At 64.9% G+C, this 54,744-nt stretch carries 57 protein-coding genes and 3 pseudogenes (1 of these 60 only partly in view); 30 read left to right on the top strand and 30 right to left on the bottom strand.

Translation table 11 applies throughout. The annotated features are described in order from the left end of the window. Positions 1–539 carry the 3' portion of an acetylglutamate kinase gene (gene argB / locus EN857_RS26860; RefSeq protein WP_127284064.1) on the top strand. 355 nt of this gene lie to the left of the window's left edge, so the window shows 539 of its 894 coding nt (coding positions 356–894); its start codon lies off the left edge, out of view; it ends in the stop codon at positions 537–539. 30 nt (positions 540–569) lie between these two features. Here argB and EN857_RS26855 read toward each other — a convergent pair whose 3' ends face one another. From EN857_RS26855 to EN857_RS26845, 3 genes are all read right to left on the bottom strand, one after another. Further along, positions 570–968 (bottom strand): RidA family protein, encoded by a 399-nt coding sequence (locus EN857_RS26855; protein ID WP_127284065.1) that lies wholly within the window; start codon positions 966–968, stop codon positions 570–572. A 163-nt stretch (positions 969–1,131) separates the two neighbouring features. Beyond that, positions 1,132–2,679 (bottom strand): magnesium-protoporphyrin IX monomethyl ester anaerobic oxidative cyclase, encoded by a 1,548-nt coding sequence (bchE, locus tag EN857_RS26850; protein ID WP_135859375.1) that lies wholly within the window; start codon positions 2,677–2,679, stop codon positions 1,132–1,134. Positions 2,680–2,788: 109 nt separating this feature from the next. Continuing rightward, positions 2,789–3,265: an Lrp/AsnC family transcriptional regulator gene (locus tag EN857_RS26845; RefSeq protein WP_127310941.1), complete on the bottom strand. Its 477-nt coding sequence runs from the start codon at positions 3,263–3,265 to the stop codon at positions 2,789–2,791. Positions 3,266–3,405: 140 nt separating this feature from the next. On the opposite strand from EN857_RS26845, the gene phhA reads away from it, so the two are divergent. Next, the gene (gene phhA, locus EN857_RS26840; RefSeq protein ID WP_135859374.1) at positions 3,406–4,239 is read left to right on the top strand and encodes a phenylalanine 4-monooxygenase; all 834 of its coding nucleotides are present in this window, start codon (positions 3,406–3,408) and stop codon (positions 4,237–4,239) included. Positions 4,240–4,431: 192 nt separating this feature from the next. On the opposite strand, the gene EN857_RS26835 is transcribed toward phhA, so the two are convergent. Next, on the bottom strand, positions 4,432–4,923 hold the full coding sequence (locus tag EN857_RS26835; protein WP_135859373.1) for a MarR family transcriptional regulator: 492 nt from the start codon (positions 4,921–4,923) through the stop codon (positions 4,432–4,434). A 95-nt stretch (positions 4,924–5,018) separates the two neighbouring features. On the opposite strand from EN857_RS26835, the gene EN857_RS34935 reads away from it, so the two are divergent. Continuing rightward, positions 5,019–5,186 carry a hypothetical protein gene (locus EN857_RS34935; protein WP_187331341.1) on the top strand — a complete coding sequence of 56 codons (168 nt, stop codon included), beginning with the start codon at positions 5,019–5,021 and terminating at the stop codon, positions 5,184–5,186. Between the two features lie 140 nt (positions 5,187–5,326). On the opposite strand, the gene EN857_RS26830 is transcribed toward EN857_RS34935, so the two are convergent. From EN857_RS26830 to EN857_RS26820, 3 genes are all read right to left on the bottom strand, one after another. Continuing rightward, positions 5,327–6,766, bottom strand: coding sequence for a GMC family oxidoreductase (locus tag EN857_RS26830; protein WP_135859372.1), 1,440 nt, complete (start codon positions 6,764–6,766; stop codon positions 5,327–5,329). Next, positions 6,763–6,933 carry a hypothetical protein gene (locus EN857_RS26825; protein WP_135859371.1) on the bottom strand — a complete coding sequence of 57 codons (171 nt, stop codon included), beginning with the start codon at positions 6,931–6,933 and terminating at the stop codon, positions 6,763–6,765. The genes EN857_RS26830 and EN857_RS26825 overlap by 4 nt, the downstream gene beginning before the upstream one ends. A 192-nt stretch (positions 6,934–7,125) precedes the next feature. Continuing rightward, complete coding sequence (locus tag EN857_RS26820) at positions 7,126–7,887, bottom strand: GGDEF domain-containing protein (RefSeq protein WP_135859370.1); 762 nt, start codon at positions 7,885–7,887, stop codon at positions 7,126–7,128. A gap of 161 nt (positions 7,888–8,048) precedes the next feature. Between EN857_RS26820 and EN857_RS26815 the strand changes: the two genes are divergently transcribed. Next, positions 8,049–8,756 carry a pyrimidine 5'-nucleotidase gene (locus tag EN857_RS26815; protein WP_135859369.1) on the top strand — a complete coding sequence of 236 codons (708 nt, stop codon included), beginning with the start codon at positions 8,049–8,051 and terminating at the stop codon, positions 8,754–8,756. A 66-nt stretch (positions 8,757–8,822) separates the two neighbouring features. On the opposite strand, the gene EN857_RS26810 is transcribed toward EN857_RS26815, so the two are convergent. The 3 genes from EN857_RS26810 to EN857_RS34930 all read right to left on the bottom strand — a co-directional run bounded on the left by EN857_RS26810 (position 8,823) and on the right by EN857_RS34930 (position 10,282). Then, entirely contained in the window at positions 8,823–9,290 is a 468-nt protein-coding gene (locus EN857_RS26810) for a hypothetical protein (RefSeq protein WP_135859368.1), read from the bottom strand. Continuing rightward, complete coding sequence (locus tag EN857_RS26805; protein ID WP_127391852.1) at positions 9,287–9,742, bottom strand: hypothetical protein; 456 nt, start codon at positions 9,740–9,742, stop codon at positions 9,287–9,289. Before EN857_RS26805 ends, EN857_RS26810 begins: the two co-directional genes overlap by 4 nt. Positions 9,743–9,865: 123 nt before the next feature. Continuing rightward, positions 9,866–10,282 carry a hypothetical protein gene (locus EN857_RS34930; RefSeq protein WP_189340673.1) on the bottom strand — a complete coding sequence of 139 codons (417 nt, stop codon included), beginning with the start codon at positions 10,280–10,282 and terminating at the stop codon, positions 9,866–9,868. A gap of 429 nt (positions 10,283–10,711) precedes the next feature. On the opposite strand from EN857_RS34930, the gene EN857_RS26795 reads away from it, so the two are divergent. Then, complete coding sequence (locus EN857_RS26795; protein ID WP_245511350.1) at positions 10,712–11,323, top strand: sensor histidine kinase; 612 nt, start codon at positions 10,712–10,714, stop codon at positions 11,321–11,323. A gap of 354 nt (positions 11,324–11,677) precedes the next feature. After that, positions 11,678–12,298: a response regulator transcription factor gene (locus tag EN857_RS26790; RefSeq protein ID WP_245511348.1), complete on the top strand. Its 621-nt coding sequence runs from the start codon at positions 11,678–11,680 to the stop codon at positions 12,296–12,298. A 37-nt stretch (positions 12,299–12,335) separates the two neighbouring features. Here the strand turns inward: EN857_RS26790 and EN857_RS26785 are convergent, their stop codons facing one another. Continuing rightward, complete coding sequence (locus EN857_RS26785; protein WP_127284657.1) at positions 12,336–13,175, bottom strand: LOG family protein; 840 nt, start codon at positions 13,173–13,175, stop codon at positions 12,336–12,338. A 144-nt stretch (positions 13,176–13,319) separates the two neighbouring features. On the opposite strand from EN857_RS26785, the gene dapD reads away from it, so the two are divergent. The 4 genes from dapD (at position 13,320) to EN857_RS26765 (ending at position 15,697) form a co-directional block, all read left to right on the top strand. Continuing rightward, positions 13,320–14,174 carry a 2,3,4,5-tetrahydropyridine-2,6-dicarboxylate N-succinyltransferase gene (gene dapD / locus EN857_RS26780; protein ID WP_127391850.1) on the top strand — a complete coding sequence of 285 codons (855 nt, stop codon included), beginning with the start codon at positions 13,320–13,322 and terminating at the stop codon, positions 14,172–14,174. A gap of 72 nt (positions 14,175–14,246) precedes the next feature. Continuing rightward, positions 14,247–14,609, top strand: coding sequence for a DUF805 domain-containing protein (locus EN857_RS26775; protein WP_127284659.1), 363 nt, complete (start codon positions 14,247–14,249; stop codon positions 14,607–14,609). Beyond that, positions 14,602–14,979 carry a DUF805 domain-containing protein gene (locus EN857_RS26770; RefSeq protein ID WP_245478396.1) on the top strand — a complete coding sequence of 126 codons (378 nt, stop codon included), beginning with the start codon at positions 14,602–14,604 and terminating at the stop codon, positions 14,977–14,979. Before EN857_RS26775 ends, EN857_RS26770 begins: the two co-directional genes overlap by 8 nt. Before the next feature lie 16 nt (positions 14,980–14,995). Then, the gene (locus EN857_RS26765) at positions 14,996–15,697 is read left to right on the top strand and encodes a hypothetical protein (protein ID WP_127284661.1); all 702 of its coding nucleotides are present in this window, start codon (positions 14,996–14,998) and stop codon (positions 15,695–15,697) included. On the opposite strand, the gene EN857_RS26760 is transcribed toward EN857_RS26765, so the two are convergent. Then, the gene (locus EN857_RS26760) at positions 15,672–16,706 is read right to left on the bottom strand and encodes a 2-dehydropantoate 2-reductase (protein ID WP_135859366.1); all 1,035 of its coding nucleotides are present in this window, start codon (positions 16,704–16,706) and stop codon (positions 15,672–15,674) included. The two genes, EN857_RS26765 and EN857_RS26760, sit on opposite strands and share 26 nt — an antisense overlap. Positions 16,707–16,822: 116 nt before the next feature. Here EN857_RS26760 and dapE point away from each other — a divergent pair, with 116 nt between their 5' ends. Together dapE and EN857_RS26750 are read left to right on the top strand one after the other, a co-directional pair. After that, positions 16,823–18,028 (top strand): succinyl-diaminopimelate desuccinylase, encoded by a 1,206-nt coding sequence (gene dapE, locus EN857_RS26755; RefSeq protein WP_135859365.1) that lies wholly within the window; start codon positions 16,823–16,825, stop codon positions 18,026–18,028. Next, on the top strand, positions 18,015–18,620 hold the full coding sequence (locus EN857_RS26750) for a transporter (protein WP_127284664.1): 606 nt from the start codon (positions 18,015–18,017) through the stop codon (positions 18,618–18,620). Before dapE ends, EN857_RS26750 begins: the two co-directional genes overlap by 14 nt. On the opposite strand, the gene truA is transcribed toward EN857_RS26750, so the two are convergent. The 4 genes from truA to def form a co-directional block, all read right to left on the bottom strand. Continuing rightward, positions 18,617–19,372, bottom strand: coding sequence for a tRNA pseudouridine(38-40) synthase TruA (gene truA / locus EN857_RS26745; protein WP_127309306.1), 756 nt, complete (start codon positions 19,370–19,372; stop codon positions 18,617–18,619). The genes EN857_RS26750 and truA overlap by 4 nt on opposite strands. A 124-nt stretch (positions 19,373–19,496) precedes the next feature. Further along, a complete protein-coding gene (locus EN857_RS26740) occupies positions 19,497–20,003 on the bottom strand; it encodes an N-acetyltransferase (RefSeq protein ID WP_127309305.1) in 507 nt (168 codons plus the stop codon). Next, on the bottom strand, positions 20,000–20,935 hold the full coding sequence (fmt, locus tag EN857_RS26735) for a methionyl-tRNA formyltransferase (protein ID WP_135859364.1): 936 nt from the start codon (positions 20,933–20,935) through the stop codon (positions 20,000–20,002). The genes EN857_RS26740 and fmt overlap by 4 nt, the downstream gene beginning before the upstream one ends. A 5-nt stretch (positions 20,936–20,940) precedes the next feature. After that, complete coding sequence (gene def / locus EN857_RS26730) at positions 20,941–21,471, bottom strand: peptide deformylase (RefSeq protein ID WP_127284668.1); 531 nt, start codon at positions 21,469–21,471, stop codon at positions 20,941–20,943. A 103-nt stretch (positions 21,472–21,574) separates the two neighbouring features. Here def and EN857_RS26725 point away from each other — a divergent pair, with 103 nt between their 5' ends. Further along, a complete protein-coding gene (locus EN857_RS26725) occupies positions 21,575–22,816 on the top strand; it encodes a DNA recombination protein RmuC (protein ID WP_135859363.1) in 1,242 nt (413 codons plus the stop codon). 7 nt (positions 22,817–22,823) lie between these two features. Here the strand turns inward: EN857_RS26725 and EN857_RS26720 are convergent, their stop codons facing one another. Together EN857_RS26720 and EN857_RS26715 are read right to left on the bottom strand one after the other, a co-directional pair. Further along, on the bottom strand, positions 22,824–23,228 hold the full coding sequence (locus tag EN857_RS26720; RefSeq protein ID WP_127309302.1) for a GFA family protein: 405 nt from the start codon (positions 23,226–23,228) through the stop codon (positions 22,824–22,826). 64 nt (positions 23,229–23,292) lie between these two features. After that, positions 23,293–24,258: a cation diffusion facilitator family transporter gene (locus tag EN857_RS26715; protein ID WP_127284671.1), complete on the bottom strand. Its 966-nt coding sequence runs from the start codon at positions 24,256–24,258 to the stop codon at positions 23,293–23,295. Positions 24,259–24,536: 278 nt separating this feature from the next. Between EN857_RS26715 and EN857_RS36225 the strand changes: the two genes are divergently transcribed. Together EN857_RS36225 and sugE are read left to right on the top strand one after the other, a co-directional pair. Then, positions 24,537–24,662: a hypothetical protein gene (locus tag EN857_RS36225; protein WP_126059281.1), complete on the top strand. Its 126-nt coding sequence runs from the start codon at positions 24,537–24,539 to the stop codon at positions 24,660–24,662. A gap of 224 nt (positions 24,663–24,886) precedes the next feature. Next, on the top strand, positions 24,887–25,201 hold the full coding sequence (gene sugE / locus EN857_RS26705; protein ID WP_127392744.1) for a quaternary ammonium compound efflux SMR transporter SugE: 315 nt from the start codon (positions 24,887–24,889) through the stop codon (positions 25,199–25,201). Positions 25,202–25,274: 73 nt separating this feature from the next. Here sugE and EN857_RS26700 read toward each other — a convergent pair whose 3' ends face one another. Next, positions 25,275–25,703 carry a DUF6481 family protein gene (locus EN857_RS26700; protein WP_135859362.1) on the bottom strand — a complete coding sequence of 143 codons (429 nt, stop codon included), beginning with the start codon at positions 25,701–25,703 and terminating at the stop codon, positions 25,275–25,277. A gap of 237 nt (positions 25,704–25,940) precedes the next feature. Here EN857_RS26700 and EN857_RS26695 point away from each other — a divergent pair, with 237 nt between their 5' ends. The 11 genes from EN857_RS26695 to EN857_RS26645 all read left to right on the top strand — a co-directional run bounded on the left by EN857_RS26695 (position 25,941) and on the right by EN857_RS26645 (position 37,169). After that, the gene (locus tag EN857_RS26695; protein ID WP_135859361.1) at positions 25,941–26,996 is read left to right on the top strand and encodes an LLM class flavin-dependent oxidoreductase; all 1,056 of its coding nucleotides are present in this window, start codon (positions 25,941–25,943) and stop codon (positions 26,994–26,996) included. 163 nt (positions 26,997–27,159) lie between these two features. Continuing rightward, the gene (locus tag EN857_RS26690; protein WP_135859360.1) at positions 27,160–28,329 is read left to right on the top strand and encodes an AI-2E family transporter; all 1,170 of its coding nucleotides are present in this window, start codon (positions 27,160–27,162) and stop codon (positions 28,327–28,329) included. An 84-nt stretch (positions 28,330–28,413) separates the two neighbouring features. Continuing rightward, on the top strand, positions 28,414–29,241 hold the full coding sequence (locus tag EN857_RS26685; RefSeq protein ID WP_135859359.1) for an arylamine N-acetyltransferase: 828 nt from the start codon (positions 28,414–28,416) through the stop codon (positions 29,239–29,241). A 3-nt stretch (positions 29,242–29,244) separates the two neighbouring features. Beyond that, entirely contained in the window at positions 29,245–30,243 is a 999-nt protein-coding gene (locus tag EN857_RS26680; protein ID WP_135859358.1) for an LLM class flavin-dependent oxidoreductase, read from the top strand. Positions 30,244–30,325: 82 nt separating this feature from the next. Continuing rightward, the gene (locus tag EN857_RS26675) at positions 30,326–31,120 is read left to right on the top strand and encodes an inositol monophosphatase family protein (RefSeq protein ID WP_135859357.1); all 795 of its coding nucleotides are present in this window, start codon (positions 30,326–30,328) and stop codon (positions 31,118–31,120) included. A gap of 286 nt (positions 31,121–31,406) precedes the next feature. Then, on the top strand, positions 31,407–33,323 hold the full coding sequence (gene dnaK, locus EN857_RS26670) for a molecular chaperone DnaK (RefSeq protein WP_127285100.1): 1,917 nt from the start codon (positions 31,407–31,409) through the stop codon (positions 33,321–33,323). Between the two features lie 211 nt (positions 33,324–33,534). After that, on the top strand, positions 33,535–34,665 hold the full coding sequence (gene dnaJ / locus EN857_RS26665; RefSeq protein ID WP_127285099.1) for a molecular chaperone DnaJ: 1,131 nt from the start codon (positions 33,535–33,537) through the stop codon (positions 34,663–34,665). Positions 34,666–34,791: 126 nt separating this feature from the next. Beyond that, positions 34,792–35,397, top strand: coding sequence for a phospholipid N-methyltransferase PmtA (gene pmtA / locus EN857_RS26660; RefSeq protein WP_127285098.1), 606 nt, complete (start codon positions 34,792–34,794; stop codon positions 35,395–35,397). A 161-nt stretch (positions 35,398–35,558) separates the two neighbouring features. Then, complete coding sequence (locus EN857_RS26655; protein ID WP_135859356.1) at positions 35,559–36,155, top strand: NADPH-dependent FMN reductase; 597 nt, start codon at positions 35,559–35,561, stop codon at positions 36,153–36,155. Further along, on the top strand, positions 36,152–36,859 hold the full coding sequence (pyrF, locus tag EN857_RS26650; RefSeq protein WP_135859355.1) for an orotidine-5'-phosphate decarboxylase: 708 nt from the start codon (positions 36,152–36,154) through the stop codon (positions 36,857–36,859). The genes EN857_RS26655 and pyrF overlap by 4 nt, the downstream gene beginning before the upstream one ends. Before the next feature lie 22 nt (positions 36,860–36,881). After that, complete coding sequence (locus EN857_RS26645) at positions 36,882–37,169, top strand: DUF1330 domain-containing protein (protein ID WP_135859354.1); 288 nt, start codon at positions 36,882–36,884, stop codon at positions 37,167–37,169. Here the strand turns inward: EN857_RS26645 and EN857_RS26640 are convergent. The 9 genes from EN857_RS26640 to EN857_RS26600 form a co-directional block, all read right to left on the bottom strand. After that, positions 37,166–38,221 carry a D-alanine:D-lactate ligase-like protein gene (locus EN857_RS26640; RefSeq protein WP_135859353.1) on the bottom strand — a complete coding sequence of 352 codons (1,056 nt, stop codon included), beginning with the start codon at positions 38,219–38,221 and terminating at the stop codon, positions 37,166–37,168. The two genes, EN857_RS26645 and EN857_RS26640, sit on opposite strands and share 4 nt — an antisense overlap. Positions 38,222–38,356: 135 nt before the next feature. After that, entirely contained in the window at positions 38,357–39,238 is an 882-nt protein-coding gene (locus EN857_RS26635; protein WP_135859352.1) for an SMP-30/gluconolactonase/LRE family protein, read from the bottom strand. Continuing rightward, positions 39,235–39,876: a 2-dehydro-3-deoxy-6-phosphogalactonate aldolase gene (locus EN857_RS26630; RefSeq protein ID WP_135859351.1), complete on the bottom strand. Its 642-nt coding sequence runs from the start codon at positions 39,874–39,876 to the stop codon at positions 39,235–39,237. The genes EN857_RS26635 and EN857_RS26630 overlap by 4 nt, the downstream gene beginning before the upstream one ends. After that, positions 39,873–40,808 (bottom strand): 2-dehydro-3-deoxygalactonokinase, encoded by a 936-nt coding sequence (locus EN857_RS26625; RefSeq protein ID WP_135859350.1) that lies wholly within the window; start codon positions 40,806–40,808, stop codon positions 39,873–39,875. The genes EN857_RS26630 and EN857_RS26625 overlap by 4 nt, the downstream gene beginning before the upstream one ends. Beyond that, the gene (locus EN857_RS26620; RefSeq protein ID WP_135859349.1) at positions 40,805–41,572 is read right to left on the bottom strand and encodes an SDR family oxidoreductase; all 768 of its coding nucleotides are present in this window, start codon (positions 41,570–41,572) and stop codon (positions 40,805–40,807) included. Before EN857_RS26620 ends, EN857_RS26625 begins: the two co-directional genes overlap by 4 nt. Before the next feature lie 153 nt (positions 41,573–41,725). Further along, positions 41,726–43,075 carry an EAL domain-containing protein gene (locus EN857_RS26615; protein WP_128346123.1) on the bottom strand — a complete coding sequence of 450 codons (1,350 nt, stop codon included), beginning with the start codon at positions 43,073–43,075 and terminating at the stop codon, positions 41,726–41,728. Positions 43,076–43,175: 100 nt separating this feature from the next. After that, the gene (locus EN857_RS26610; protein WP_135859348.1) at positions 43,176–44,987 is read right to left on the bottom strand and encodes a GtrA family protein; all 1,812 of its coding nucleotides are present in this window, start codon (positions 44,985–44,987) and stop codon (positions 43,176–43,178) included. 193 nt (positions 44,988–45,180) lie between these two features. Then, entirely contained in the window at positions 45,181–45,579 is a 399-nt protein-coding gene (locus tag EN857_RS26605) for a GtrA family protein (RefSeq protein WP_135859347.1), read from the bottom strand. Next, positions 45,576–46,811: a glycosyltransferase family 2 protein gene (locus tag EN857_RS26600; protein WP_135859346.1), complete on the bottom strand. Its 1,236-nt coding sequence runs from the start codon at positions 46,809–46,811 to the stop codon at positions 45,576–45,578. Before EN857_RS26600 ends, EN857_RS26605 begins: the two co-directional genes overlap by 4 nt. Positions 46,812–47,084: 273 nt before the next feature. On the opposite strand from EN857_RS26600, the gene gshB reads away from it, so the two are divergent. Beyond that, the gene (gene gshB / locus EN857_RS26595; RefSeq protein ID WP_135859345.1) at positions 47,085–48,035 is read left to right on the top strand and encodes a glutathione synthase; all 951 of its coding nucleotides are present in this window, start codon (positions 47,085–47,087) and stop codon (positions 48,033–48,035) included. Here the strand turns inward: gshB and EN857_RS26590 are convergent. Then, complete coding sequence (locus EN857_RS26590) at positions 48,032–49,537, bottom strand: Ig-like domain-containing protein (protein ID WP_135859344.1); 1,506 nt, start codon at positions 49,535–49,537, stop codon at positions 48,032–48,034. The genes gshB and EN857_RS26590 overlap by 4 nt on opposite strands. A gap of 282 nt (positions 49,538–49,819) precedes the next feature. On the opposite strand from EN857_RS26590, the pseudogene EN857_RS26585 reads away from it, so the two are divergent. Continuing rightward, positions 49,820–50,461: pseudogene (locus EN857_RS26585) on the top strand (magnesium chelatase domain-containing protein); the annotation flags it as partial. 210 nt (positions 50,462–50,671) lie between these two features. Then, on the top strand, positions 50,672–53,029 hold the full coding sequence (locus EN857_RS26580; protein WP_135859343.1) for a hypothetical protein: 2,358 nt from the start codon (positions 50,672–50,674) through the stop codon (positions 53,027–53,029). Between the two features lie 193 nt (positions 53,030–53,222). Here the strand turns inward: EN857_RS26580 and EN857_RS36360 are convergent. Further along, a pseudogene (locus tag EN857_RS36360) lies at positions 53,223–54,293 on the bottom strand (DUF2817 domain-containing protein). A 244-nt stretch (positions 54,294–54,537) separates the two neighbouring features. Here EN857_RS36360 and EN857_RS26560 point away from each other — a divergent pair. Then, positions 54,538–54,744: pseudogene (locus EN857_RS26560) on the top strand (adenylate/guanylate cyclase domain-containing protein); the annotation flags it as partial.

The raw sequence follows: 54,744 nt of genomic DNA, 5'->3' as shown, positions 1-54,744 counted from the left end.
AGGGCGAATGGGCGATCGGGCTGTGCGGCAAGGACGGCAACATGGTGTTCGCCGAAAAGGCGCGCAAGACCATGATCGACCCGGACTCCAACATCGAGCGGGTGCTCGATCTCGGCTTCGTCGGCGAGCCGGTCGAGGTCGACCGCACGCTGCTCGACCTGCTCGCGCGCTCCGAAATGATCCCGGTGCTGGCCCCGGTGGCGCCCGGCCGCGACGGCCACACCTACAACATCAATGCCGATACTTTCGCCGGCGCGATCGCCGGCGCCTGCAAGGCCTCGCGGCTCTTGTTCCTAACCGACGTGCCCGGCGTGCTCGATAGGAACAAGACGCTGATCGACGAGCTGACGGTTTCCGAGGCCAAAGCGCTGATCAGGGACGGCACGGTGTCGGGCGGCATGATCCCCAAGGTCGAGACCTGCATCGAGGCGATCGAGCGCGGCGTCGAAGGCGTCGTCATCCTCAACGGCAAGACGCCGCATTCGGTGCTGCTTGAGCTGTTCACCGAACACGGCGCCGGCACGCTGATCGTGCCATGAAGCGGCCTGCCGATCAGCGTGGCTGTTCTGTCAGGCGGGTTGAGGCAGGCGGGCGATGACCTTTATTTCGAAATCAAAGCCGGCCAGCCAATTGACGCCGACTGCAGTCCAGTTGGTGTAAGGCGGTTCGCCAAACACTTTCAACCGAACGGCATCGATCGCCGCCCACTGCGCTGCAGGATCGGTGTGGAAGGTGGTGACGTCGACAATATCGTCGAACGTGCCGCCGGCGGCTTTCAGCACAGCTGCGAGGTTGTCGAAGGCCAGTTGGACCTGCTTTTCGAAGACCGGTTCGGGCGAGCCGTCCTCACGGCTGCCGACCTGGCCCGAGACGAACAGAAGGTCGCCCGAGCGGATCGCCGCCGAATAGCGATTGATTTCATAAAGGGCCTGCCTGCCGGCAGGGAAGATTGCGTCACGTTTGCTCATTGTCATTCCATTCAGATGTGGCAGACCAAATCTCCTGGCGATTGGGGGCCTGCGTTCCATGGTCCGGGACAATTCACATACGCCCCGTATGCCTGAGATGGGTGCATACGTTGCGTATGTCAATACGCATACGTTACGTATGTCTGTAAATGGCAAGGACCCCTCAGGCGCCGGGTGAGATTGCAACGGTCGCTTCGGCCGGCTTGCGCGGCGGCCGCATGACCACCATCGATTCTTCCTCGGCGTCTTGCGGTGCGCCCCAGAATTCGGCCAGCGTCGGCCCGTCCGTCACGCGGCGGTCGCGGGCCAGAAAACCCCAGACTTCGCAAAACCAGACGCGGCGGCCCATCTTCGTGTACCAGCGCATCGAATGGCGCTGCTCGGGATCGCGGTGGAAGAGGATGCGGGCCAGCGCCTTCGGCCGTGACTGCACGGCAAGCTCGATCAGCTTGACGCTGAAGAACAGCATCCAGGGTTTTAGCCGCGTCATCCTCAGCACCTGGTGCTTGTAGTCCCACAGCCGGACGTCGCTCTGGATCACCGTCCGATCCTTGGCGATGCGGAAGAAAGGCGTCCAGCGGTGCGGCGTGACATAGAGCGCCTGGATCTGGTCGGGATCGTAGGCGATCAACTGGCGGAAGCCGCGCCAGAGGTCGCGGAAGCCCTCGTCCTCGAAGCCGGCCACCCAGGTCGCCATCGACAATATGCCATGCTGACGCAGCAGGCGGATCGCTTCGCGGTCTGAAGCCGTGCTGCCACCCTTGCGGATCAATGACAGCGTCTCCTCGTCGGTGTTCTCCATGCCGAGCAGCCAGCGGATGACGCCGGCCTTGCGGTAGAGATGCAGGATATCGGCGTCGCGCACGATGTCGTCGGCGCGGGTCGAGCCGACGATCAGCACCGGCACGTCTTCAGCGATCATGGCGTCGAGAAAGGCGCGCCAGGCCTTCTTCGACGAGGTCGGGTTCTCGTCGGCGAGATTGATCAGATCGACGCCTTGCTCGCGGTGCAGCCAGGCGATCTCACGCGCGAAGTTCTTGGGGTCGCGATGGCGCCAGCGGGTCCAGAAGCCGCGCTGGCCGCAATAGTTGCATAGATGCGGACAGCCTCGGGAGAACTGCATGACCACGGCGCGCTTGCCGCCCCAGTAGCTGTAGCGGCGGTGGTCGATCAACTCCCAGCCGACGCGATAATCATCGAGCGTGGCGATGGTGCCTGCCGAACGGGTGGCGAAGGGACGGCCGAGATCGTCGCGATAGGCGATGCCGGCCACATCGGCGAGCGGCCGCCGCCGGTCCAGCGCCTCGATCAGCGACACGATGGTCGCCTCGCCCTCGCCGCGCACGATGAAGTCGAAGGCTTCCGTTCCGGCCAGTATGTCGCGCCAGTGATAGGTCGGGAAGACGCCGCCATAGATCACCAGCGTCGCCGGCGCGCGGCCCTTGACCATGCGCGCGATTTGCAGCGCGGTCGGATGCGCCGAGGTGGAGCCTGAATGGCCGATCAGGATGGAGTCGGGACCGTCGCCCAGGGCATCCTCGACGAGCGCGGGAAGCGGCATCGGCCCGAACTCGGCATCGACGAGGCGGACCTGATGACCGGCATCGAGCAGCGGACCGCCGAGCGCCAAAAGGCCGAGCGGCGGCAGATGGTCGTCCGGCACGCGGCTGCCGATGGCGGTGTGCGGCGGGTTGATCAGCACGATCTTCATGGCGGACCTTCCTGTTCGATGGTCCACCTGACCTAGCCGGCGATCTGGATGCCGACTTGGCCCTGTTCAGCAGTTTCGGTGCAGCTTTTCCGCAAAAAATGGCGCGTGGCTACTTCCTGAGATGCCCGAGCGGCACGTGGCCGGGCCCCTTGATGTTCTGCAGCACGAGTTGGGTGTGGACGTCGCGGACGCCGTCGAGCCGCATCAGCCGGTGCATGACGAAGGAGTTGAGCTCGTCGACCGAAGGCACCATGACATGCAGCAGGAAATCGTGGTCGCCGGTCATCGTCCAGCACGACGAAACCTCGTCCATGCGCTGCACGGCGGCGATGAAGCTCTCGGGCGAGCCGTCGCTGTGGCTGACCAGCCGCACCTGGATGAACACCTCGACCGTCAGGCCGACGGCGCGGCGGCTGATGACGGCGGCAAAACCCTTGATGATGCCGGCGTCCTGAAGCGCCTCGAAACGCCGCGCGCAAGGCGTGGTCGAGAGGCCGATCTGCTGCGCCAGTTCCGACACGGGCTTGCGTCCGTCGCGCTGCAGGATGTCGAGCATCTTGATCTCGAAATCGTCAAACTGAGGCATTTTCACTCTCCAGCAGCTTTTCGATAGCTTCTTTTACCTCAAATAGCGCGAGCGGACCATTAGGAAAGCGGAATTGCCTCGCCGCCTCCGGCTAAATTGGCGACACGATTGCCACTCATGAATCCGCCAGGAGAACAGCCATGACGATCAGCGTTGCCGATTACGCCCGCGAATGCGAGGCGCAGGGCCTGCGCGGCGACTATTCGGTCTGCCGTGCCGATTTCACCGTGGCGCAGGGCTACGGCTACAGCGCCGACGAGCAGGCGGTGTGGCGCACGTTGTGCGACCGCCAGACCAAGCTGACACAAAAGCTCGCTCACCGCTCCTATCTCGACGGCGTCGCCGCACTCGGCCTGCTCGACCGGATCCCGGATTTCGACACGATCAGCGAGAGGCTGCGCAAGCTGACCGGCTGGGAGATCGTCGCCGTGCCGGGCCTCATCCCCGCGGCCCCCTTCTTCGATCACCTCGCCAACCGCCGCTTCCCGGTCACCAACTGGCTGCGGACGAAGGAAGAGCTCGACTACATCGTCGAGCCGGACATGTTCCACGACTTCTTCGGCCATGTGCCGATCCTGACGCAGCCGGTGTTCGCCGACTTCATGCAGATGTACGGCGAGAAGGCGGAGGACGTGATCGCGCTCGGCGGCGACGAGATGATCACCCGTCTCTATTGGTATAGCGCCGAATATGGGCTGATCCGGGAAGCCGGCCAGCCGCTGAAGGCTTTCGGCGCCGGGCTGATGTCGTCGTTCACCGAATTGCAGTTCGCCGTCGAGGGCAAGGACGCGCACCACGTGCCCTTCGACCTCGAGACGGTGATGCGCACCGGCTACGAGATCGACAAGTTCCAGCGCGCCTATTTCGTGCTGCCGTCCTTCGACGTCCTGCGCGATGCCTTCGGCAGCGCCGATCTCGCCGGCGTCGTCGCCCGCCACAAGGGCAAGCCGGCGCTCGACCCGGCGACGGTCTAACGCTCTCAAAGAGCGCGCAGCGGTCCTGAGAGCCATGCACCAAACAAGGTCTTGACGCGCGGCGGCTCTGCGCGTCGCGCCTCGAGGTCGGCGTCGCCCCGCCGGCGTTCAGAGCGGTTCAGTCGCTGATTGGGCGGCTGAACCGCTCCGAATATTTGCAAGCGCCGCTCGGACAGCTCCGGCGCTTCGGGGTCAGCCGGCTTGCGGCGCCTCGGCCTTCAGCCGGGCAAGCTGCTCGCGCTGCAGGTCGAGCGCGGCGGTGATAAAGCGCTGGACGGCGGCGAGTTCGGCATCGCTGAAGCTGGCGATCAACCTTTCGCCATCACGCGCGATGGCGCCATAGTAGCGCGCCGAGAGCTCGCGGGTCAGGTCGGTCGCCTCGATCACCACCTTGCGCCTGTCCTCCAGGCTGCGCGTGCGCGTCAGCAGGCCGCGCGCCTCCAGTCGGTCGATCAGCGCGGTGACCGCGGCCGGGGTCAGCCCGGTCGCGACCGCGATCGCGCCCGCCGATTGGGCGCCGCCATGGAGCAGCCCGAGGCACTGGCGCTCCGCCGCGTTCAGCCCGAGCCTCGCCCCCACCGCCTCGTCATAGGCCTGCGTCGCATCCTGCCAGCGCATGATGGCGAGACTGATGGCTGCCGCCATATCGGCGCGATTCGAGCTTGACGATTTTATTTCGATCATCTAACTATCAATCTGTCTAACATTAAGAAGACAGTAGCAATATGCGGCCGCAGCCTGCGCAAGGCAAGGTCCCGGTCGCTGACAAGGAGCGAAAAATGAGCTTGATTCAGCAGCGGACTCCCCTCTCGCACGAGGAGGAGTTCAAATACGCCAAGCTGGCGATGGAATGGTATGGCTGGGGTTCGCCGATCGGCCTCGGCATCCTTCTGGTGGCGCTGGCGGCGGCAGCCGTGCTGGTGCGCATCGCCGTCTACGGCCTTTAAGCCGGCGGCAGACGATTCTCCCCATAGGCGCGGCAAGGGCGACGCCGGCGGCCTATCCGGCTGCCGGCGTCGCTTGCCTTTGGGGATGATCTTTTCGCAATTCCGGACGGAAAACCGCGATGCGCCGTTGCTGGAATTGCTCAGACGGTGATGACCTTGCTCAGATGATCGCCCAGCCGGCAGGCCAGCGCGGTGATCGTCGTCGTCGGATTGCATTCGCCCGAGGTGCAGAACACCGAGGAGCCGCCGACATAGAGATTATCCATGCCGTGCACCTTCGAATTGGCGTCGACCACGCTCTTGGTCACATCCGTGCCCATGCGCGTGCCGCCCATATGATGGTGTCCGGCCAGCTCCTCATTCGTCGGATAGTCCTCGCCATTGGTCAGCCAGTCGGCGATGCGCACCCGGCCGAGGTTCTTCTCGGCCAGCGTCTTGCCGAACAGCCGAAGGCCTTCGAGAATCGTGCGGCGCTCCAGCGGCGATTTCTTCCAGTGCAGTTCGATGCGCGGCACGCCGGCGTGGTCAACATCGGCCTTCGACAGCTCGATCTGGTTGGAGGCCAGCGGCGCCTGTTCCCAGGCGACATAGAGCTGGGCGGCGCAACGCAGGCGCTGGCTGAGCTTGGCTGACATCCATTCGGCCATGTCGGGCGCCGTGCAGGCGAGGTCGGCGATCAACCGCTTCACGCTCGGATAGGGCGTCTCGATCAGCCGGATGCCGAAATTCATAATCTGCAGCCGTTCCATGGCGGGCAGTGTCGGCGAGAAGAAGGCCTCGTTGACGGCGTCGACCTCGAACTCGCCATAGTCGGCCAAGATGGCATTGCCGCCCTCGAAGGTCGGGTGCTCCATCCAGTAGCGGCCGAGCGCCGCGGCGTTCGGCACGACGCCGCCGTTCGAGCGCTGGTTCGACCACAGAAGCAGCCGCGAATTCTCCAGCCCGCCGGTGCAGACGATGAAGTAGTCGGCGCTGAAGGTTCCGGCATCCTGCCCGTTCGACCACAGCCTGGCGCCGGTCACCCGCTTGCCGTCGCCGGCAAGTTCGGTCGCATAGGTGTTGAGCACGACGGCGATGTTCTTGCTCTTGTCCAGCTCGTCGGCGAATTTCTCGCCGAAGCGCACGGCCGGACTCTTGATCAGCTGCACCCAGCGGATGTCGTCCGAGATTGGCACATCGGGCCGGAAGTCGGGAAGCTCGAGGATGTCGTGGACTTCTCCCAGATAGGGCTCGATGTCGGCGCGGCTGATCGGCCAGCCGGTGTCCGGCGCCCAGGCCTTGGGCTCGAAGTCCTGGCTGTCGAGCACCCGGCACCAGCCGGCCCAGTGGTTGGACGAACCGCCCATGAAGCGCAGCCGCGTGATGTCGAGATCGAAATAGGGATCGCCGACGGTGGCGCCGCGATAGAAGTCCTGCGATTCGTCGCTGAATTCGCGCGATCCGGCCTCCAGCACGACGACGGGAATGCCGGCGGCGCCCAGCTTTCTGGCGATCGTGGTGCCGGCCGGGCCGGAGCCGAGGATGCAGGCCCTGGCGGCGAAATTCGACGCGCGGAAGGCCTCGTAGCTGTCGAAGATCATGCGAGGTCACTCCGCTTCAGGATCCAGCCATTGACCTCGACGATCTCATTTGGGTCGGCGTTGGGGGGATCGACGACGGGCTGGTTGCGGAACAATGACAGGGCCGGCAGCGCGACCAGCGCCTGCACGATGGCGCGGCGCGACATTTTCTTGATGAAGAAGCTCATGACACGTCTTTCGATGGGGGCCTCGATCCACGCATGGCGTTCCTGAACGGCACACGCCCGCCAGCAAAAGCCAGTTTCGTGCCAATGCTAGCGCAGGCTTCCCTCACAACCGGATAAGCGTCCCGGTTGAATGCGAACATGGTTAGGATTTCGCGAGCCTGCCGGCGGGGGCGCGCTCTTCGCAGGTGGATCTCAGGCGGCTTCCGAGACATCGCGGTCGAGGATCGACAGGTTGCGGCCACGATGCTTGGCCTCGTAGAGCCGCCGGTCGGCGGCGCGCATCAGCTCGGACACGTTGACACCCTCGCCGCATATGGTGCCGCCGATTGAGACGGTGAGTGGCACGGTGCGTTCGTCGACCGGGCGGAAACGGATCAGCTCGACCTCGCGGCGGACGCGCTCGGCGACGCGCTTGGCCTCCTGCGTGGTGGCGCCGACCAGGAAGGCGGCGAATTCCTCGCCGCCGATGCGGCCGAGCACGTCGCCGCTGCGCACGCCGCGCTCGATGGCGCTGGCGATCAGCAGAAGAGCGTCGTCGCCGGTCAGATGGCCGTAGCTGTCATTGATCATCTTGAAGTGATCGGCGTCGATGATCAGCAGCGCGCCGCGATCGGATTTGCGCCGCGAGCCGTCGAGGGCGGCAAAGAAGCTTTCGCGGTTGAGCATGCCGGTCATGTCGTCGCGGCTCGCCTTTTCCGACAGGCGCCGGTGCGCGGTGGCAAGCTGGGCATGCGCCCGGGCGAGTTCGCGATGCGCGCTTTTCAGCCTGTCGGTTTGCCAGAAGGTGGTGGCGCTGGCGATCCAGGCCAGGATCAGCGGGAACACGGTGGAGGTCAGCCAGATCGCGCGGCTGAGCGGGACGCCCAGTGCCGGCATGATGATCAGCGTCAACAAAAGCGAGATGGCTACCGAGGCGCACGCGACCGCGGCGGACTTCAGAAATAGGCGATTCATCGCTGACTCCCACAGAACCGCTTCTGTGCCAGCAAGCGCTGAAGGCGACCTTTCGGCGATGGCTAAAATTTGAAACGACACGCGATTTTCGTCGCGCGCGGCGCGCATAAGTTGTGGATAAATCCCCTGTCGAAGATTCTGTTTCGTGCCATAAGGAGCCCATGACCACGCTGCCAGACCCCGCCCGCTTCGCCCATGTCACGGACTGGGTGTTCGATCTCGACAACACGCTTTACCCGCACCATTCGAACCTGTTCGCGCAGATCGACGTGAAGATGACGGCCTATGTCGGCGAGCTGTTGACGCTGCCCCGCGATGAGGCGCGCAAGCTGCAGAAGGAACTCTACCTGGAGTATGGCACCACGCTGAACGGGCTGATGACGCGCCACGGCATCGACCCGGACGACTTCCTCGAAAAGGTGCATGACATCGACTATTCCTGGCTGGTGCCCGACCCGGTGCTCGGGGCAGCGATCCGCCAGCTTCCCGGGCGCAAGTTCATCTTCACCAATGGCGACCGCAGGCATGCCGAGCGCACCGCGCGACAGCTCGGCATCCTTGAGCATTTCGACGCCATCTTCGATATCGTCGCGGCCGGGCTCAACCCCAAGCCGGCGCGCCAGACCTATGAGCGGTTCGCCGAGCTGCATTCCGTCACCGGCCACAATGCGGTGATGTTCGAGGACCTTGCCCGCAATCTCTCGGTGCCGAAAGCGCTGGGCATGACGACGGTGCTGGTGGTGCCGCGCAATTTCGAGCCGACCTTCGCGGAGATCTGGGAGCGCGACCCGGCCAATGAGGACGACGTCGATTTCGTCACCGACGACCTCGCCAGCTTCCTGACGGCGATCGTCGAAGTCACGGCGTGACCGGATCGCCGGCGCATGCCGCCGGTGCGCAGCGGCGCAGGCGGCATGCTGAACGTTGGGCATCGGCTATTTCAGCGTGAAGTCCGGGATCGTGCCGGGCGGCAGTCCCAGCCGGCCATTCAGGTCCTTCAGGAACCGGCACCAGTCTGGAGTGCCGCCAGTTCCTCGGCCGTTGCCATTGCCGTCCGACGCGTTGCCGTTGCCGAAGCCGTTGCCGCAATTGGCGTTGCCGTTGAAGTTGCCGCCATTGAAGTTGCCGCTGAAGCTCCCGGCATTGCCGTTGCCGTTGAAATTGCCGCGATTGCCATTGCCGTTGAAGTTGCCGGAGTTTCCGTTGCCGTTGAAGTTGCCGGTGTTGCCAAGGCCGTTGGCAACACCGATCGGAAGGTCGGCAATCCTGACCAGGGCCGAGGCGTCGGCGGCAAGCATCGCGGCAAGCAGCGTGCCGAGCGCGAGGCTGTTTCCATCAAGCAGCCTCGCCGCCAATTGGCGCTTGCGAGGCGAAGCGGACCTCGGCGATCTCGGACCGGTCATCGGTTGTTTCCCCGGCCGTTGAAATTGCCGTTGAAGGCCCCGACATTGCCGTTGCCGTTGTAGGAACCGCCGTTGAAGTTGCCGTTCCCTGCGCCGATATTGCCGTTGCCGTCATATTCGCCGGTGTTGCCGTTGCCGTTGAAGGCACCGACATTCTGATTTCCGCTCGTCGACGATGTGTTGTCGTTGCCGTTGAAGGCGCCGACATTGCCGGTGCCGCTGTTGAAGGCGCCGACGTTGCCGCTGCCGCTGTTCTTGTAACCGACATTGCCGCCCGAGAAACCGAGCGGATTCATGCCGCGGACATCCGAACCGATGGACTGGCCGTAGCGGCCGACGCTTTGCTGGACGCGTGACATGCTGAAGGCCTGGGTGCCTGTCGTGCCGTCGGCTTTCGCGGCGGTGACGCTGAGCAGGCCCAGGCACAGCGCCATTGGGACGCGCGATTTCATGTGCGAATTCCTTCCATAACTTCGCTTCGAAAAAACTGGGACCGCCGGCGACACGTCGCGAAAGCCTTGCGCGGGGGGACGGCGCTGGCTCGGCGATCCCAGAAGCGTCAGCATCTTTCGATGCTACTGGTTGGCGTTGCCGTTGCCGTTGCCGTTGCCCATGCCCCAGTTTCCGTTGCCGTTGGCATTGCCATTTCCGAGGCCGAAGTTGGCATTGCCGTTCAGGTTGCCGTTGCCGAGGCCGAAATTGCCGTTGCCGTTGCCGTTGCCGTTCGCGGCGCCGGCGTTGAGGTTGCCGTTGTAGTTGCCGTTGAAGGCGCCGGCATTCGCGTTGCCGTTGCCATTGCCGTTGCCGAAGCCGAAATTGCCGTTGCCGTTGAAGTTGCCGTTGAAGGCGCCGGTATTGGCGTTGCCGTTGCCATTGCCGTTGCCGACGCCGACGTTGCCGTTGCCGTTGCCGTTGCCGCTGCCGATCGAAACAGCGGACGCCGTACCGGTCAGAGCCGACAGGACAGCCGCGGCCAGAATGATCTTCCTCATGACGTTCTCCTTGGTTTGCGTTGAACTTCCCGGCCGCAACAAAGATGGCCGAGACGACGCAAGAAGAATGCGCGCAGAAATGGCGACCGGACATTCGGGCTGATCGGCATGTCCTGTCAGTTTTTCAGCTGATGTCCTTGTCGGGAAAAGCCGACGGGACCGGGAAAAAACTGACAGGCATAAGGGCGTATGTGGGTGTATATTGCGCAGAGAGACAGAAATTCGGGGCCTTTTCTCACAAATCCGTGAACGGCAAGTCCTGTAGAGCAATTCCAGGAAAAGCGTGGAACGGTTTTCCGCCTGGATTTGCTTCAAACAAGGGGACGTAGCGGCAAGAGAACAGAAGGGGCGATGCGGGCTGGTATCGACACGCGCGAGAGCGACACTTCAAAGTCCCGGCGCCGGAGACTGGCGCGGCGCTTGATCGCCGTGCAGGAAGAACAGTGCCGGCGCCTGTCGCGGGAGCTTCACGACGATCTCGGCCAGATGCTGGCCAGTGTCGCGCTCGAACTGCACGGCATCCGCGCAGGGTCCCCGGAACAGGGTGAGCGCCTCACGCGGGCTGCCATGCTCGTCGATCAGTTGAGTGCCAGGGTACACGCTGCCGCCTGGAATTTGCGGCCCGCAGACCTGGATCACCTGGGGCTTCGCGCCTGCGTCGAGGACCTCGCCGCCATGCTGTGCGCTCAGCTCGATATCCCTTGCGACATGGACCTGGAGGCGCTTTCGCGGCCACTCGCCCCCGAGATTGCCCTGACCCTGTACCGTGTCGCGCAAGAGGCGCTTACCAACATCGGCAAGCATGCTCAGCCGCGCCGCGCGAGCGTGACGGCCCACATCTGCGATCGCCGGCTGCGCCTTACGATCGAGGACGATGGCCGCGGGTTCGATGCCGACGCCACGCTCGGCTCCCGCGCCCTGGGGCTTGCGGGAATGAGAGAGCGCCTCGCGCTGATCGGAGGCGAACTGTCGATTGAAACGGCCAGGGGCAGGGGGACCACCCTCTATGCCGATGTGCCCCTCTTTGCCGATATGCCTTGACGGACTGAGGGCCCCGCCTGGGCCGCGAGCCGGCACGATCGTCGACGGCAATGTGATCCGCTCCAGGCATTTGTTCTCACACGGTCTTGAACGAAACCACGACAGCGCTCCAGCTTCGCGACGGGCTACGTGAAGCGCGCCACATCCGAGACCACTGGCTGCGGCTTACAATCAGCGCGAGGGTTCGACGAGATGTCCGACCCACTGCTCCCGCTCAGGGTTTGCAGGGATAGACGCGCTCCTCCCGTCGTTCGGGACGAGCTGTCATGAACCATCAAGGGCAAGGGGATCTCTCCACGTGATGGACCTTTGACAGGCTGATGGAGGTTAAGGGTGTCGCGTAGAAGGATATTCGTGGTTGATGACCACCCGATCGTCCTGTCCGGCATCGGCGCGATGATCGATGGCCAGGTGGACATGACGATCGTCGGACTTGCGGCGAATGCGGACGAGGCCCTCGAAACCATCGGCAAGGCCCTGCCTGACGTCGCGGTGATCGATATCTCGCTTCCTGGCGTCAATGGGGTCATGCTCATCGAGCGGCTTCTCGAAAGGTACCCCAGCCTCAAGTGCATCGCGCTGACGGCTCATGAGGATCCCGGCTGCCTGCGTCAGGTGCTGGCCGCGGGCGGCAGGGGGTTTGTGGTCAAGCGGTCGACGACCACAGATCTGCTGCAAGCCATCCGCTGCGTGCTGGCCGGCGACAACTACGTCGACCCGGCACTGGCCGCGCGCATCCTCAGCCCACGCAGCAGCGTGCAAGGCGATGCCTGCAATTTGAGCGAACGGGAGCGATCGGTCATCCAGCTGGTGGCCTTCGGCTACAGCAACAAGGAGATCTCCTCGCGGCTCAATCTCAGCATAAAGACCATCGAGACCTACCGGACCAGGGCAACCGACAAGCTCGAACTCCACTCCCGGGCGGCCATCGTGCGCTTCGCGCAATCGGTCGGATGGCTGGCCGAGCTGCAATAGCGGACAGCGTCGGCCCAGGGGCGAGTTGCGGGGCCGGTCAGAGATTGTAGAAGCGGCTGATGATCGCCCAGGCCTCGTCGGCGGTGTCGACGAAATCGATGATGTCCTGGTCGCCGGGCGTGATGGTGCCTTGCTCGGCGAGGAAATCGAGATCGATCGCGCGCTGCCAGAAGGCCTTGCCGAACAGGATCACCGGCACGCGCTCCATGCGGCCGGTCTGGATCAACGTCAGCGTCTCGAAGAATTCGTCCATCGTGCCGAACCCGCCCGGGAACACCGCGACGGCCTTGGCGCGCATGACGAAATGCATCTTGCGAATGGCGAAATAGTGGAAGTTGAAGCAGAGCTCGGGCGTCACATAGGCGTTCGGCGCCTGCTCGTGCGGCAGCACGATGTTGAGGCCGATGGACGGCGCGCCGACATCGTCGGCGCCGCGGTTTCCCGCCTCCATGACGCCAGGCCCGCCGCCGGTGACGACGACGAATTCGCGATAGTAGGACCCCGCCGAATGCTGCGAGCAGAGACGGGCGAATTTGCGCGCCTCCTCGTAATAACGGCTGTTCAGCTCGAGGTTCTTCTTCTGCGTCTCGTTCTTCGCCGCCCAGGCGTCGCCGCCGGGCTCCGGAATGCGAGCGCCGCCGAACAGGATGACGGTCGACTGGATGCCACGCTCGGCGAGGATCATCTCCGGCTTCAGCAGCTCGAGCTGCAGCCTGACGGCGCGCAATTCGCGACGCGTCATGAAGTCGGGATCGTTCCAGGCCAGCCTGTAGGTGTCGGCGCGTGTCTGCGGCGTATCCGGCACGCTCTTTGCCCGCTCCAGATCCTCATCCGAATGCGGCAGCGGCGTCCATCCCGCCTTTTCCATGGGAGTCATCAAATCCACCCGTCCACTTTCTCCACTTGCGCCGTCCCGTGACGCAGTCGCGATTGACCCCTATCAGACCTTCACATAGGGTCCGCGCGACTTTGAAACAGGTTAAGGCGTTGCCCCTTAACAGCTTGGTAACGGAGCAAATTGATGTCGAAGCCCGATCTGGCGAGCCTCGAAAAGACCATCGAGAAGGCTTTTGACGAGCGCGACACGATTTCGACCGCGACGCGGGGCGAAACGCGCGACGCCATCGAGGCCGCGCTCGACCTGCTCGACCGCGGCGCCGCCCGTGTCGCCGAGCGCCAGGCCGACGGCAAGTGGCACGTCAACCAGTGGCTGAAGAAAGCAGTGCTGCTCTCGTTCCGGCTGAACCCGATGGAGATCATCAAGGGCGGTCCCGGCCAGGCGGCCTGGTGGGACAAGGTGCCGTCGAAGTTCGACGGCTGGGGCGCGGTGGATTTCGAGAAGGCCGGTTTCCGCGCAGTGCCGTCGTCGATCGTGCGCCGCTCGGCCTACATCGCGCCGGGTGCCGTGCTGATGCCATCCTTCGTCAATGTCGGCGCCTATGTCGATTCGGGCACCATGGTCGACACCTGGGTCGGGGTCGGCTCCTGCGCCCAAATCGGCAAGAACGTGCATCTTTCGGGCGGCGTCGGCATCGGCGGCGTGCTGGAACCGATGCAGGCCGGCCCGACCATCATCGAGGACAATTGCTTCATCGGCGCGCGCTCGGAAGTGGTCGAGGGCTGCATCGTGCGCGAGGGCTCGGTGCTGGGCATGGGCGTGTTCATCGGCCAGTCGACAAAGATCGTCGATCGCGCCACCGGCGAGGTGTTCTATGGCGAAGTGCCGGCCAATTCGGTGGTCGTCGCCGGCTCGATGCCGGGCAAGCCGCTGCCCAATGGCGAACCCGGCCCTAGCCTCTACTGCGCCGTGATCGTCAAGCGGGTCGACGCCAAGACCCGCTCCAAGACGTCGATCAACGAGCTGCTTCGCGATTGATCTTTTCCGCGAACAGACGCACCTTCCGCCGGCGCGACATTCCGTCGCGCGGGTTCAACACGGAGGGGCGTCATGGACTGGAAGTATCTTCTGACCAGCTTCGAGGGCCGCATCAACCGCGCCAAGTTCTGGGCCGGCATCGGCATATTCATTGCCATCGGCATCGTTGCCTTCATCCTCGATTCGATCCTCGGCACTCGTTTCACCACGGCCAGCGGCGGCCAGGTCGGCATCATCGGTATCATCGTCACGCTGGCATCGATCTATTTCGCGTTTGCTCTTTACGCCAAACGCTGGCACGACCGTAACAAGTCGGGCTGGTGGACGCTGATCGGCCTCATACCCATCATCGGCGGCATCTGGTTGCTTGTGGAACTCGGCATCCTTGAGGGCACCAGGGGCGCCAATCAGTATGGACCGGATCCGCTTGCCTGAAAAATCCGACCTTACCTGGCTTTTCTTCAAAACCTCGGGCCGCGTCAGCCGCGCGGCCTATTTTCTCGGCGGATTGCTGGTCGCCATCGTCCAGGCGTTTCCGCTCTATCGCTTCACGCTGGTGCCGGAGGGTTCGCCCGAGAGCAACATGTGGTCGTTCATCTTCCTGATCGCCTTTGTCGGCTCGCTCTGGTCGAACATCGTTCTGGCGGTGAAGCGGCTGCACGATCTCGACAAGCCGGGCATCGCGGCGCTGGTGCTGTTCGTGCCGGTCGTCTCGATCGTCGCCTTCCTCGTGCTGTGCCTGTTTCCGGGGCAACCCGGGCCCAACCGCTATGGCAGGCGCACCAACGCGCCGGCCGATTCCTGAGCGACCATCTTTCGCCATGCGCTACCGCACGCTCGATCCGAAACTGATCATCGAGACCGCCGAACGGCTGGAGGAGCGCGTCGCCGAGCGTTTTCCCGACGCCGGCCTTCGCGGCGTCGCCGCCGAACTGGTGTCGCTGTCGCGCGACCTGGCAAAGGGCGCCAAGGCGCTGGAGGCGCCGCTTTGGTGGCTGCGCGGCCTGATCGCCGCCGCCGTCGTCGCCGGCGCGCTGGTGTTCGTCTTCGTCGGCACCATCCTGCCGCTCGACCGGCTTTCGCGGACCAGCGACGCCGTCCAGTCGGTGCAAGGCATCGAAGCCTCGCTCAACATGTTCATCCTCGCCATCGTCGGCTTCCTGGCCCTCATCCGCACCGAGGAGCGCATCAAGCGCAAGCAGGTGTTCCGCCAGCTGCACGGCCTGCGCTCGCTGATCCACGTCATCGACATGCACCAGCTGACCAAGGACCCGGCGACGCTGTCGGCCAATTTCAAGCCGACCTCGCATTCGCCGGCCCGCATCACCAATGCCGCCGACCTCGCCCGCTACCTCGACTATTGCTCGGAGATGCTGTCGATCACCGGCAAGATCGCGGCGCTGTTCGCGCAGTCGGTCAATGACGACGTGGTCATCGACGGCGTCAACGACGTCGAGAACCTGGCCTCCAACCTGTCGCGCAAGATCTGGCAGAAGATCACCCTGATCGACGATCAGGTCTGACCGCTTCCGGCGCCAACCCCGGCGGACCGCGCCGTGCCGCCTCGGCCTCGCGTACCAGGGCGGCGACGCGTTCCGTCATCGGCGCCGGCACGCCGGAGCGTTCGGCGAGCGCGAGCACCGCGCCCTGCAATTCGCCGATCTCCGTCGGCCGGCCGCGCCGCAGGTCGTCCCACATGGACGAACGCGCCTCGGGGTCGATGGCCAGCATGCGGCGCGCCAGCCGCCGGAACAGCCAGTCGGGCAGGCCGAGCACCTTGGGCAGCAGCGCCGGACGCAGGGCGGCAATGCGCGCCGGCCGGATGCCCGACGCCAGCATCGCCGCCAGCGCCTCGTCGATCTGGGCTGCCAGGATCAGCCGCCAGCGGCGGTCGGCCAGTTCGGTTGCCAACGGCTGATCGGACAGCGCCACCAAGGCGTTGTTGAGGTTCATCAAAAGCTTGCCCCACAGCACCGCCTTCATATCGACATGGGTTTCGACGCCAAGCCCTTCGACGTCGAGCAGGCCGGCAAGGCCGGCCACGCCGTCCTCGATCATCACCTTGCCCTCGCTGGCGCGATGCACGTGAAACGGCGCCTCGCCCTCCGGTGTCTGCACGACATTGAACGGCACCATGCCGGCAAGCACGTGTCGCCCGGCAAGCCTTGCCCGCAGTTTCTCGGCATTGTCGACGCCGTTCTGCAGGCTGACCACCACTGCTTCCGGGCTGGCATGCGCCGCAATGAGCGCGGCCATCTCCTCGGTGGCGCCGCTCTTGACCGTCACCAGGACGATATTGGCGCTGGCCAGGGCCTCGGCTGGATCGGCGGTGACGGAAAGCGCCGCGGGCGCGATGCGGCGGTCGCGGCCATCGAGGTCGCTGACCCGCAAGCCATCCTTGCGCAACGCCGCCTCGACGCGCGGGCGCGCCAGCAAAGCCACCTTGCGTCCGGCGAGCGCAAGGCAGCCGCCGACATAGCAGCCGATACTGCCGGCGCCGGCAATGGCGATGGTCTTTTCTTCCCTGGCCATGCGATAGTCTCACCTTGGTCTGCGACTATACGACATGAAAACCATAATGTCGGCGCCATGGCCGGCCATGACGTCTGGTCGTGACAGGCCTTTCGCTTTCGATTATCGCTTTGCCCATGAAATTGCCCACCGACCCCGCCGCAAACCTTGCCGCCCTGATCCGCTGCCCCTCGGTGACGCCCGCCGAAGGCGGCGCGCTCGCCGCGCTGGAGACGATGCTGAAGCCGCTCGGCTTCGCCGTCGAGCGTCCGGTGTTCTCTGAAGACGGCACGCCGGACATCGAGAACCTTTATGCAAGGCGCTCCGGCAACGGACCGCATCTGATGTTCGCCGGCCATACCGATGTGGTGCCGGTCGGCGACGAGACGGCCTGGACGCACCCGCCCTTCGCCGCCGAGATCGCGAATGGCGAAATGTATGGCCGCGGCGCCGTCGACATGAAGGGCGGCATCGCCTGCTTCATCGCGGCGGTGGCGCGCCATGTCGAGAAGGCGGGCGGGCCGAAGGGCTCTGTCTCGCTGCTGATCACCGGCGACGAAGAAGGGCCGGCGATCAACGGCACGGTGAAGCTGCTCGAGTGGGCGGCGGGCAAGGGCGAGAAATGGGACGCCGCGATCGTCGGTGAGCCGACCAATCCGGACACGCTCGGCGACATGATCAAGATCGGCCGGCGCGGCTCGATCTCTGGCAGCGTGACCGTCAACGGGCGCCAGGGCCACGCCGCCTATCCGCAGCTTGCAGACAATCCGGTACGCGGGCTGATCAGCCTGGTCGACACCCTGCTCCATCCGGTGTTCGACAAGGGGACCAAGGATTTCCAGCCGACCAATCTGGAGGTCACCTCGATCGACGTCGGCAATCCGGCCACCAACGTCATCGCGGCCAAGGCGACGGCCACCTTCAACATCCGCTTCAACGACACCTGGACGGCCGAGACCATCCAGGCCGAGATCCACAACCGCCTCGACCAGGCGGCTGGGCGCAAGAAGTACCGGCCAGGCAAGAAGACCCCGGTCGACTACGAGCTCGTCTGGCGCGACCGGCCGAGCCACGTCTTCCTGACCCGCGACGAGCGGCTGATCGAGACGCTGAGCGGTTCGGTCAAGGCGACGGTCGGCAGGAAGCCGGCGCTTTCCACCTCCGGCGGCACATCGGACGCCCGCTTCATCAAGGACTATTGCCCGGTGGTCGAGTTCGGACTGGTCGGCCAGACCATGCATATGGTCGACGAACGCGTCGCGCTTGCCGATCTGGAAACGCTGACCGGGATCTATCAGCGCTTCATCGAAGACTGGTTCGGGCAGGACCATGCTGTCGGCTGATGAAACCTACGCCTCGCTGGCCGGCGCCTGGCGGCTGATGCTCGGCAAGGTCGACGGGTTGCGCCTGCTCGACCTGTCGGCGGACGGTTTCTGGAATTCCTTCTTCGCCATCGTCGTGGCCGCGCCGGCGCTGATCGTCGGCTGGGTCGGCATCGCCAATGAGATCGGCGATCCGAACGCCTTTGCCGGCCGCTTCAGCATGCTTCTGCGGCTGGCGACCGTCGATATCGGCTCCTGGGTGCTGCCGCTGGTCGGCCTGGCGCTGATCGCGCCGCGCGTCGGCATTGGCGGCCGCTTCGTCCATTATGTCGTGGCCAGCAACTGGGCGTCGGCGATCATCGCCTGGCTGATGCTGCCGTCGGCGCTGATCCGGCTTTTCCTGCCGTCGACCGACGAGGTCCCCGGGCTGGTGTCGCTGCTCCTGTTCGCGGTCTCGATGATACTGACCTGGCGCATGACCAATGCCGTGATCGGCAGGGGCGCCGCCGTCGGCACCGCGGTCTTCGCCGGCATGTTCGTGGCCTCGCTGGCCGTGCTGTTCGGGCTGCAGGCGCTGCTCGGCATCACCATCCCGACGGGGGTCGAGGGCTAGGATCCTTCCGGATAATCGACGCCGATGAGGAACAGCCCGTCGGGCGGCGCCACCTGGCCGCAGGCGGCGCGGTCCTGGGCGTCGAGCGCAGCCTTGAGATCGGCGGCGGTCCAGGAGCCGTCGCCGACGCGCCTCAGCGAACCGACCATCGAGCGCACCTGATTGTGCAGGAAGGAGCGCGCCGAGCTCCGCACCTCGATCATGTCGCCCGAACGGCTGACGTCCAGCCGGTCGAGCGTGCGAACCGGGCTTTCGGCCTGGCACTGGGTCGAGCGGAAAGTCGTGAAATCATGGCGGCCGAGCAGCACTTTGGCCGCCTCGTGCATGGCCTCGGCGTCGAGCCGCTTCGGCACCCACCAGACCTTGCCCTTCTCCAGCGCCGCGGGCGCGCGCCGGTTGAGGATGCGGTAGAGGTAGTGGCGGCCGGTGGCGGAGAAGCGGGCGTCGAAGCCGTCGGCGACGACAGCGGCCTTGAGAATGGCGATGCGAGCGCCGGCGGCCTGCAGATGCGCGTTGACGGCGTCCCGCACCTTGTCGCCCGGCCAGGCTTTGACCAGGTCGACATGCGCCACTTGGGCGGTGGCGTGCACGCCGGCATCGGTGCGGCCTGCCGCGCGGAGCCTTACCGCCTCGCCGCAGAACTTTTCGATCGCCTGCTCGATCGCCTGCTGCACCGAAGGCTGATCCGCCTGGTGCTGCCAGCCGGCAAAAAGGCTGCCGTCATATTCGATGTCGAGGCGAAAACGCGGCATATCAGGCGGCGGCTCGCCACTTGAAGCGCGCCGCGCCTGAACGGCCTCGTGCGACGCGCTTCAAGTTCTTATTTTCATGCATGTCGTTGTCCCAAAACCGCCACGCACTTTTGGGCGACATGCGTCAGGCGGCAAGCGCGGTGAAGGCCGAAGCGTAGACCAGCTTGCCGGCCTCGGGAGCATCGCCCCAGGCCAGCGCCTGCAGCGCCTCGCCCTGGTATTCGCTCTCGAATTTCTCGGCGCGGGCATGGGTGTAGCCGAAGCGACCGTAATAAGACGGATCGCCGAGCACCACGGCAAGCGTCTCGCCGGCTTCCTTGAGGCGGACATGCGCCTCGCGGATCAGGGCGCCGCCGATGCCGGTGCCGTGGAAGGACGGCTCGACCGCCAGCGGCGCCAGCGCCACGGCCGCGAACTGCTTGGCGCCCTTCTGGACGAAAAGCCTGGAGAACAGGATATGGCCGACCACCTGGCCGTCCTCTTCCGCCACCAGCTCGACGACGGCATCGCCGCCGGTGACCAGCGCGTCGACCAGTCCGGCCTCCGCCTGCTGGCCGAAGGCATGCTCTTCGACGAGGCGGATCGCCTCGCGATCCCGCGGCGTCGCCGCGCGTATCGACATCATGCTCATGAGAGTTTCGTTCCTTTTTCGATCTTGGCCCCGCGCAAGAACTCCTGCGCGGCGGCGGGCTTTCCGCCCGCCCGTTGAACTTCGACCAGCCGGACCGCGCCTGACCCGCAGGCGACCGTCAGCCGGTCATCGAGAATTCCTCCCGACTCGCCGACGCCATCCGAGAGCGTCGAGCGAAGCAGTTTCAGCCGCTCCATGCGGCCGCCAATGTCGACCTCGCACCACGCGCCCGGAAAGGGCGAGAGGCCGCGAATGTGATTGTGGACTTCGCCGGCAGGCCGCGTCCAGTCTACGCGTGTCTCCGATTTATCGATCTTTCGGGCGTAGGTCACCCCCACAGTCGCCTGTTGGACAAATGTCAGACAATTTATCCCCAACTGCGCGAGCGCTTCCACCATCAGCGAAGCGCCCTGAGCCATCAGACGGTCATGCAGTTCGCCGGCGGTCATATCGGGTTCGATGGCGCATTTTTCAAGCAACGCCACCGGTCCGGTGTCCAAACCCTCCTCCATGCGCATCACCATCATGCCGGTTTCGGCATCGCCGGCCATGATGGCGCGCTGGATGGGAGCCGCTCCGCGCCAGCGCGGCAGAAGCGAGGCATGGCCGTTCAGGCAGCCGAGCCTGGCCCCCTCGAGAACGGCCTTTGGCAACAAAAGCCCATAGGCGACGACCACGGCGACATCGGCACGCAGCGCGGCGAATGCCTGCTGCTCGGCCTCGCCCTTGAGCGATGTCGGGGTGCGGACCTCGACGCCCAGCCGCTCCGCCTCGCGCTGCACGGGCGACGGCGTCAGCTCCAGCCCGCGCCGGCCGGCGGCACGCGGCGGCTGCGTGTAGACGGCGACGATTTCATGGCCGGCTTCGGCAATCGCGCGCAGCGTCGGCACGGAAAACTCCGGCGTGCCCATGAAGATGACGCGAAGGGGCATGACCCCTAGCCCACCAGCTTGCCCGGCGCCTTGTCCTTGGCGAGCTTCTTGAACTTCTTCACCACCATGTCGCGCTTCAGCTTCGAGATGTGGTCGATGAACAGCACGCCGTTGAGATGGTCGATCTCGTGCTGCAGGCAGGTCGCCATCAGCCCTTCGGCCTGCATCTCCTGCAGCTTGCCGTCGCGGTCGAGATACTTCACTCGCACCGCGGCGGGACGCTCGACCTCTGCGTAATAGTCCGGGATCGACAGGCAGCCTTCCTCATAGACCGAGCGCTGGTCCGAGCTTTCGAGGATTTCCGGATTGATGAAGACATGCGGCGCCGGCGTCTCGTCCTCCTTGGCGAGGTCGATGACCAGCATGCGCAGTGGCTCGCCGATCTGGATCGCCGCCAGGCCGATGCCGGGGGCGTCATACATGGTGTCCAGCATATCGCCGGCCAGTTTGCGCAACGGCGCATCGACACGCTCGACCGGTTTGGACAGCTGGCGCAGGACGGGATCGGGAAGGATGATGAGCGGCTTGATCGACATGGCGTCTCACCTAAGACGTCGTGCGAAAAGCGTCAACCGGGGCGCTTTCGACCTGTTCACGTTTTGATCTGTGCCGGAGAGCCGAATCATCTATGCTGCCCGCATGAACGACCTGAGCTCCATCCTTTCCGAACCCGTGGCCCGGCTCGGCGCCAGCACGATCACGCTCGGCCATATGCTGGCCTTCGGCGCCGTCCTTTTTCTCGGCCTCTTCCTTGCGCTGGTCATCGCGCTGTGGCGCTCGGCCAGGGCGCGGACGATAGCAGCCGCGGAAGCCGCCGACCATGCCCGCGACGCCGAGGCGCGGATGGCCGGCATCCTGCAGGCGCAGGCCGAGATGCAGGGCCGCATGGGCGCAATTGCCGAAGTGTTCGGGGCGCGGCAGGCCGAGCTCACCCAGTCGATCGGCCAGCGTCTCGACGCCATGACCGGCCGCATCGGCCAGACCATGACCGAGCAAACCAAATCGACGCATGAGAGCCTGGCCAAACTGCAGGAACGACTGGCGGTGATCGACACGGCGCAAGGCAACATCCAGTCGCTGGCCGGCCAGGTCGTGCAACTGCAGGCGATCCTCTCCAACAAGCAGACGCGCGGCGCCTTCGGCCAGTCGCGCATGGAGGCGATCGTCGCCGACGGTCTGCCGCATGGCGCCTACGAATTCCAGGCGACCCTGTCGAACGGCAGCCGGCCCGACTGCCTGGTACGGATGCCGAACGGCGCGCCCTCGCTCGCCATCGATGCCAAATTTCCGCTCGAAGCCTGGAACGCCATCCGCGCCGCCGAAGGCGCGGAGATGCAGAAGGCCGCGGCGCAGGCCTTCCGGCGCGATATCGAGGTGCATATCCGCGATATCGCCGACAAATACCTGCTCCAGGGCGAGACGCAGGACACCGCCTTCATGTTCGTTCCGTCGGAATCGGTGTTCGCAGAGATCCACGAGAATTTCGAGGCGGTGGTGCAGAAGGCGCACCGGGCCCGCGTCGTCATCGTCTCGCCGTCGCTGTTGATGCTGTCGATCCAGGTCATCCAGGCGATCCTGAAGGACGCCCGCATGCGCGAGCAGGCGCATTTGATCCAGGGCGAGGTGATCCGGCTGATGGAGGATGTCGGGCGTGTCGACGAGCGGGTACGCCGGCTGCAGACGCATTTTACCCAGTCGGCGAAAGACATCGACGACATCCTGGTCTCGACGTCGAAAGTGACCAAGCGCGGCCAGAAGATCGAGGCGCTGGAGTTCGGCGAAGGCGAAGCCGAGGCGCCGCGCAAGGCTGAAGCGGGGACGCGGGTGGCCGATTCCAAGACCGGCCAGCTCAGGCTGCGGGTTGTCGAGGACGGCGACTGAACCGGCTCTACTGTTCCTCGATGGTCGTCATATCGTGGAATTCCGGCAACCATTGCAATGCGGAGCGGTGCCAGACCTGCTTTCTCGGAACCAGTTCCTCGCGCTGACGCGACGTACCGGCCCTGATGCCATAAATCTTCGGCCCATCGCCGACCGAGGTCGCGTAGAGATGGGAGCCGCAGTCGCCGCAAAAGCCCTGCGCGCGCTTGGCGCCAGAGGATCCGGTCTTGATGTAGACCTTCGGCGAGCCGCTGGTGATCCGGTAGTTGCTTTCCGGGGCTGGAACCGTCACGCGGAAGGCTGTGCCGGTCAATTGCTGGCAGTCCGTGCAGTGGCAGATCGAGGTCTTTTCCGGGTCGACCTCGGCCTCATAGGTGATGGCGCCGCAATGGCACCCGCCGTCAATCCTCATCGGTATCTCCTCCAGAATTCGCGACGATCTTAGCGGGACAAGGCCGCGAGGCAACAGCGCAGCGCTAGTCCAAAGCCGGATCGGAGGCAGCGTCGATCAGCTTGCGGCGGCGTACCCAGGTCCCGGTGGTTTGTGGCTTGACGAACAGCCGGGTGATCTCCGGCATCTCGGTTTTCAGCCGCGCTTCCAGCCGCTCCACGCAGGCCTCGATCTCGGGCGCCGTCAGATGGTCTTCGAACTCGACGCTCAGACCGGCGACGATCTCTTGCGGTCCCATGTGGACGGTGAGAACGCCGTTCGCCCGCTGCACCGCCGGATCCCGCTGCACAATGGCAAGCACCTTCTTCTGCACCTCCGGCGATGCCGGCTCGCCGATGAGCAGGCCCTTGCTTTCGCGCGCCAGGAAGATCGCGGTCGAACCGAGGATCAGCGCGATGCCGACCGAGGCGGCGCCGTCGAGCTCGGGCATGGCAAAGACTTCCGCCGCCAATATGCCGGCAAAGGCGACGATCAGGCCAAGCAGTGCCGCGCTGTCCTCGAACAGCACCGTATAGACGCTCGGATCCTTGCTGAGCCGGACCGCCTCGAACCAGCCCAGTCCGCCCTTCTCGCGGCGGAATGCGGTCAGCGCCACATACCAGGAACTGCCCTCGAACAGGAAGGAGAGGCCGAGCACGACATAGTTGACCCTGACATTGGCGACCGGCTCCGGCGCCATGATGTGCACCACGCCTTCGTAGAACGACACGCCGGCGCCAAGCGCGAAGACGAGGAGGGCGACGATGAAGCTCCAGAAATAGAGCTCACGGCCATGGCCGAGCGGATGGCTGCGGTCGGGCGGGCGGGCGGCGCGATGCATGCCGTAGAGCAGCAGGCCGCCATTGCCGGTGTCGACCAGCGAATGCACGCCTTCCGAAAGCATCGCCGAACTGCCGGTGAAGGCCGCGGCGGCGAATTTGGTCAGCGCGATCGCCAGATTGCCGGCAAGCGCCGCGTAGATGACCTTTTTCGATCCGCCATGCCCTGCCATGCCGCTAAGTCCCGGTTGACGCCTGGAGCTTAATGCATGTCGTCCAAAATCGCGCCGCGGTTTTGGGGGAACGCATCAAGACAAAGACTTAAAGCGCGACGCCCGAATCCGTTTCGTCATGACGCGCAATAACGATCGGGCCGTCGGAGCTCCTCAGGCGATTCGCCGGCGAAAACCGGTTGACAGCGGCCAGGCCGCTGCGCGCGTCCGACAATGTCCTCTTGCAGTCCGGCTTTTCTCTTGTTTCACTTCGTTGCCCACAATCGGAGGAACGAATCATGGCTAAAGGTGCGATGAAGGCGGGCAAGGAAGCCCGTAAGCCAAAGAAGGACGCGAAGAAGCCCGCCGCGGCCCCGGCCCTTAAGGCGCCGCCGGTCAAGGCGACGCGGCTCAAGGACAAATAGGCCTCGGCTGATCCGTCCCGGCGCGGATTTTCAACCGGCGGCATGGAGCCATGCTGCCGGTGTTTTGTTGATTGGGGCCGAGGACCGCCTATATCAGCGTGGCGAGGACGACCTCGCTCCTCCCAAAACCCGGCCGGGACGACCCGGGCTTGAAAGTGCTGCACCGCGCGCCGGTTTCGCAAGATCGTGCGCCGTGAGGGCACGCAGCGAATGGAGCGTTGCCGATGTCGTGGATTTATCTGTTTTTCGCCGGCCTGTTCGAGATCGGATGGGCGATCGGCCTGAAATACACTGACGGCTTCTCGAAGCTGGTGCCGACGGTGCTGACCGTCGCCTCGATGATCGTCAGCCTCGGCCTGCTCGGCCTGGCGTTGAAGGAGCTGCCCGTCGGCACCGCCTATGCGGTGTGGACCGGCATCGGCACCGTCGGCACCGCGCTGCTCGGCATCTGGCTGCTCGGCGAGCCGGCGACCGTGGTTCGGCTTGCCTGCATCGGCCTCATCGTCTGCGGCATCGCCGGCCTGAAGCTGGTGGCCTGATGTTTGCCGCGAGACAAACGCGTTCGGGGCCGCCCCTGGCGACCCTGAACCTGTTCTTCGAACGAAACCGCTGTTAGCGGGCCGAGAAACCCGGAGGCGTCCGGCCGACACGCGCCTTGCGCGCGGCATAGCGCGCATCGCGCTTGGCCTTGCGTTCGGCCTCGTCGGCGAGCACGCGCGAAATGCGATCGTTCTCTTCGGCTTCGCGGATCTTGGCCTCCGCCGCAGCCGCCTCTTCGGCGGCAATGCGCGCCGCTTCGGCAGCTGCCTCGCGCTCGGCCTTTTCAGCCGCTTCGCGGGCCAGCTTTTCCTGCTTCACCCTGGCCTTTTCGGCTTCGCGTATCGCGCGCGCCTCGAGGATCGCCTTGCGTTCGGCCTGTCGCGCCAGCACCGCGGGATCGTCCGCGGCCGGCTTTGACTTGAAGCGCTCCAGGAGCGCCTTCTTTGCCTCGTTCGCGGCATTGCGCCGCTCGAAAATGTCTTTTTCCCTGTAGATAGCCAAGTCCACTTCCCTGAAGTCAATTCGCGACGCTTACATACGCGCGAAAACCGATAGTTCAAGCGCCAAAACGGTATGCCAGCCATGAAATTCTGGGCTGTTGCAACTGGGAGACGTCACAGTCCTGCGCGAAAACCGACATGCAGTGTTCACAGTCCGCGCCTCTGGCGGCGCGGCGGGCGGATCGCTATCTCCAGCGCGACGCACAAACATCGAAACAAGGCATCAGGATGGCACGGCATGGAACTCGGTCTCTACACTTTCGCTGACGTCAGCCCCGAGTCCGGGCCGGGCGCCATCGGCCCGCATGAGCGGCTGCGCAATCTGATCGAGGAGATCGAGCTGGCCGACCAGGTCGGCCTCGACGTGTTCGGGCTGGGCGAGCATCACCGCCCCGACTATGCCGCGTCGGCGCCGGTCGTGGCGCTGGCCGCGGCGGCCGAGCGCACCAGGCGCATCAAGCTGACCAGCGCGGTCACCGTGCTCTCCTCCGACGATCCGGTGCGCGTCTTCCAGCAGTTCGCGACGCTCGACCTGCTTTCCGGCGGCCGCGCCGAGATCATGGCCGGGCGCGGCTCCTTCATCGAATCCTTCCCGCTGTTCGGCTTCAATCTGGAAGACTATGACGAGCTGTTCGCCGAGAAGCTCGACCTGCTGCTTGCCATCCGCGATCAGGTCAAGGTGACGTGGCAAGGACGCCTGCGCGCGCCGATCAACGGCCGTGGCGTCTATCCGCGCCCGTTCCAGGAGAAACTGCCGGTCTGGATCGCCATTGGCGGGACGCCGCAGTCCGCGGCCCGCGCCGGCGCGCTCGGCCTGCCGCTGGCGCTCGCCATCATCGGCGGCGAGCCGGCGCGCTTCGCGCCGCTGTTCGAGGTCTATCGCCAGGCCGCCAGACGGGCCGGCAACGATCCGGCAAGCCTCGCCACCAGCCTCAACGTGCACGGTTTCATCGCCGAGACCACCGAGAAGGCTGCGGACGATTTCTACACGCCGCAGGCCGAGGTGATGAACCGCATCGGCCGCGAGCGCGGCTGGGGGCCGACGTCGCGGGCGCATTTCGACCAGTCGCGCGGCCCGAACGGCGCCTTGTTCGTCGGCAATCCCGAACAGGTGGCGGAGAAGATCGTCGCCCAGCACATGATCTTCGGCAATGACCGCTTCCTGCTGCAGATGGCGATCGGCACCATGCCGCACGCAAAGGTCATGAAGGCGATCGAGCTCTACGGCACCAGGGTGGCGCCGATCGTGCGCAAGGAAACGGCGAAGGCAGCACCAGCCGAACCCGTCGCCTGACCGCCGGCCGGACGCGCTCCAACGCCGAAGCCGCGGCTCCATCTTCGCCGTCGGCGCATTTCCTGTCCGGCCGAAGTCATTGCCGGCTAACGGAACTTTGCCGCCGGAAGCACGTTTTCGCGAGGAAGCCGCATCATCATTTGCGGCGTGCCCGAGGGAAACGATGAAGGCCGAACCGACCGCTTCGGGCACCGGCGCCACCGGGACGCCTGATCCGCGCGAAGACATACGCGCGGATACGCATTTGATACGGTCGCTGCTCATCGGCATCTTCATCCTGATGGCGGTCTATGCGCTCTACTTCGGCCGCGCCTTCTTCATGCCGGTGATCCTAGCCTTCCTGCTGGCGCTGACGCTGACGCCGATCGTGCGCTTCCTGCGCCAGCACGGCGTGCCCGACGCGCTGTCGGCGACGCTCCTGGTGCTGCTGTCGCTGATCTTCGTCGCCGGCGCCGGCTATCTGCTCAGCGGCCCGGTGATCGAGCTCATCAACAACGCGTCCACGATCGGCATGCAGCTCACCGAGCGCCTGGCCCAACTCAGGCAGCCGTTCGAGAAGATCATGCAGATCTCGCACCAGCTGGAAGGCCTGACCCAGACGTCACAGGAGCCCGACGTGCAGAAGGTCGCGGTGGCGCAGTCCGGCATGTTGTCTTCCGCCGCCGGCAACATCCTGTCGGCGGGCACCGGCATCACCATCGTCTTCGTGCTGTCGCTGTTCCTGCTCGCCTCCGGCACGATGTTCTACGAGAAGATCATCCAGTCCTTCGCCAGCCTCAGCGAGAAGAAGCGGGCGCTGCGCGTCGTCTACGACGTCGAGCGCGAGATTTCGCATTACCTGCTCACGGTCACCATCATCAATGCAGGCCTCGGCACGGTGATTGGCCTTGGCCTGTGGGGGCTCGGAATGCCCAACCCAATGGTCTGGGGCGCGGCCGCCGCCTTGCTCAATTTCCTGCCCTATGTCGGCGCGTTGATGACGATCATACTTGTCACCGTCATCGCGCTGATCAGCTTCGACTCGATCTCCTTTGCGCTGCTGGCGCCGGCCTTCGTGCTGCTGTGCGACATCGTCGAGGGCCAGTTCGTGACGCCGCTGGTGGTCGGCAGGCGGCTGGAGATCAACGCGGTGGCGATCTTCATCGCCATTGCCTTCTGGTCGTGGCTGTGGGGTTTTGTCGGCGCGCTGATGGCGGTGCCGCTGCTGGTCGTCGTCAAGGTCTTCTGCGACCATTTCGAAGGGCTGAGCCATGTCGGCAATTTCCTGGCGGCACAGCACAGCCTCGTCGTCGATGAGGATACGGCCGAGCAGAACGGCAAGGTCCGCACCTGACTCGGCCCGGCAATTGTTGCCGCGCCTGTTTGTCGGACCCGGAGCGAGTGCCTATATCGAGCCGGTCAAAGCCGGACCTCCTTCATGACCGACGCCTCCTTCGACCTCGATGCCTATTTCGCCCGCATCTTCTATCGCGGCCCGACCGAGGCCTCGCTGGCGACGCTGAAGGCGCTGCACCGGCAGCATCCGCAAGCGATCGCGTTCGAGAATCTCGATCCGTTCCTCGGCCATGCGCGCAAGCTCGACCTCGCCTCGCTGCAGGACAAGATCTTCACGCACGGCCGCGGCGGCTATTGCTACGAGCACAATCTGCTCTTCATGCATGCGCTGACGGCGCTCGGCTTCGAGGTAAGCGGCCTCGCCGCGCGGGTGCTGTGGGGCCAGCCGGACGACGCCATCACCGCGCGCAGCCACATGCTGCTCAGGGTGGAATTCGACGGCCATACCTATCTCGCCGATGTCGGCTTCGGCGGATTGACGCTGACGGCGCCGCTGCTGCTCGAAGCCGGACCTGAGCAGCAGACACCGCATGAACCCTTCCGCCTCGTCGAGACGGAGGATCATTTCCGCCTGCAGGCGCAGATCGGCGGCGACTGGCGCAGCATCTATCGCTTCGACACGCAGCCGGCCTACGCGGTCGACTATGCGGTCAGCAACCACTTCCTGTCGACGCATCCGAGCTCGCATTTCCTGTCCTCGGTGATCGCGGCGCGCGCCCTGCCCGACCGGCGCTATGCGCTGCGAAACAACCGGCTGTCGACGCATCATCTCGGCGGCCGCACCGAGCAGCGGGAGATCGCGACAGCGGCGGAGCTCGCCGGTGTGCTGGAAGACCAGCTCGGCATCGTCATCCCCGACCGGCCCGCCTTCGCGGCCAAGGTGCGGGAAAAGAACATCGTGGAGCGCTGAGAAATGACCGCCCTGTCCGTACTCGACCTGTCGCCGATCGCCGAAGGCAGCGATGCCTCGCGCTCGCTGGCGAACTCGCTCGACCTCGCCCGCCATGCCGAGCGCCTCGGCTACCGGCGTTACTGGCTGGCCGAGCATCATAACATGCCGGGCATCGCCAGTGCCGCGACTTCGGTGGTCATCGCCCATGTCGCCGGCGGCACCAGGACGATCCGCGTCGGCGCCGGCGGCATCATGCTGCCCAACCATGCGCCGCTGGTCATCGCCGAACAGTTCGGCACGCTGGCGGCGCTATTTCCCGGCCGCATCGACCTCGGGCTCGGCCGCGCGCCCGGCACCGACATGGCGACGGCGCGGGCGCTGCGCCGCAATATGGAAGCCAGCGATAATTTCCCGCAGGATGTCGTCGAGCTGATGGGCTATTTCCAGCCGGCCGCGGAAGGCCAGCGCATCCGCGCCGTGCCCGGCGAAGGCCAGAAAGTGCCGGTCTGGATCCTCGGCTCCAGCCTTTACGGCGCGCAGCTCGCCGCGCTGCTCGGCCTTCCTTACGCCTTCGCCTCGCATTTCGCGCCGGCCGAGCTCGACCATGCGCTGGAAGTCTACCGCTCGCGCTTCCAGCCGTCGGCTGAGCTCGACAGGCCCTATGTCATGCTCGGCCTCAACGTCTTTGCCGCGCCGACCGATGCCGAGGCGCGGCTTTTGTTCACCTCGCTGCAGCAGGCCTTCGTCAATCTGCGCACCGGCCGGCCCGGCCGGCTGCCGCCGCCGGTCGAGGGCTACGAGCAGACGCTGGACCCGATGGCGAAAGCCATGCTCGGCCATGCGCTGTCCTGCGCCGTGGTCGGGTCGCCGGAAACGGTGCGGCAAGGCATCGACGCCTTCGTGCGGCGCACCGGCGCCGACGAGCTGATGGTGACGGCGCAAATCTTCGACCATGCGGCCAGGGTGCGCTCGTTCGAGATCCTTGCCGACGTCCACAAATCGCTGTCGCAGGCGGCCTGAGTCCGACAAGGCGCTTTTGCTGCTTTTGCCGGGCAACGGCTTTTGCTATGGCGGACCACCCATCCCGACCGCGAGCACGCCTGTGACAAATGACCTCGACGCGCGAACGCTCTTTGCCATCGACCTCGCGCGACGCGCCGGCGAGCTCGGGCTCAAATATTTCCGCGACCTGGAAAACCTGACCATCGAGAGCAAGGGCCATCAGGACCTGGTCTCGGACGGCGACCGCGAGGTCGAGCTGTTCATCCGCGCCGCGATCGCCGACGCCTATCCGCAGGACGGCATCGTCGGCGAGGAACATGCAGCGGTCGCGGCCAAGACAGGCCATGTCTGGGTGATCGACCCGATCGACGGCACCGCCAATTTCGTGCGCGGCATTCCGGCCTGGTGCGTGGTGATCGCCTGCGCCAGTAACGGAGAGACGGTCGTCGGCGTCATCCACGAGCCCTCGACTGGCGAGACCTTCCACGGCCATCGCGGCGGCGGCGCCTTCGTCAACGGCAGGCCGATCACGGCGAGCAAGGCTGCGAGCCTCACGGAAGGTTCGGTCGGAACCGGGCTGTCGAACCGGGCCAACACCGAGCATGTCGCCGTGCTCATCCGCGCCATCATGGCGGAAGGCGGCGTCTTCTACCGCAACGCGTCGGGCGCGCTGATGCTCGCCTATGCCGCCTCCGGCCGGCTGCTCGGCTATGTCGAGGAGCACATGAACGCCTGGGACTGCCTGGCCGGCATGCTGCTGGTCGAGGAAGCCGGCGGCACGGTGCTCAAACCTGATCCGGCAACCGTCATCGGCCAGGGGACGAAGGTGATCGCCGGTGGAAAGGCGATCTTCCCGAAGCTGCAGGCACTCTGCGTCGAGGCATTCGGGCGCTGATTGCGGCGGCTGCGACGTTTTTGCCCGCCTCGGATTCGGCAAGTTTGGCCATGTCCGGCGGCAAATCGGCTGCGGTACGCGTGATTTAGGCCTTTTCCCTGCCGTGGACCGCGATAGTGGACGCCTTGCGCAGAATGCTTGCGCGCCGTCCGGCCTGTTCTTATATACGCGCCAAGCCGTTCGGCGCCGGAAAGCCGGTTGCCGGAACGGGATTTCTTGTGAACAGGGGCTTTGTCGGAACGCCTTCACGGGTCCTGAGAGCCTGCTTAGCGGAGAGACTAGAACAATGGCAAAAGTAATCGGTATCGATCTGGGAACGACCAACTCCTGTATCGCCATCATGGACGGCAAGGAGCCGAAGGTCATCGAGAATGCGGAAGGCGCGCGCACGACCCCTTCCATCGTCGCCATCAGCGGCGACGGCGAGCGCCTCGTCGGCCAGCCGGCCAAGCGCCAGGCGGTCACCAATCCTGAAAACACCATCTTCGCGGTCAAGCGCCTGATCGGCCGCCGCTATGACGATCCGGTGACGGAGAAGGACAAGAAGCTTGTCCCCTACAAGATCGTCAAGGGCGACAATGGCGATGCCTGGGTCGAGGCCGGCGGCAAGAAGCAGTCGCCGTCGCAGATCTCGGCCATGATCCTGCAGAAAATGAAGGAGACGGCGGAAGCCTATCTCGGCGAGAAGGTCGAGAAGGCGGTCATCACCGTTCCGGCCTATTTCAACGACGCCCAGCGCCAGGCAACCAAGGACGCCGGCAAGATCGCCGGCCTCGAGGTGCTGCGCATCATCAACGAGCCGACCGCGGCAGCCCTTGCCTACGGCCTCGACAAGAAGGACGGCAAGACCATCGCCGTCTATGACCTTGGCGGCGGCACCTTCGACATTTCCGTGCTCGAGATCGGCGACGGCGTCTTCGAGGTGAAGTCGACCAATGGCGACACCTTCCTCGGCGGCGAGGATTTCGACATGCGCCTGGTCGAGTACCTGGCGGCCGAGTTCAAGAAGGAACAGGGCATCGACCTGAAGGCCGACAAGCTTGCCTTGCAGCGCCTGAAGGAGGCGGCCGAGAAGGCCAAGATCGAGCTGTCGTCGACGACGCAGACCGAGATCAACCTGCCCTTCATCACCGCCGACGCCACCGGGCCGAAGCACCTGACGCTGAAGCTGACCCGGGCGAAGTTCGAGAGCCTGGTCGAGGATCTCGTCCAGCGCACGATCGATCCCTGCAAGGCGGCGCTCAAGGACGCCGGCCTGAAGGCCGGCGAGATCGACGAGGTCGTCCTGGTCGGCGGCATGACCCGCATGCCCAAGATCCAAGAGATCGTGAAGCAGTTCTTCGGCAAGGAGCCGCACAAGGGCGTCAACCCCGATGAGGTCGTGGCGCTCGGCGCCGCCATCCAGGCCGGCGTGCTGCAGGGCGACGTCAAGGACGTGCTGCTGCTCGACGTGACGCCGCTGTCGCTCGGCATCGAGACGCTGGGCGGCGTGTTCACCCGCTTGATCGAGCGCAACACGACGATCCCGACCAAGAAGAGCCAGGTGTTCTCGACCGCCGAGGATAGTCAGTCGGCGGTGACCATCCGCGTCTTCCAGGGCGAGCGCGAGATGGCGGCCGACAACAAGATGCTCGGCCAGTTCGACCTGGTCGGCATCCCGCCGGCGCCGCGCGGCGTGCCGCAGATCGAGGTCACCTTCGACATCGACGCCAACGGCATCGTCAACGTCTCTGCCAAGGACAAGGGCACCGGCAAGGAGCACCAGATCCGCATCCAGGCGTCCGGCGGTCTTTCGGACACCGACATCGAGAAGATGGTCAAGGATGCCGAGGCCAATGCCGAGGCCGACAAGAAGCGCCGCGCCGTGGTCGAGGCCCGCAACCAGGCCGAGGCGCTTGTGCATTCGTCCGAGAAGTCGCTGAAGGAATATGGCGACAAGGTCTCCGAGACCGAGCGCACGGCGATTTCCGATGCGATCGCGGCGCTGAAGACCGCCACCGAGGGTGACGACGCGGCCGAGATCGAGGCCAAGACGCAGGCGCTCGCCGAAGCTTCGATGAAGCTTGGCCAGGCCATGTACGAAGCCTCGCAGAAGGAAGCGGCCGAGGCCGACGCCAAGGCGGACGCCGCCAAGGACTCGGACGTGGTCGATGCCGACTTCGAGGAAATCGACGAGGATGACGACAAGAAGAAGTCGGCCTGAACCGTCTGACGCCAGATAAAGCGAAAAGCCCGGCGCAAAGCCGGGCTTTTTTGCAACCCTGGCTGAAAAAGTGCTAGGCGCGGCCGAAAAAACGCGGGCAAACCCGCGTCAAGGCTGGCATCCGGCCACCATCGCACCTAAATCGAAACGACGTGCCGGCAAACGACGCAACAGTGCATCAAGACGTTGAGCATCCGGACTGCGGGAAAAAATGAAAGCTGATTTCTACGAGACGCTGGGCGTGCAAAAGGGCGCCGACGAGAAGGAGCTCAAAAGCGCTTTCCGCAAGCTCGCCATGCAGTTCCATCCCGACCGCAATCCCGGCGACCACGCCTGCGAGCACAAGTTCAAGGAAATCAACGAGGCCTACGAGACGCTGAAGGACCCGCAGAAGCGCGCGGCCTATGACCGTTTCGGCCACGCCGCCTTCGAACATGGCGGCATGAATGGCGGCGCGCAGGGCTTCGGCGCCGGCGGCTTCGCCGACATCTTCGAGGATATTTTCGGCGACATGATGGGCGGCCGCCAGCGGCGCTCGTCGGGCGGTCGCGAGCGCGGCGCGGACCTGCGCTACAACATGGAAATCTCGCTGGAGGAGGCGTTCTCCGGCAAGACCGCGCAAATCCGCGTGCCGGCCTCGATCTCCTGCTCGGAATGCTCGGGCAGCGGCGCCAAGCCGGGCACCCAGCCGGCGACCTGCTCGATGTGCAACGGCCACGGCAAGGTGCGCGCAACGCAGGGCTTCTTCTCGATCGAGCGCACCTGTCCGCAGTGCCAGGGCCGCGGCCAGACGATCAAGGACCCGTGCCCGAAATGCGCCGGACAGGGCCGCGTCACCGAGGAGCGCTCGCTGTCGGTCAACATCCCGGCCGGCATCGAGGACGGCACCCGCATCCGGCTTGCCAATGAGGGCGAGGCCGGTTTGCGCGGCGGTCCGTCTGGCGACCTCTACATCTTCCTCGCGGTCAAGCCGCATGAATTTTTCCAGCGCGACGGCGCCGATCTCTATTGCAAGGTGCCGATCTCGATGACGACGGCTGCCCTTGGCGGTTCGTTCGAGGTGACGACGCTGGACGGCACGCAGACCAAGGTGAAGGTGCCGGAAGGCACGCAGAACGGCCGCCAGTTCCGGCTGAAGGGCAAGGGCATGCCGGTGCTGCGCCAGCCCAATGTCGGCGACCTCTACATCCAGACCGCGGTCGAGACGCCGCAGAACCTGTCGCGCCGCCAGCGCGAGCTGCTGGAAGAATTCGAGCAGTTGTCCTCGCAGGACAATTCGCCCCAGTCGAGCGGCTTCTTCGCCCGCATGAAGGACTTTTTTGAGTCGTTCGGCGATCGGTGACAGTTGGAAACGGCATGCATCCGGGATGCTTCCCGAGCGTCATCAACACCTTATGCCAGGTTGACGCCTTGCCTTGTCCCACCTAGCTGCTAATTAGCGGGTCGGGGAGCGTTGAGGAGAGCTCGCATGGCACGTGGTCCCGGATTGCGCAAGTCGCTGGCGGAGAAGTTCGACGACGAGCTGAAGTTCTTCAGGGGCTGGATCGACAAGCCGAAGACGGTCGGCTCGATCGTTCCCACGAGTTCCATCACCGCCCGCAAGATGGCCTCGATCGTCAACCCGAGATCCGGCCTGCCGGTGCTCGAGGTTGGACCCGGCACGGGCGTCATAACGCGAGCCATCCTGGCCCAGGGCGTGAAGCCGGAAAATCTCTACGCCGTCGAATACTCGACCGATTTCGTGCGTCATCTGCGTCAGCTCTATCCCGGCGTCAACGTCATCGAGGGCGACGCCTTCAATCTCAACGCGACGCTCGGCGACAAGCGAGACATGGTGTTCGATTCGGTCGTCTCCGGCGTGCCGCTGCTCAACTTCCCTGTCGCCCAGCGCATCGCCTATATCGAAAGCCTGCTCGACCGCATCCCCGCCGGCCGGCCGATCGTGCAGCTGACCTACGGTCCGCTGTCGCCGATCCCGCCCGGCCGTGGCGACTACACGGTCAAGCATTTCGATTTCATCATCCGCAACATTCCGCCGACGCAGCTGTGGATCTACCGGCGCGAGGCGCATTAGATGAGAAGGGAATAGGGGAGTACGGCAGTAGGGGAGTAGGGAAATCGAGCCGTTACATTCCCCCTGTTGCCCTACTCCCTTACTCCCCTACTCCCGGTTCCTCATCCAACCGTTGATTTGAATGCCCCCTTTCTGTACCTGTCCGGGAACAAGGGTGGGCAATGCCAGTGATCCCGAAAATCCTCGTCTTCGCCGGATCGGTCCGGTCGGGCGCCTTCAGCGGCAGGACCGCCGACGTGGCGCAGCGAGAGCTTGCCTTGCAGGGCGCCGAGGTGACGCGCATCTCGCTCGGCGACTATCCGCTGCCGATCATGGACGAGGACCTGGAAAAGGAAGAAGGCATTCCGCAGAATGCCATGCGGCTCGGCCGGCTGATCGCCGGCCATGACGGGCTGTTGATCGCAACGCCGGAATATAACGGCTCGATCCCGCCGCTGCTCAAGAACAGCGTCGACTGGGTGAGCCGGATACGCCGCGACGGCGGCCGCTCGTTGAGGCCGTTTGCGGGCAAGCCGGCCGGCCTTTGCTCCTCCTCCGACGGCAAGTTCGCCGGCATACGCTGCATCAATCATCTGCGTGCCGTACTGGTGCGCTGCCAGGTCGAGGTGGTCACGCCGGAATGCTCGGTCTCGGGCGCCAGCGACGCCTTCGACCAGGATGGACATTTCCGCGACGACAGACTACGCCAATCGATGGAGCGCCTATGCCGCACACTGATCGAAACCTCGCGCATGCTGTCCAGCCGGATCGAGGCATGATTCCCGAACATGCCGACACCATGCGCGACAGGCTGATCGTCGGCCTCGACGTGCCGACGCTGAAAGAGGCCGAGAAGGCGGTGCGCGAGCTTGACGGCACTGTGTCCTTCTACAAGATCGGCTATCAGCTCGCCTTCGCCGGCGGGCTCGACTTCGCCCGCGAGCTTGCCAGCGGCGGCACCAAGATCTTCCTCGACATGAAGCTGCTCGACATCGACAACACGGTGGCCAAGGGGGTCGAGAACATCGTCAGGATGGGCATGTCGATGCTGACCATCCACTCCTATCCGAAGGCGATGCGGGCAGCGGTGGAAGCGGCCAGGGGCAGCGATCTTTGCCTGCTCGCGGTCAGCGTGCTGACCTCGATGGACGAGCAGGACATGATCGACGCCGGCTACGAATACGATCCGCACACGCTGGTGCTGCGGCGCGCCGAACAGGCGCTGCATGCCGGCATGGGCGGCGTCGTCTGCTCTGCGGAGGAAGCGGAAGCCGTGCGCCGGATCGTCGGGCCGAACATGGCCGTGGTCACGCCGGGAATACGGCCCAAGGGCAGCGACCACGGCGATCAGAAACGGGTGGTGACGCCGGCCCAGGCGATCCGCAACGGCTCCAGCCATCTCGTGGTCGGCCGGCCGATCGTCGGCGCCTACGACAGGCGCGCGGCGGCCGCAGCGATACTTGACGAGATGCGCTCGGCGTAACGCCGCAACCGGGAGAGGAAGCATGCCAAAGGGATACTGGATCGCCCGCGTCGATGTGCGCGACGCCGAGGGCTACAAGGACTATGTCGCCGCCGCCAAGCCCGCCTTCGAGCGGTTCGGCGCGCAGTTCCTGGCGCGCGGCGGCGAGCATGAGAAGGCCGAGGGGGCGGGCCGCGCGCGCAACGTCATCATCGAGTTTCCGTCGCTAGCCGCGGCGCATGATTGCTACCACTCGCCGGAATACCAGCGCGCCGTCGCCATCCGCCAGAAAGTGGCCGATGGCGAGATCGTTCTGGTCGAGGGCGTCTAGCCTAGCCGGGTCCTCGCGGTTTCAGCCATCGCATCGGCGAGGCCCAGCCCCCATTGCGAGGCGCAATAGGCGCGAAAATCGAAGCAGGGCAGGCCGGGGCAGACCTCGAACTCGATGAGATGGACGGTGTCGTCGGCCTCGAGCCTGAGATCGATCGAGAAGACGTCGTTCAGGCCAAGCCCGGCGATCAGCTTTTGCGCCATGGCGCGGATCGCCCGATCGGCCGCCGGCTGGCTGGCGGCGACAGGCTGGAGCTCAGGCTCGGCATAGGTTCCAGCCGCCTTCGCGGCCACGCCGGTGTCGCCATAGAGCGCCAGGCTGTCGGCCATGGTCTGGAAATCGCCACCGGACTCGACAAAGGCGATGCCGAGCGCCTCGACGCCGGTGTCTGGCTGCAGGCCGAGGAAGCTGGCGCGAACATTGCGGCCGGCGACATAGGGCTGGACGACGACATCGTCGCGATAGCGGGCAAAGACACGCCGGCTAAGCTCCAGCGCATGGCCAAGATCATCGACGCGCGAATCCGGCCAGATTCCGATCTTGGCACCGAGCCGGTTCGGCTTGACGAACCAGCCGGCTTCCGAGGCCGGCGGCTCGACCAGCCAGTTGCCGTCCCGCGCCAGGCCGGCCCGCGGCACCGGCAGCCCGAGTGCTCCGAGCACGGCGCCGGAGCGGAACTTGTCCTGGCAGAGCCCGAACACGGAATCATCGGCGCCGATCGTCCGCAGCCCGTTCAACCTGGCCAGCGCGGGCGCGGCGCCACCACGGAAATAAGCGACGCCGTCGGTCAACGTCCAGACCAGGGTGGCCTCCCGATCAGCGCCGGCGAGCACGCCGGCGGCTTCATCCAACTCGACCGGCGCGAAGGCGAGGCCGCGTTTGTCGCAAGCCGCGGCCAGCGCGTCGAACTCCGTCGCCAGATCGGTCGACTGCGCCAGATAGGACGAGATTTCGGCGGCACGCTCCGGCGCATGGCCGTCAGCGGCAAGCCGCTCGAAACAAGCCATTTCCGGCTCGTGGACGAGGATCAGTCTCGGCTGGTTGCGCGGCATCGAATGGCAAGGCTCCCGGCGGTCATGCCGCTACCATCGCACGACTGCTGCGATCGGCTTTCGCGAAACCGACCGGGGCGGGCGGTTGCGTGACAGAACCAGGTCCCAGCCCGCAAAGCGGGCCGGTGGCCCGTATCAGGCGATCAGCACGCGCGGCTCGAAGCGGCCGTTGACGGGAATGTCGAGCAGGAAGGTCATACCAGCTTGGGGATCGAGCTTGCGCTGCTTGTCGTCCTTGCCCTTCCACGCCGAGGTCACCGCCAGCCTGTCGGCCTTGGCGCCGACAAAGGCCGGGCAGGAGGGCTGCGTCACCGGCATCGGGATTTCGCGCAGCAACGCGCCGTCGGGCGCATAGGCCTTGACCGCCTTGCCGCCCCAGACAGCGTTCCACAGCACGCCGTCGCGGTCGACGACGGAGCCGTCGACATAGCCCATCGATTTGCGATGGTCGACGAACACTTTTGGTTCACCTATGGGCAGGCCGGTTGACGCATCGCAGGCGACGCGCATCAACAGCCCGGTCGAGGTGTCGGTGTAGTAGGCGATCTTTCCGTCCTCGGAGAAGCAGATCGAGTTCGACACGGTGATGTCGGAAAACAGCCGGCGCAACTCGCCCTTGAAGAACCAGTAGATCGCGCCGGCGCCCTTGCCCTCGTCCTTGCCCATGGTGCCGACCCAGAAGGCGCCGCAAGGATGGACACGCGAATCGTTGGAGCGGGTCAGCGGATTGTCGGCCTCGATCGCGGTGTGCAGCGTCAGCCTGCCGGTCGCGACATCGCGGACATGCAGGCCGGTCTCGGTGGCGATCAGCTGGCGGGCGTCGTCGATGATGGCGAGAGCGCTGGCCATCAGGCCGAGCTCATGCACTTTCAGCGCGCCGGAGCCAACGCCCTTTTCCAGCAGCCGGCCGTTGACGATGTCGAACCAGAACAGCGCATCGCTGCCGGGGTCGTAGCTCGGCCCCTCGCCAAGCTGGCAGATATGGTCCGAGAAAACCGAAACGCCGTTGTCCATCATGCCTCTCCCCCGAATGCCGCATCCCAGGCGGTTACGGCGGCGCGGGCGCGGGCCGCCACCTCCTCGACGCTCAGGCCCGGCTTGAACAGGCTGGAGCCGAGGCCGAAGGCGCTGACGCCGGCCGATTTATAGCCGGCGAAATCCTTGTCCGACACGCCACCGACGGCGCCGACCACAATTTCGGCCGGCAGCACCGCGCGCATGGCCGAAATGCCGCCGGCGCCAAGCACGCTTGCCGGGAAGAATTTCAGCGCCGAGGCGCCGAGCCTTATCGCCAGGAAGGCCTCTGTCGGCGTGAACACGCCGGGCATCGTCACCATGTTGTAGGTCATGGCGCGGCCCATCACCTCGGCATCGATGTTGGGGCTGACCAGCAGGCGCCCACCGGCCTTGTGCAGGGCGTCGACATCGGCCACCGTCAGCACAGTGCCGGCGCCGACCAGCGCCGTCTTCGGCAACGCCTGCACAAGGCTGGCGATCGAGACGAAGGGTTCCGGCGAATTGAGCGGCACCTCGATCGCCTCGATGCCGGCATCAAAGATCGCCTGGCCGATCGCCACCGCTTCGCCGGGTTTCAGCCCGCGCAGGATGGCGACGAGGCCGCGCTTGAGGTTCGGAAACGGTGCGGTCTGGGTCACGCGGCGGCTCCAATCATGCCGTTCTCGCGCGCCGCCTCGACGAGGCCGGCACGCACTGCTTCATCGGCGTCAACGGTTCTGAAGGCAAGGCCCGCGACGCCCAGCGCGGCGCCATAGAGCACAGCGAGGGCGCCGGAGACGACCAGCACGACCGGCTCATCGCCGGCGCCATAGCGGCGTTTTGCCGAGGCGATCTCGCCGCCGAGCAGCAACCCCGACAGGCAGGCCGCCGCATCGTCGGACTGCAGGTCGTGCAACAGGCCGGCGGCGCGGATGGCAAACAGCTTCGAGGTGACGTCGCCGCCCTCGCCGAGCGCCCGTTCGCACCATTGACGGAAGAAAGGATTGTCAGCCGCCACGGCTGCCGGATGCTCGCCCAGCGAATGGCGCAGGATCGAATGCGCGGCCAGAACCGAGAACAGCTCGCCCGTCGGCCAGGTGCCGAAGCCGGCGACGGCGCCGTCCTCGACGGCCACCCATTTCGAATGCGTGCCGGGCATGCAGACGAGATGGCGACCCTTTGCCGGCAAACCGGCGCCGGCAAGCTGGGTTTCCTCGCCGCGCATCACGTCGGGTGCATCGGCCAGCCGCTGGGCAAGGCCCGGCACTATGCGGATGTCGCGGCCCTGGCCGGGAACCCTGATAGCGCCGGCCAGGATGGCGCCGATCGGCGCCGGCACGGTGACATAGGGCGCTTCCAGCCAGCCCTGGCGGGATCCGGCCATGCCGCAGATGATGACCGGCAGCGTTTCCGGCGCGCCCATGGCGGCCAGGTGGCCCTCGAGAACCGTCGAAAACCCTTTCTCGCGCGCGGTGATCAGCCCGTCGTCGCCACGACGCTCGGCAAGCACCTTGCCGGCGTCGTCGAGCAGCCAGGCCCTGAGCCTGGTCGTGCCCCAGTCGAGCGCCGCGACCGCGGGCGCCGCGCTCACAGGAAGCCTCCATCGACGATCAGCATCTGCGCGGTCAACATGCGCGAGGCATCCGAGGCGAGGAACAGCACCGTGCCGACGATGTCGTCGGGCAGCATGACGTCCTTGATGCACTGCTTGGCGACATGGGTGGCGAGCGACCCTTCGGTGACCCAGAGCTCCTTCTGCCGTTCGGTGATCACCCAGCCCGGCGCGATCGCGTTGACGCGGATGCGGTCGGCGCCGAGCTTGCCGGCCAGGCCCTTGGTGAGGCCGAGTATGCCGGCCTTGGCGGCGGTGTAGGCCGGCATATCCGGATGGTTGATCAGATAGGAGGTCGAGGTGAAATTGATGATCGAGCCGCCGCCGGCCCGCTTCATGCCCGGCGCCACCGCCTGCGCGGTGAAGAAATGCGGGCGCAGGTTGACGGCGAGGTTGTTGTCCCAGAACTCGACGGTGACGTCCTCGACCGCGTGGCGGTCGTCAAGCGCGGCGTTGTTGACCAGGACGGTGACGTCGCCATGCGCTTCAGCCGCCCTGGCAGCCGAGGCGCGCAGCGCCTCGATGTCGCGCAGATCGGTCTTGAGGTAGAGCGGCCGCCAGCCTTGCTCCTTCTCGATGCGGTCGGCAAGCGCGATGCTCGGACCGTCGGCGATGTCGATGAAGGCGACCTTCGCGCCTTGCCGGACAAAGCCCTCGGTCAGCGCCGCGCCAATGCCGGAACCGCCGCCGGTGATCAGCACCGAAGCGCCTTCGAGATCGGCAAAACGCGCCGATGGCATCATCTTTTTTCTCCCTGGCCAAGTCGGCGCGCATCCTATCCAGACAAGGCGCGCGGGCAAGGGATAAACATCAGATTTTCGAGCTTATGTCTGACAAAAAGGCAAATCACGCCCGCCCCGGAGGATGGGGCGGGCTGGATCCGTGCGGAACGGCGTTCAGATCGCCTTGGCGTGCAAGGCGCCGCGATAGGAATCGCGCAGGTAGCCGAGCGTGGCGTCGGCATCGACCGGCTTGCCGAACAGGTAGCCCTGGCCGCCGGCGCAGCCGAACTGGACCAGGCGGTCGGCCTGCGCCTCCTCCTCGATGCCCTCGGCCACGACATCCATGCCGAGCCCTTCGCACATGGCGAGGATGGCGCGGATGATGTGCTCGGACGGGCGGTCGTCGAGGATCGAGGAGACGAAGGCGCGGTCGATCTTGAGCTTGTCGAAATGGAATTCGCGCAGGCGCCCGAGCGAGGACTGGCCGGTGCCGAAATCGTCGAGCGAGACGCGGATGCCGACGCGGCGCAGATCCTCGACGATCTTCTCGGCCGAGGCCGGATCGTTCATCAGGCCGGTCTCGGTGATTTCGATCTCCAGCCGGCGCGGATCGAAGCCGGTGCGGTCGAGGATCGCCAGTATGTGCAGGCCGGTGTTCTGGTCGACGAGCTGCGACGGCGACAGGTTGAAGGACAGGAACAGGTCCTTCGGCCAGCTGCGGGCGGCCTCGGTGGCCTTGCGCAGCACCAGCTGCGACAGCGGACCGATGATGCCGCGCTCCTCGGCGATCGGGATGAACACGGTCGGCGGCACGGTGCCGAGGTCGCGGTCGGTCCAGCGCGCCAGCGTCTCGAAGCCGATGGTGCGGCGGGTGTTCAGGTCGACGATGGGCTGGAAATGCGGCTCGACCTCGCCGGCCGAGACGGCGCGGCGCAGCGCCTGCTCGATGCGGGTGACGCGCTTGGCCGCCTCCTCCATTTCGCGGGTGTAGACGACGACGCGGCCGCGGCCGGAACGCTTGGCATGGTAGAGCGCGGTTTCGGCCTTGTTGAGCAGGATGTCGGTGGTCTCGTCGCCGGAATAGAACAGCGAGCAGCCGACCGAGGCCGAAAGCCTGGCGGTGCGCTCGCCGACGTCATAGGGCGCCGACAGGATCTCGATCAGCATGCGCGACTTTTCGGCCGCCGCCTCCTCTGAGAACACCATCGGATAGAGAAAGGCGAACTCGTCGGCGCCGATGCGGCAGACGGTGGAATAGCTGTCCATCGAGGCGCGCAGCCGCATCGCCACCTGGATCAGGATATCGTCGCCGGCCTTGTGGCCGAACAGGTCGTTGATCGGCTTGAAGCCGTCGAGGTCGAGGATGCCGACGGTGAAGGGCGCCGGGTCCTCGGAACGGTCGCTGATAAGGCGGTCGACCTTGTCGAAGAAGCGGCGATGATTGCCAAGCCCGGTCAGCGGATCTGTGAAGGCCAGATCCGTGTTTTCCCTGCCTGCCTGCCCGGTGGCAAACGTCGTTTGCATCGGTGTTCCTGTTGCACGTCGGAATTTGCGGTGAGACTGGCAGGAAACCCTTTAGGAAACGTATCGAGAAATCGATTTTCTCATGCGCCGAAACGGCGGTTCAACCGCCTTCGCGCACGCGGTAGAGTTCGATCGGAGCGCCCCGGCTTTCGGCCACCGGCTCCAGCCATTCCGGCACCCGGCCATCGATCAGACCGGCCAGAAAGCCCTTCGGCGCCTTTTCGGCGAGAAGCTGGCTTTCGACGCTGCCGCGACAGACAGCGACCAGGCCGACATGATGGCTTTCGACGATCGCCCGCGCATCGGCGTCCGAGCCCAGGAAAGCATCGAGCGCCAGAAGGTTTCCGGCGATGTTGCGATGGTAGGGTCCGGAAAACACGCGATGTCCGGTATAGGCCAGGATCGGCGAGCCGAGATTGGAGATCGCCAGCACCGTGGTGCCGGGCTGCCCGGCGAGGGCCGCGAAGGAAGCCTTGCTCTCGCAGTTCCTGTCGACGCCGGCGTCATCGGCCTTGACCGGCTCGAAGGCCGACGACATCGCCGTGGCGGTGCCGGCCCAGAGCGCGTTCACCGACAGCAGCCAGGCCGCGACCATGCGCAGCGAGACGCTTCGCGAAGGGCTGACCTCGACCCGCCGGCGCCATCTGGCGATCCATGCCGAGAGCGGGATCACGGCAAAGCCGATCGAGAAGGTCGAGCCGCGTATCTCCCAGGCGCTGACCAGGAAGGCGACGATGAGCAGGGCGCCGACGAGGCTGTCCTGCCGGCGCCGGCCGCCATGCGCGAGGCGCAACGCCATCACCACGATGGCCAGCAACGGCGTCGCATAGCGCGCGGCCACACTGGCCGGCTTGTGAACGAGCAGCGTGAACAGCGACTGGGCTTCGTCGATGTGATCGAGCCACAGTTCCTTGAGGCGTGGATCGAGACCGGCATAGGGTGCGGCGAGACATTGCGGGAAGGCCACCACGACGACCGCGGCAAGCGTTGCGGCGAGCAGGCCGATCGCCAGCAGCCGGCGCTGCCAGCGACTGGCCACGGCATCGATCGAGGCGGATGCCGCCAGACCGATGCCTGCAATGGCGGCGACAACGAATTGCGCGATCGAAAAGGCGTCGCATTGAGCCTGACCCCAAGCGGACATCGGGACGGTCGTCACGAAGACCAACGCCGACACTCCTGCGAAGCCGAAACCGAAATTCCTGGCGATCTGCCTTTCCCGCACGCCGTCGACCAGAAACAGGACAGCGACCAGGGCGCCGATGGTGCCGGCATAGGGCGCGCTTTCCATGCCGATGGCCAGCGTCAGCGCCGCGCAGACGCCGGCGGGCAAGGCCATCCAGTTGCGGGCGGGTGCATCGAGCAGCAGGCTGAGGCTTGCCATGGTCAGCATCACCTGGACATTGTGGTGATCGAGCGAACCCGGTGAATAGATACCGATGAAGTGGTAGGCGGCGGCGCCGACAACCACGGCCGGGAGCACCGCGCCGGCGCCTCCGACACTGCGTGCGGCGCGCACCGTGAAGAACAGCGTCAGCCAGAAGAGCAGGGCCGGCCAGGCCACCTGCACGACCTGCTCGGCAAGCGGCCTGCTGCCGGTCAGGGCCGACATGATAAGGATGCCGAGGGCCAGCGGCGCGTCGAGCAGCCGCGACCAGTGCATGACGAAACCGCCTTCCGGCCCCATCCTGTACTGGTGCATGTCGAACCAGCCCTGGCCACCCAGCAGGTCGCGGACCTGGACCAGCTGCAGCAGGCTGTCATTGTCGCCGCCGGCGTTGGCCAATTCCGGGAAACCGGCATGGGCGTTGACCAAAAGCACCACCAGCGTGGCGAGCAACGCCGCCACAAGATCCATGCGCCAGGAACGGGCGGTTTCCCCGGCAGGAATCGCGGCATTTGCAGCGGTCATGGATCGACTTTCGGGCGAGTGGTCGGCGCCGCAGGCTAGCGCCGCACGCTTCACAAAGCGTAAAGCGCGCGCGCAAATGCGCTAGAGCCGGATGATTTCAGGTCGTCGACCTGAAATCTGAATCCGACTCTAAATCAAAGAGATAGAGCATGATGTCGCCCGAAAACCGCTTCACACTTTTCGGCATCATGCTCTAGCCGCGTGCCGGAAACACCCAGAGCGACGACGCGACATAGCTCAGCGCGCTTGTCGCGACCGTGGTCAGCGCCGACATGGCAAGCGGCGACAGGCCGAAATGCGCAACCGCCACATGCGAGACAAGGCCGGAAAAGACGGCGCATCCGAGCTGCAGCGCGAGATAGCGCGGCAACGCCGTGGCGTGATCGTGCTCGCCGCCGAAGGTCCAGCCGCGCTGGGCTGAATAGGCGACGACGAAGGCGATCGCGTAGGCGGCGGCACTGCCGACGAACGGCGAAAGGCCGAGCGAAACCAGCAGCCACGACAGCACGAACAGCAGCAGGGCCGCGCCGACGCCGACCACCAGGAAGCGGAACAGGCGCGTCTGGACGAAGCCCGGCAGCGCGTCGATCATTGGTTCTCGCCTGCCGGCAGTTCGCTGGACGGGCCGTTTCGCAGCCGCTTGACCGGAATTTCCAGGACGCCGAGCAGGAATGCCGAGAAGAAGGCCTGGAACGAAATGACGACCAGGCTGAGGCCGAGCACGACGATGCGCGGGATTTCGGAATCGTCCAGCGGGCCGAAGCCGAGATGCGCCCAGCGCAGCACGGCGTAGGCGCAAAACGCGAAGCCGCCGGCAAAGCAAATGCCGGCATTGGCGGCGAGACGATCGGTGCTGATGGTCCTGGTCAGCCAGTCGGACCTGCGGCTGCGCGGCAGGATACCGGTGACCTCGGCATAGTAGCGCGAGATGACGCCGAAGGTGATGAGCTGCACGCCGGTGACGATCATGAAGCAGGCGGCGACGAAGGTGTTGAGGTCGAGCGACAGATTGTTGATCACCCTGAGCGGCCCGAACACTAAAAGGGCAGCGAACAGCGTGCCGAGGCCGCCCAGCACCATGCCCGGAATGAAGAACATCCAGCGCGGATTGTAGACCAGCAGGAATTTCAGGTGCCGCCAGCCGTCGCGCCAGGTCCTGAGATGCGGCGGCCGGCTGCGGCCGTCGGGCTTGAGCGTGGTCGGCACCTCCTCGATGCGCAGGCCGGCAAGCGCGCCGCGCACCACCATCTCGCTGGCGAATTCCATGCCGGTGGTCTGCAGATCGAGCTTCCTGATGCTCTCGGCATTGAAGCCGCGCAGGCCGCAGTGGAAATCGCCGGTCTTGATGCGGAAGAACAGGCGGCCGATGAAGCTCAGCACCGGATTGCCGAGATAGCGGTGCAGCGGCGGCATGGCGCCGGTTTCGATGCCACCCCGGAAGCGGTTGCCCATGACCAGGTCGGCGCCGTCGCGCAGGCGCGCCACGAACGCGTCCAGGGCGCTGAAATCATAGCTGTCGTCGGCATCGCCCATGATGACGAAGCGGCCGCTGGCGGCGGCGATGCCGCCGAGCAGCGCCGCGCCATAGCCCTTCTGCGGCACCGGCACGACGCGGGCGCCGATCGCCGTCGCGATCTCCTGGGAGCCGTCGGTGCTGCCGTTGTCGGCAATCAGCACCTCGCCCGCTATGCCGGCCTTGTCGAGGAAGGCCTTTGCCTTGCCGATGCAGACGGCAAGCGTCTCGGCCTCGTTGAGGCACGGCATCAGGATGGTCAGCTCGAGCTGCTTGGTCTGGGCGGCACGGATAGTTGTGACGGCGTTCATGGTTCTTGTTCCATCAAGGACCGGGTCCGGCGTCGGCAGGGCCGGGCTCATTCGAACCACCCTTGCATGGCAAGGCTTAAGAAAACGATGACGCGGGTTCTCGCCTTGTCTGCAATCGCCCGGCCGGTTCGCGTCTGGCTGATGCGATCTTCAAAATGTCGCGATTGGCAGAGCCCGCCGATTTCCTTATATCGGCGGCATAGTTTCAAAGTGTTGGAGCGCACTTTGCCCGTCCAAACGGACACACGTCGCTCCATTGTGCCGGAGACCCCTATGCCGCTGAACATCGCCGTCCAGATGGACCACGTCTCCACCGTGTCGATCGCCGGTGACACCTCGTTCGCGCTGTCGCTGGAGGCGCAGCGGCGCGGCCACAAGCTTTTCCACTACACGCCCGACCGGCTGTCGATGCGCGATGGCAGGGTGTTCGCGCGCATCGAGGAGATGCAGGTGCGCGACGAGAAGGGCAGTCACTACTCGCTCGGCGAGAAGGTGCGCACCGACCTGTCGGAGATGGACGTCGTGCTTTTGCGGCAGGACCCGCCCTTCGACATGAACTACATCACCACCACGCATATCCTCGAGCGCATCCATCCTGGGACATTGGTGGTCAACGATCCGGCCTGGGTGCGCAACAGCCCGGAAAAGATCTTCGTCACCGAATTTCCGGACCTGATGCCTGAGACGCTGATCACCAAGGATCCGCAGGAGGTCGCGGCCTTCCGCAAGGAGTTCGGCGACATCATCGTCAAGCCGCTCTACGGCAATGGCGGCGCCGGCATCTTCCATCTGCACGAGGCCGACCGCAACCTTGCCTCGCTGCTCGAAATGTTCGGCCAGATGTTCCGCGAGCCCTATATCGTGCAGCGCTACCTGAAGGACGTGCGCAAGGGCGACAAGCGCATCATCCTGATCGACGGCGAGCCGGTCGGCGCCATCAACCGCGTGCCGGCAGAGCACGATTCCCGCTCCAACATGCATGTCGGCGGCCGCGCCGAGAAGACCGAGCTGACGGAGCGCGAGCGCGAGATCTGCGCCCGCATCGGGCCGTCGCTGAAGGAGCGCGGCTTCATCCTGGTCGGCATCGACGTCATCGGCGACTACATGACCGAGATCAACGTGACCTCGCCGACCGGCGTGCGCGAGGTGCAGCGTTTCGGCGGCGCCGACATCGCCAGCCTGTTCTGGGACTGCGTCGAGGACAAAAAGCGATCCCGCGTCTAGACCACGAAGAAGTCGTCCGCAGTGAGCCAGGTGCCCGGGTCCACGGTGGCGAACCGGACGGCCGCCGCCCCACCCGCCCCGTCCTGATCGAACAGCAGAGCGCCGGTCGCGTCGTCATAGATGATGTGGTCGCTGTCATCGATGGCCTCGCTGCCGACCGTGAAGACGGCGGCGAAAAGCGGGCCGGCCGACAGCCCGACGAATGCGGAGCTGTCCAGCCGGAACACATCGTCAAGCGCGTTGAAGTCGACGATACGGTCGTAGTTCGCCGGTCCGAGTGCGTCGAACACGAAGACATCCCGGCCCGCGTCGCCGGCCAGCCAGTCGCGGCCGGCGCCGCCATTGAGGATGTCGTCGCCAGCGCCGCCGCGCAGGTCATCTGAGCCGGCGCCGCCGTCGAGAACGTCGTCGCCCGTATCGCCGCGGATGCCGTCGGTGCCCGCACCGCCGCTTATCGCGTCGTTGCCGGCGTCGCCCTTCAGCCAATCCGTGCCCGCGCCGCCGATGATCGTGTCGGCGCCGGCGCCGCCGAACAGCTGGTCGTGGCCGGCGCCGCCGTCGAGCGTATCGTTGAACGGGGTGCCGCTGATGCGGTCGCCACCGCCGAGCGCGGCGACGAGCACGGCATGATCGTAGCCTCCATAGTTCACGACATTCGTAACGTCGCTCAGCGCGATGGATTCGGCCGGCGGCGTCACCGCGATCGTAATCGTCGCCACATTGCTGTTGCCCTGGCCGTCGGTAGCGTAGACCGTGAACGTGTCGGTGCCGACGAAGCCGGCCTCGGGCGTGTAGTCAAACAGATTGCCGCTCAGAAAGTCGGCATGATAGTGCAGGCTCGAGCCGTAGTGCCCCTGGTGAAACGGGTAGTAGTTGCCGTCGAAACTCGTGCTCTGCTCGAGGGTGCCGTGGTCCGGCCCGTCCACGACGACAAAGCTCAAGAGATCGTAGTCGGCGTCCGCGGCGCTGAATTTGATGTCGTCGAGAAACTGCCCCTGTGAAACCGACACGTTCAGATCGGCGGCGGTGGGCGCATGATTGACGAAGCTGTCGGGCTGCAGCGCGCCGCCTTCCAGGATGATCTGATGCTGCCCGTACTGGGTGTTTTCGCCGCCGAAATATTCGTTCGCGCCGATCCATGTCACCGTGATGGTGTCGGGGCTGTCGGCGTTGACCGAGACAATCTTGGCCGACATGAAAGCGGCCTGGTCGGACAAGGTGCGGATAAGATTGCCTTCATTGTCGAAGACCTGCGTCTCCACCGTCGTCCAGGTCTCGGTTCGGCCCTCGTTGGTAAAGCTGGTGATGGTGAAAAAGCCGTCGAAGACATCGACCGAAGCCAGGTCGATCCCACCGAACGGGAAATCCGGCTTTGCTCCTATTGGCCCGATCACATCGCCGTCGGTTTCGGTAATGCTGAAAAGGACCGCGTCAGGGCTCGGATTGGGATTGTCGGTTTCTTCCCATACGGTGAGCTCGCTGCCATTGCTTAAGGTCAGCATCCTGTCTTCCTCGCCTTCGCGCCTGGACGTGCTGTGGATGCCCCCCGATCCCAACGATAGCATCGTACGCGCGTCGGATCGGTGACAAACCCGGCCGCGTCCCGCCTTTTTCCAATGTGGTTAATTATGTGTGTCGAGCGGGATCCCGTTGCTCGGTCGGGGTCGACATTTGTTCTTGTAATGTTCTTGATCAATCCGAAAATCTGTGGTTGTCTTGGCTGACCCCGCTCGCCGCCTGATCGCAGGACCGGCGGGCGGACAGGTATCCGGGGGCAGAGCAAGATGGTGGCGCGGGTTCGCACGGTCGCTTTCCAGGGCATCGAGGCCGTGCCGGTCGATGTCCAGGTGATGATCGCGCCGGGCAAGGTCGGCATGCATATTGTCGGCCTGCCGGACAAGGCGGTGGCGGAGAGCCGCGAGCGGGTGCAGGCGGCTTTGCATGCCTCGGGCCTGTCGATGCCGTCGAAGAAGGTCACCGTCAACCTCGCGCCGGCCGACCTGCCCAAGGAAGGCAGCCATTACGATTTGCCGATCGCGCTCGGCCTGATGGCGGCGCTCGGCGCCATTCCGGGCGACATGCTGGCCGGCTATGTCGTGCTCGGTGAATTGTCGCTCGACGGCACCATCGCGGCGGTGGCCGGAGCGCTGCCGGCGGCGATCGGCGCCAATGCCGAGAACAAGGGCCTGATCTGCCCGTTCGGCTGCGGGCCGGAGGCCGCCTGGGCCGGCAAGGATTTCGACATCCTGGCGCCGCGCAGCCTGATCGCGATCGCCAACCACTTCCGCGGCACGCAGGTGCTGTCGCGGCCCGAGGCCGGCATCCAGCTCGCGGCGCGCGACCTGCCGGACCTTGCCGACATCAAGGGCCAGGAGAGCGCCAAGCGGGCGCTGGAGGTGGCGGCCGCGGGCGGTCACAACCTCCTGACATTGTGACTAATTAAACGACGAGCCGGAATTGCCGACAGCGGCCCTTATTGAGATTCCCGTAGAAAACCTCTTGCCCAGCAGAATCGGGGGACCGCAATTTCGGAGCCGAACTGGCGGACGCCTCTTTGGCAGATCAGAAACGGATTCTCGCGAGCGGCGAATCGGCTAATAGACCGCTGGCCCGCACCTCATCCATCCTGACTGGACATGCCAAAGACTTTGAATCCAAAGGTGATAGTCCGCAAACTGTCGGACTTTTGCCAAGTCCGAGTTGCGCCCGTGCTGCCTCCCCACGATGCAGAACGGGTTCGAACGTATTTGATCAGTCTGGTGAACTCTCGCAGGCGTCCACCGACCCTGAGCCGGGGGTACGACTGGCAGGCGATCGCCCTTCAGTGCGGAATCCCAATGGAACAAATCGGCGCGGCAAAAAAGGCCATTGAGCCAGGGCTTGATGCGATCGTTCGGTCGCTGCGCGACCTCCCCCAGGGCCGCAAGATGCCAATTCCGCGTCCTGTTCATCCAAAGATAATCGAAAGAGCAGCGCGGACCTTGCCGCAAGCGCCCCAGTCAAAGACGATACCGCTTGAGCCTAAGCGAACCAATTTGTCTAAGACCGCCGAGCGCCAAAAGCCCGGTATGAAACCTCGCCACATCGAGGAGTTTCCGGCACCGACAAGTACGGAATGGATCGATCCAGAAACGTTCCAGGAAGCTTTGGCACTACAGATGCGCCGTCATGGCGATAGCTACTGGCATTTGCACCGTGCGATCGTGAAAGATGATGAAGCGTTCGATCATTCTACGATCCGACACTGGCTATCAGGAAACAAAGTGCCGCGCAGTGTGGCGAGTTTCGAGTTGCTCGGCCGCATTGAGCGACGGTACCGGCTCCCAGGAGGATATTTCAAGGGAAAGCTTCCACATCGAGCACGGTCGGCATCCGGGCATATTCTTGATGATGTCGGTCCGGCGGAACGCCGCCGTCTCGCATGGCATCTCCCGGACGACTTCAACGCCCGCCCAGCTTCCGAACAAGAAGAAATCTTGGAATGGGTTCGGCGTGTGATCATTGCCGGTTCAACCGATTACCGTCGTTTCCAGAGGGCGGCGATGAAACAGCGCTATGCGATAAGGTTCCCCGGTGTTTCCTACGGCAGAACTGACCTGGCCGACCCGGATGAAGCGGACGATCTCCAGACTGGCGAGCCAGGCCAGGTGTCGTTCACTGATCCGGATCTGCTTTCTGGCGTAATTGACGCGCCGCCCATGCTTGCCCTCGAAATGGCGGAACTCATCCGGTTTAAGACTGCTACGCTAACAGCCTTCGGCCTTCAGCGTCAGGGAGTCTGGGGCGAGGAGACGACATCTCAGAAAATAGAACACCTCGGGCTGATGTTCGGCGCCCTTGCAGCGCATCCAAAGGGGCCGGTGCGTGGGTATGGCATCCCCTTTCAGCATCTTTCATTCGGCATGCTGGTATTTCCTTCAGTTTGGGACTGGTACGTGCAATGGCGCGAGCGGCGGCGCGGTTTCTACACGAGTTGGGAAGTGGACATGCTGCGCATTTCGCTTGCTCTTACCCGTAGGGATACGGGCTGGCTGCGGCAACATCCGAACCTGGGCGCGAGGGTTCGACCGGTCCCTGGCTTGATCTCACCAAACGACATCGATCGGGCGCAAAGGGACTGGGACGATGCATGCGATGTCTATTTCAAACATGCCACATCCCGCGTGAAGGAAATCCAGCGAGTTGCCCGCGTCCATCGAGACCCGTTCGAACCGATCTTGGCCGTCCTTGAAGCTGACAGCCCTGTTGGCGAGTATCGCAAGATTACCGAAGAGATTCTAAGGTTGATGCCCGACGAACGATTATATCGTCGCGCGGCAGCCGAGTCCGTACGATCGTTCTTGATGCTGCGCCTCGGGCTACACCTCGGCCTCAGGCAGAAGAATTTGCGACAGTTGATGATTTGCAAGCGTGGGCATTTGCCCCGCTCTGAACGTCAGCTTGCGGATATCAAACGGGGAGAAATACGCTGGAGCGAACGGGATCATGGTTGGGAGGTCCTCATCCCATCCATTGCGTTCAAGAACGCCAACTCATCGTTTTTCGGAAGCAAGCCGTTTCGATTGATCCTTCCGGATCTCGGCGATCTCTACGAACACATTGATGCCTACGTCGGCCGCCATCGAAGTGCCTTGCTGTCCGGGGCCGAGGACCCAGGCACCTTCTTTGTGAAAACGGTGAAGGCGACCAGCATCGACGCGGCCTACGACCAAACAACTTTCTATGAGGCATGGCGCCTGACAATCCAGCGCTACGGGATTTTCAACCCTTACACTGGTCGTGGGGCAATTCCAGGGCTTTTGCCGCACGGTCCACACAACGTCCGCGACGTGCTGGCCACCCACATTCTCAAGCGGACTGGCTCATACGAGCAAGCCAGCTATGCAATTCAGGATACACCGGACATGGTAGCCAAGCACTACGGCCGCTTCCTGCCTCAGGACAAAGCCGCGCTGGCGGCCCGAATCCTCAATCAGGTATGGGAGGCTGCATGACCCTGGCGGCTTGTGCTTGCTGATGGTCGGGCCAATTAAACAGTGACGCTCCAGGCCAGCAAACGCGGCGGCCGACTTGGTGATTCCCTGCAAGTTTTCGAATGGCCCACATGGGCCGAAGCGGATTCGCGGATTCTGATTTCCCAACCTGCAGAGCAGACATCATTTCCGTGCTTGCCGCCGTTCCCCGTCTTCACCACCCAGCAACCCCTGCCAGGAGCCGTTCGATGAGTTCTGGGCCGCGCACCTCCACCAGTCGGCGCCAAGAGATATCGCGCGGACAGCAGGTGTCGACATGGGCAGCACGCAGCGCCTTTGCATCGGGATGGTCGCGGCCTTCGAAGCGCAGCCAACGGTCGATCAGGTCGCCGCGGAAGATCTGATAGTCGTCGGCCGTGCCGAACTCGATCACCCCTCCGGCGATCCGTGCATCCGGTAGCTTCTGGCGGATCGCTTGGCAGAGCAGTCCGCGGTATTTCGGTTTGGCGCCTGTTTTGAAGGCACCATCCTCCTTCTCCGCGAGCCCCCACCAGCCGGCCGCCGCGCAGTGTTCCATACTTCCGGGCTCGTCGAAGATCAGGTGCACGATCTCGCCGAACTGGCCGATCCCCGTGTGCCAGTCGAGGAACCGATCGTGGTCGCTCGGGAAAGATGCTCACGCACGATGCGACGGAATGTGACATTCGACCAGCTCGGAGCCTGGCCGCCATACATGAAGCCGTCCGGCCGATGCCACTGCCCCTGCCAGATCTGGCCCTCCTGCGCCCAGCCGTTGGCCTCGAAATGAGCCCTGTAGGCGCGATGCAGTGCGAGCACGCCCGCAGCGTCCGAAGGGTCGGCATGAAGCAGGTACACGGCTGCGTCGTAGGCCGGGTTTTCCGGCGTCGGGCCGGGATCCGCGCCCAGGAAGTTTCGGTTAATGTCGACATTGTTCTCGTCCGTGCGCGTGCGGTACGAGAAGGCCCAAGGATTGATGGCGTGTACGAAGACGACCCGGATGTCCGAAGGCCTGTCATTGCGGCTTGACAGCCATCGGGTCAGGATCGCCGAGCCAGAAAAAGCTTCCGAGCCGCGTGCCGCAAATGACGATCGCAGCGCGCTGCGCCGCCTCTGGTCCGAGGCAGGCGACGTCGGTCGCAAGTAGCTCGCCGATCTCGCCGAGTAGACTTTCACGCGAATAGGTTGTCACCCGAGCCCCAGCGTCGGCGCATGCGACGAGAAATTTGCCGCGAGCTTGAGCGTAGCTGTCAGAGAAGCACTCCATAGTTTTCCCTTCCTGCGATAGCAGGCTGGATCGTGACAGGCGAGCGAAGAGGCTGCAAGACAGCGCTGTAACGATCGCCGCGCCGCTCGCGAGCGATTCGGCCTGCATTTCGAGCCTCGGAAGAGATACCGCGCGCGAACTGCAAGCGACGCCAGCGCCGGCACTGCACGCTCGCATTCGCGGTAGGACTAGCATACGCTTGTCGCCCCGAAGCTTCGACCTATGGGGCAGGCAGGACACAGGCATGGAGCGACGCCTCACCGCAATTCTTGCTGCCGACGTCGTCGGCTACAGCCGCCTCATGGGAGCCGACGAGGTTGGCACGCTTGCACAGCTGAAGAGGCTTCGCGCTGAAGTGATCGAGCCCAAGATCACAGCATCGCACGGACGCATCGTCGGTTCCGCTGGCGACAGCCTTCTTGTCGGATTCGCCAGCGCAGTCCACGCGGTG

Origin of the sequence: Mesorhizobium sp. M4B.F.Ca.ET.214.01.1.1, assembly GCF_004791545.1 — a bacterium.
Taxonomy (GTDB): Bacteria; Pseudomonadota; Alphaproteobacteria; order Rhizobiales; family Rhizobiaceae; genus Mesorhizobium; species Mesorhizobium abyssinicae.
This window is presented reverse-complemented; position numbering and strand designations above follow the sequence as displayed.

Bases quoted from the DNA above. Each gene is read 5' to 3' on its own strand.
- EN857_RS26855 (WP_127284065.1), bottom strand. From the start codon at position 968: ATGAGCAAACGTGACGCAATCTTCCCTGCCGGCAGGCAGGCCCTTTAT.
- bchE (WP_135859375.1), bottom strand. From the start codon at position 2,679: ATGAAGATCGTGCTGATCAACCCGCCGCACACCGCCATCGGCAGCCGC.
- EN857_RS26845 (WP_127310941.1), bottom strand. From the start codon at position 3,265: ATGCCTCAGTTTGACGATTTCGAGATCAAGATGCTCGACATCCTGCAG.
- phhA (WP_135859374.1), top strand. From the start codon at position 3,406: ATGACGATCAGCGTTGCCGATTACGCCCGCGAATGCGAGGCGCAGGGC.
- EN857_RS26835 (WP_135859373.1), bottom strand. From the start codon at position 4,923: ATGATCGAAATAAAATCGTCAAGCTCGAATCGCGCCGATATGGCGGCA.
- EN857_RS34935 (WP_187331341.1), top strand. From the start codon at position 5,019: ATGAGCTTGATTCAGCAGCGGACTCCCCTCTCGCACGAGGAGGAGTTC.
- EN857_RS26830 (WP_135859372.1), bottom strand. From the start codon at position 6,766: ATGATCTTCGACAGCTACGAGGCCTTCCGCGCGTCGAATTTCGCCGCC.
- EN857_RS26825 (WP_135859371.1), bottom strand. From the start codon at position 6,933: ATGAGCTTCTTCATCAAGAAAATGTCGCGCCGCGCCATCGTGCAGGCG.
- EN857_RS26820 (WP_135859370.1), bottom strand. From the start codon at position 7,887: ATGAATCGCCTATTTCTGAAGTCCGCCGCGGTCGCGTGCGCCTCGGTA.
- EN857_RS26815 (WP_135859369.1), top strand. From the start codon at position 8,049: ATGACCACGCTGCCAGACCCCGCCCGCTTCGCCCATGTCACGGACTGG.
- EN857_RS26810 (WP_135859368.1), bottom strand. From the start codon at position 9,290: ATGACCGGTCCGAGATCGCCGAGGTCCGCTTCGCCTCGCAAGCGCCAA.
- EN857_RS26805 (WP_127391852.1), bottom strand. From the start codon at position 9,742: ATGAAATCGCGCGTCCCAATGGCGCTGTGCCTGGGCCTGCTCAGCGTC.
- EN857_RS34930 (WP_189340673.1), bottom strand. From the start codon at position 10,282: ATGAGGAAGATCATTCTGGCCGCGGCTGTCCTGTCGGCTCTGACCGGT.
- EN857_RS26785 (WP_127284657.1), bottom strand. From the start codon at position 13,175: ATGACTCCCATGGAAAAGGCGGGATGGACGCCGCTGCCGCATTCGGAT.
- dapD (WP_127391850.1), top strand. From the start codon at position 13,320: ATGTCGAAGCCCGATCTGGCGAGCCTCGAAAAGACCATCGAGAAGGCT.
- EN857_RS26775 (WP_127284659.1), top strand. From the start codon at position 14,247: ATGGACTGGAAGTATCTTCTGACCAGCTTCGAGGGCCGCATCAACCGC.
- EN857_RS26765 (WP_127284661.1), top strand. From the start codon at position 14,996: ATGCGCTACCGCACGCTCGATCCGAAACTGATCATCGAGACCGCCGAA.
- EN857_RS26760 (WP_135859366.1), bottom strand. From the start codon at position 16,706: ATGGCCAGGGAAGAAAAGACCATCGCCATTGCCGGCGCCGGCAGTATC.
- dapE (WP_135859365.1), top strand. From the start codon at position 16,823: ATGAAATTGCCCACCGACCCCGCCGCAAACCTTGCCGCCCTGATCCGC.
- EN857_RS26750 (WP_127284664.1), top strand. From the start codon at position 18,015: ATGCTGTCGGCTGATGAAACCTACGCCTCGCTGGCCGGCGCCTGGCGG.
- truA (WP_127309306.1), bottom strand. From the start codon at position 19,372: ATGCCGCGTTTTCGCCTCGACATCGAATATGACGGCAGCCTTTTTGCC.
- EN857_RS26740 (WP_127309305.1), bottom strand. From the start codon at position 20,003: ATGAGCATGATGTCGATACGCGCGGCGACGCCGCGGGATCGCGAGGCG.
- fmt (WP_135859364.1), bottom strand. From the start codon at position 20,935: ATGCCCCTTCGCGTCATCTTCATGGGCACGCCGGAGTTTTCCGTGCCG.
- def (WP_127284668.1), bottom strand. From the start codon at position 21,471: ATGTCGATCAAGCCGCTCATCATCCTTCCCGATCCCGTCCTGCGCCAG.
- EN857_RS26725 (WP_135859363.1), top strand. From the start codon at position 21,575: ATGAACGACCTGAGCTCCATCCTTTCCGAACCCGTGGCCCGGCTCGGC.
- EN857_RS26720 (WP_127309302.1), bottom strand. From the start codon at position 23,228: ATGAGGATTGACGGCGGGTGCCATTGCGGCGCCATCACCTATGAGGCC.
- EN857_RS26715 (WP_127284671.1), bottom strand. From the start codon at position 24,258: ATGGCAGGGCATGGCGGATCGAAAAAGGTCATCTACGCGGCGCTTGCC.
- EN857_RS36225 (WP_126059281.1), top strand. From the start codon at position 24,537: ATGGCTAAAGGTGCGATGAAGGCGGGCAAGGAAGCCCGTAAGCCAAAG.
- sugE (WP_127392744.1), top strand. From the start codon at position 24,887: ATGTCGTGGATTTATCTGTTTTTCGCCGGCCTGTTCGAGATCGGATGG.
- EN857_RS26695 (WP_135859361.1), top strand. From the start codon at position 25,941: ATGGAACTCGGTCTCTACACTTTCGCTGACGTCAGCCCCGAGTCCGGG.
- EN857_RS26690 (WP_135859360.1), top strand. From the start codon at position 27,160: ATGAAGGCCGAACCGACCGCTTCGGGCACCGGCGCCACCGGGACGCCT.
- EN857_RS26685 (WP_135859359.1), top strand. From the start codon at position 28,414: ATGACCGACGCCTCCTTCGACCTCGATGCCTATTTCGCCCGCATCTTC.
- EN857_RS26680 (WP_135859358.1), top strand. From the start codon at position 29,245: ATGACCGCCCTGTCCGTACTCGACCTGTCGCCGATCGCCGAAGGCAGC.
- dnaK (WP_127285100.1), top strand. From the start codon at position 31,407: ATGGCAAAAGTAATCGGTATCGATCTGGGAACGACCAACTCCTGTATC.
- dnaJ (WP_127285099.1), top strand. From the start codon at position 33,535: ATGAAAGCTGATTTCTACGAGACGCTGGGCGTGCAAAAGGGCGCCGAC.
- pmtA (WP_127285098.1), top strand. From the start codon at position 34,792: ATGGCACGTGGTCCCGGATTGCGCAAGTCGCTGGCGGAGAAGTTCGAC.
- EN857_RS26655 (WP_135859356.1), top strand. From the start codon at position 35,559: ATGCCAGTGATCCCGAAAATCCTCGTCTTCGCCGGATCGGTCCGGTCG.
- pyrF (WP_135859355.1), top strand. From the start codon at position 36,152: ATGATTCCCGAACATGCCGACACCATGCGCGACAGGCTGATCGTCGGC.
- EN857_RS26645 (WP_135859354.1), top strand. From the start codon at position 36,882: ATGCCAAAGGGATACTGGATCGCCCGCGTCGATGTGCGCGACGCCGAG.
- EN857_RS26640 (WP_135859353.1), bottom strand. From the start codon at position 38,221: ATGCCGCGCAACCAGCCGAGACTGATCCTCGTCCACGAGCCGGAAATG.
- EN857_RS26635 (WP_135859352.1), bottom strand. From the start codon at position 39,238: ATGATGGACAACGGCGTTTCGGTTTTCTCGGACCATATCTGCCAGCTT.
- EN857_RS26620 (WP_135859349.1), bottom strand. From the start codon at position 41,572: ATGATGCCATCGGCGCGTTTTGCCGATCTCGAAGGCGCTTCGGTGCTG.
- EN857_RS26615 (WP_128346123.1), bottom strand. From the start codon at position 43,075: ATGCAAACGACGTTTGCCACCGGGCAGGCAGGCAGGGAAAACACGGAT.
- EN857_RS26610 (WP_135859348.1), bottom strand. From the start codon at position 44,987: ATGACCGCTGCAAATGCCGCGATTCCTGCCGGGGAAACCGCCCGTTCC.
- EN857_RS26605 (WP_135859347.1), bottom strand. From the start codon at position 45,579: ATGATCGACGCGCTGCCGGGCTTCGTCCAGACGCGCCTGTTCCGCTTC.
- EN857_RS26600 (WP_135859346.1), bottom strand. From the start codon at position 46,811: ATGAACGCCGTCACAACTATCCGTGCCGCCCAGACCAAGCAGCTCGAG.
- gshB (WP_135859345.1), top strand. From the start codon at position 47,085: ATGCCGCTGAACATCGCCGTCCAGATGGACCACGTCTCCACCGTGTCG.
- EN857_RS26590 (WP_135859344.1), bottom strand. From the start codon at position 49,537: ATGCTGACCTTAAGCAATGGCAGCGAGCTCACCGTATGGGAAGAAACC.
- EN857_RS26580 (WP_135859343.1), top strand. From the start codon at position 50,672: ATGCCAAAGACTTTGAATCCAAAGGTGATAGTCCGCAAACTGTCGGAC.